This is a genomic window from Methylobacterium sp. 37f (genome assembly GCF_023093475.1).
In the GTDB taxonomy this organism is placed as follows: domain Bacteria; phylum Pseudomonadota; class Alphaproteobacteria; order Rhizobiales; family Beijerinckiaceae; genus Methylobacterium.
The window spans coordinates 114,684-172,209 of the sequence record NZ_JAGHKN010000007.1; the positions used below are offsets into that span (position 1 = coordinate 114,684).

Genomic DNA, 57,526 nt, shown 5'->3' on the forward strand with positions numbered 1-57,526 from the left:
TCCGGGGATCGCGAAACGTCTCGCGATAGTGGCCACCCTCCGGATGCGGAGCGAGCCCGAGGCGCGCGATCACTTCGGCGGCGGTCGGCCCCTGTCCGTTTCCGCCTTGTCCCCGTATCCCCGCACCCATCGGCATCGTCCTGAACATAGCCTCACTCGATGGCTCCCTGCGGCAGGCTGAGGCCGGGGGGCGCCTTGGCGCCGGCATTGCCGCCGGCATCCCTAGCCACCTTGGGCCGGGACTTCTTCGCGGGTTTGCCGGCCCCGTCCTTCGTCGCGACGGGTGGGCTTTTCACGGCGGGCGCCGTGCCGCATTCGCGGAAACCGAGTTGCGCCAGGCTCTGGCCGGCCTCGGAGACGATGTTCAGCGTATCCGGAAGCGGCACCGGCGTGGCGTCCCATTGGACCGGGGCACCCAGCAGCGCGCCCAGAGCCGCCGGGCTTCCGCCCCGCCGCAGGGCGAACAGGTCGGGGCCATAGGCCGTGGCGGCCTTGCCGGCGATGACCACCTCGAGCATCCGCGTCGACTCGGGCGTGAGCGGACGCAGCGGGTTCTCAACCACGACGGTCCCCGTCCGGGTGACCCAGACGGCGAAGTCCTTCGGCCCTTCGTAGAGGGCCGCCTTGGTTTCGCACAGCACGGTCAGGCCGGGAAGATTGGCCGCCGGCGTCGGCACAGCACTCGAAGCCGAAGCCGGTTCCCGAGTCGGCTCCTGAGCCGGCGGCGCGGCCGGAACGACTTCGGCTGCCGGTTTGGGCACCGGTTTCGCAGCCGGCTTGCGAGGCGGGGGCCGCTTCTTCGGCGCCGCCGCCGGCGGTGCCTCGGTTTCGGGCGCCCCGTTCGGTTCCTGTGCGCGCGTCGGTCCCGCCGTCAGCACGACGGCCACCGTCAGCAGGACGGTCGCCGGCGGAAGGACCGCCCACCGGCGCGTGCGGAAGCACACCATCAGCGAAGCTCTCGATCTCGAAGCGAAGTCTGGGGCGACGGCAATGGTCCTGGTGAATCGGGGGCCAGCGTCGGAGGGGAGGGCGTCTTCACGGCCTCGACCTCGAGGATGGTCGCGGTGCGATCGATGGGACTGGCGCGCGGCGGCTCCAGGCCGCGGATCAGCAGGTCCGCGCCATCCGCTTCGTCCAGCAGATCTTCCTCCCGCGCCATGCGCAGTTCGGGCCGGCGCGCGCGCGCCAGCTGCGCGGCCACGAGGCACCCGGAGAACAGCAGGGCGGCCAGGGCCCCCAGGATCAGGAGTGTTTCCATACCGGGTCCAGCGTTAGCCCAGGACGCGACGCGTTGCACCCTTCCGGAGCCCGTTCTTGTTCCGGAGACCCCGCGACAGCCAAGCTCGCACGCACGATCGGCTTGCCCCGGAACAGTCCTTGCGTCGCCCGCACTGATGTCAGAAAGCAGTGCCTCCCGTCCGGCCCCGCGCGCCCAGATCGGTGCCCGCAGGCACCCAGTGTTCGAGGGCGGCAACCGGGTTCGCGGCTTCCGTCGACCTGTCGACGTGGCCGTGGATCCCTCGACGTTCCGACGCCCGCGTTGTCCCAGTGCCGTATGACGCTCTCGCCCGCCCCCGAACCGCAAGGTCGATCGATGCGCCCGCATGACCTCCATCCGGCCGATGCCGCCACCGAATCCGGCCTCGCATCGCGGCGGGGCGAAGGCCTGGAACAGGATCTTCCTCTGGAGCAGGAGCTTTTGAGGCTGATCGAGGAATCGCGCGAGCAGGCGGCGGAGGATCCGTTCCGCAACCCCGTGCTCGCCGTGACGCTGGCGATCACCCGCCGCTTCGATCGGGGCGAGATCGGCGAGGACGATCTCGACGCGTTGTTCCCCCTGCTGCGGGCGCAATCCCTGGCGTCCCGGGCCGAGCGTCTGCGCGCCTATGTCGGCCTCGACCGGGATGCCGCCGCCGCATCCGACACTCGCATGGCCGCCCGTCTCGTGGCGGCGGTGCCGCATCGGCAGGGAGATTTCGAGAGCTTCCGGGATATCGTCGGACGCACCGGCTTCGCCGTGGTGTTCACCGCCCATCCGACCTTCGGCATGCCACGCGCCGTCGCGGCCCTGATCGCCCAGGCCGCCAGCGAGGTCGACAGACCGGCCCGCGCGGCGCTGGTGACGCGTGCGGCAGGCCACTCCACCCGGCCCGATCCCAAGATCAGCCTCGACGACGAGTTCGAGCAGGCCTGCGTCGCGGCCAACCACGGACGCACCGCCCTCGACGGCTTCAACGCTGCCCTGCTGGATGCGGCCCGCGCGCGCTGGCCCGACCGCTGGACCGAACTGGTCCCGAAACCCTTCGCCATCGCGAGCTGGGTCGGCTGCGACACGGACGGGCGCACCGATATCGGCTGGTGGGATACGGTGCGCTACCGCCTCGAATCGAAGCGGATGCAGCTCGACAGGGTGATGCGCGACCTGCCCCAGGTTCCCGCGACCCAGGTGGTGCGCGACCTGACGGGCGGCGCGCTCGCCGCCGTGAACCGCCAACTCGCGGTGGCGCCGCGCCTCGGCACGAAGCCGTCCCTCGAGGCGGTCCACCGCTTCGCCCTCGCGCTGATCATCGAGCGTGAGCGGGCACAGACCGATTCCGGCGCCATCCTGGCCGGACTGGCTGGAGCCATCGGCGGCCTCGACTCCGACGCCGACAAGCGCAGCGTCGCCCTCCTGCGCTCCGGCATCGCCACCCATGGGCTCTCGAACGCCCTGCCGCATTTCCGGCTCAACGCCAGCCAGATCCACAACGCGGTGCGCCGCGTGACCGACCTCGAGGGCGAGCCGACAGACGCGGCGCAGCGCCGTTCACATCTCGCCAGCATCCACGCGCTCCTCAACGACGTACAGGCGGTGGACGTGGATTTCGGGGCGCTGGCCGCCGAGCGCGCCTCGGCCGCCCGCCTGATGATGACGATCACCCAGATCCTCAAGCACGTGGACGGCTCGCATCCCGTGCGTTTCCTCATCGCCGAGACCGAGACGGGCTACACCCTCCTGGCCGCCCTCTGGCTCGCGCGGCACTACGGCATCGCCGACAAGGTCGAGATCACGCCGCTGTTCGAGACGGCCAGTGCCCTGGAACAGGGCGTCCGCGTTCTCGACGATGCCCTGCGCAACCCGCACTGGCGCCAGTACCTCAAGCGTATCGGGCGCCTTACCGTCCAGTTCGGCTACTCGGATTCCGGGCGCTATGTCGGCCAGCTCGCCGCCAGCTTCTGGATCGAGCGCCTGCGCCTGCGCATCACCGAATTGATGGTTCAGAACGACCTCACCGGGGTCGAACTCGCGATCTTCGACACCCATGGCGAATCGATCGGCCGAGGCGCTCACCCGACCTCCCTGCGCGATCGCCTCGCCTATCTGGCCCCCGAGGATGCGCGCCGGCGCAACCGGAACGCGAGCATCCGGGTGCGCCTCGAATCGAGCTTCCAGGGCTCGGATGGCTACCTGATGTTCGGCACCCTGCCGTTGGCCCAGGCGACGGTCGAGCGCATCGCCGAGCACGTCTTCGCCTTCGATGTCGCCGATGACGACAGCTTCGCCGACTACGTCCTGTCCGACCCGGCGAGCGGGGCGGACGAGACCGACGACCCGATCTACGCCGAGCCGGATTTCGCCGCCGAGTTCTTCACCGTGGTGCGCCAGGACATGGAGACGCTGGTGGACGATGCGGGCTACGCCGCCCTGCTCGGCACCTTCGGCCCGAGCCTCCTCGACCGCACCGGTTCGCGGCCCGTCGCCCGCCAGACCGATGGCGGCGGCCCGACCATGATCACCCACCCGCGTCAGATGCGGGCGATCCCCAACAACGCAATCCTGCAGCAGCTCGGCTTCCTGGCCAATTCGCTGCACGGGGTCGGCCGTGCCGCCGGTCGGACGCCGGACCTGTTCCGCGACATGCGGCGGGATTCCGTGCGCTTCTCCCGGGCCTTCCGCATGGTCCAGCACGCCGCCAGCGTTTCCGATCTCGATGTGCTGCGCGCCTATATCGACACCCTCGATCCGGCGGTGTGGCTGGAGCGTGCCCGGCGTACGCAGCGCGACGGACGGCGCGAGGAACTCGTCGTCATCGCCAACGCCCTCGACCGTCTGCGTCTGGCGCCCGACCTGCGCCACCTGTTCGGCCAACTCACCTGCGACTGGCTCAGCCTGCAGGTCGCGGCTCCCGACCTCGGGCGGATGTCGGCCCGCCTGACCCTGCTGCACGCGATCCGGCTCGCGCTGATCCACCGGATCTGGTTCCTGGCGGTGCACATCCCCGGCTTCCGCCCCCAATCGGGGATCAGCCGCGAGGCCCTGATCGAGCGCTTCCTGCGCCTTGATATCGATGGCTGCCTGACGCTGCTCGAGGACATCTTCCCGATCACACCGGACCCGACGCTGGGCCTCAATTTCGGCGAGCCTGCCGGCCCGCGCGACGTCGGAACCTACGAGACCGAGCACAGGACGCTGTTCGAGCCGATCCGGCGCAGCTTCCAGCGGGTGCGGGAGATCTCGGGCATGATCCAGCACGAGGTCGGGGCCTTCGGATAGGGCGCGGCCTCCGCAACCAGCCACGCCTGCACGCGGGGTGGGAGCCGACCCGGCTTGCTGCCCCGTTCCAACCGGTCTCCCGAGGACGCGCATCCCGAAGCCGAGGCGCCTCGATGACGGATCGACCGCCGACGATCGATCCGGGGCCGGCCCCGCGTTGACTTCTCCAGGCGAGGCTCCTTAACTCATGAGGCTCCTCAACCAGAGCGCGTCCACAACGAAAATCGGAGGGATCATGGGGGCATTGCGCGTGACGGGCCACGGCCTGGACCTTGGCGAAGCCCTGCGGGGGCGTGTCGAGGAGCGAATGGCTGCCACACTCGCGAAATACCTCGACAGCCATATGAGCGAGACCTGTTCGGGGCACGTCACCCTTCGGCGGGATGGGACCTCCTACCGCACCGACTGCGTGCTCCACCTCGTCTCGGGCCTGACCCTGGAAGCGTCCGGCGCGGCGCATGACGCCCATGCCAGCTTCGATCAGACGGCCGATCGGCTCGAGAAGCGTCTGCGTCGCTACAAGCACAAGCTCAAGGATCACGGCGCGGCCGCCCATGACGGTGCGACGGTGCAGGCGGCCTATGCGGTTTTCGCCGCACCCAGCGAGGCCGATGCGGTCGATCTCTACGAGGACGACCTGACGGATGGCGAGGCGGCACACCCGCCCGTGGTCGCCGAGAGCACCAAGACCCTGAAGCGCCACTCGGTAAGCGAGGCGGTCACTGCCCTCGACCTCACGGGCGCTCCGGTCATCGTGTTCGTTCACGCTGGCACCGGACGCATCAACGTCGTATACCGCCGCACTGACGGGGCTATCGGCTGGGTCGATCCGGCCGAGGCGGCGTCGTAGGCGCGGGGCGGGAACAGAGCCCGAACCCGCTCGATTGAGTCTCAGGGCCGCCCGGGCGGCCCGACCTTTCATGGAGTGGCGGCCGGGTCGGCTGCCGCCGACGGGGCGACGGTCCTTCATGCCAGTACTGGAATTCCTGTCTCCGGATTCCGTGGTGCCGTCCCTGCGTGTCCGCGCCAAGAAGTCGATGCTGCAGGAGCTGAGCGCCCATGCGGTGCGTCAGCTTCCGGCTTTGGACGAGCGGGAGGTGTTCGAGACCCTGCTGCAGCGTGAGCGCCTCGGCTCCACCGGTATCGGCGACGGCGTCGCCATCCCGCACGGCAAGCTTCCTGGCCTCGACCGCTTGTTCGGTCTCGTCGCCCGCCTCGAGAAGCCGGTGGATTTCGATGCTCTCGACGGTCAGCCCGTCGATATCGCCTTCCTGCTCCTGGCTCCCGAGGGGGCTGGCGCCGATCATCTCAAGGCTCTGGCGCAGGTCGCCCGGCTGCTGCGCGAACCCGGAATCCTGGAGCGCATCCGTGCCGCCCGGGATGCCAGCGCGCTCTACGCCCTCCTGACCCACACCTCGACCTCGCAGGCCGCATGAACATGCGCCTCGTACCGGGCTTCGTTTCCCTGGCCGTCGTTCTCGGACTCGCGGCCGGTCCCGTCGCCGCGGAGCCGCGCGGCGCGACCGACACCGCGTGTGCCCGTGACGTTCTCGTGGCGAGCTCGATGCAGCGCCAGGCGATCGACCAGCTCGAGCAGGCCGGCAGCGAGGCCGCCGACCAGTGTCGCGTCTGGCGCCGGCACGTGGAGACCATGCGCCGGGTGGCGAGCGTCTACGGCCGCTGTCTCTCGGGGGCCGAGCGTACGGAACGCCTCGCCCAGGTCCAGACCTCGGAGAAGGAGTTTTCGGGTCTGATCCGCAGCCAGTGCAAGGGACTGTGAAGGCCGGGACTGTAAAGGCTGAGACTGTGAAGGCTGGGACTGTGAAGGCCGGGACTGCCGCGTCCAGCCTCGCATTCGTCTTCCGACCGGGCTTCCGCCGGCCTATTGCTGCCCGCGCAGCAACAGGGGCTCCGCGACCATCTTGATCGGCTTGCCGCGCCCGATGAGGATGGCGGCCCGCGAGCGCTCAGGATCATGCTCGAAGCGGGTCCGAACCCAGGCCACGAGGAACTTCAGGTATTCCGAGGCCAGGAGCTTGGCCGAGGAGGGATGCGACCACCAGCGGTCGGGCTCAAAGCCTTCCGCGATCACCGGATAGGGTACGACGCGGTCGGCACCCATGAGCGCATGGTCGAGTTCCACCATGGTGCGGGGCATGTGGTAGTTCGAGGTCACCACCGTGACGGTGCTGAAGCGGTGCTGGCGCATCCAGCGCCGGGTCTCGATCGCGTTGCCGATGGTGTTGCGCGCCCGATAGTCGAGGTCGACGCAGCACTCGATCCAGTGGCGCTGGCTTGGGTTGAGCCGGGCGATCTCGTCGCGGCTCGTGCGCTCGTTGACGCCGGTGATGAGGAGGCGCCGCCCGTAGCCGTTGGCCAGAAGGTCGATGGCGTCACCGATGCGCTGAGCGCCGCCCGTCAGGGCCACGATGCCGTCGGCCCGTCCCTCCGGTACGCGCTCGTCGCGCTCCAGACAGGCCACGAAGGCCAGAAAGCCGCTGAACAGGGCCACTCCGCCCAGGCTGGCGGTGCCCAGGGCGGCCTTGGTGGTCCGGCTGAATCCAGCGTGCGCAGGCGGGCCGGCTTCCGGGAGCCGAGGCGGCGTCCGCCCCGGCGCGCGGGATGCGACGTCGGTCCAGGCCCATCCGAAAGCCTCGGGGGGCTTCATGGTGCCGCTGGCTGACATCCGCCTCGTCATGCCCCATAGGTAGCCCCGATTGGGGCGTTCACGAGGCAAGTATCTCCGCCTGGAAAGGTTCACGAAGGGTTAACGGGATCGGGCGGGCATGAGACAGCCAGGCGCCCGCTGTTTGCGAATTCGTGAATCGGGTCCGGCGCTTGCGGCCAAACTTCCTACGCCAGGAATCGCCGCACCGTGAGGCGCGAGACGATGCCGGTGACCACCGACGCGATCACGCCGATCAGGAGCACGCTGGCATAGCCGCGCCAGCCGATGTGGAAGGCTCCGAACAGGGCCTCGATCTCCTCGCCGGCAGGACCCGAGCGCCAGTTGCGTGACACCAGGCCAGCCAGTGCAAAGGCCGCGATGGCCGCCCCCGATCCGATGATGCCGCCGCGCAGCCCGAGTCCGAAGAACCGGCGCTGGAAGGCGCGGGCGATGAAGTCGTCGTTGGCGCCGACGAAGTGCAGCACCTCCACCACCTCCCGGTTGCCCGCCATCGCGCCGCGCGTCGCGAAGACCACGGCGAGGCCGGTCGCCACCAGCACCAGCACGACGATGCCGATGCCCACGCCCACGAACGTGTTGGCCGCCGTGGAGAGCCGGCGCAGCCACAGGGCATGATCGTCCAGGCTCGCGACGCCGGGCAGCGCCTCGGTGAGGGAACTCCGCAAGGGCTTCAGGTCCGGAGCCGTTTCGGCCAGCTTCAGCGTGACGAGGCGCGGGACCGGCAGATCCGAGAGGTCGAGGCCGCTGCCGAGCCAGGGCTCGAGCAGGCGCTCGGCCTCCCCCTTCGAGAAGACCCGCACGGCGGCGATGCCCGGGGTGGCCTTCGCCAGGGCCTCGGCGCGGGCGACGTCCGCGTCGATGTCGCGCCCGGGGCTCGGACGCACCTGGATCGTCACCTCCTGGGCGACCGTGCCCTGCCACTGGACAGCGCTCGACGCCACGATCTCGGCGGCACCCGCGCAGAGGGCTGCCAGGAAGGTCAGGATGGCGATCACGGCGGCCAAGGCCCGGCTCGCGGCTGAATCGGTCGGCACCAGGGGGGCGTTCCGGCGCAGGGTCGCGGGCAGGGGCGCGGCCCGCGAATCCGGAGGTGCCGGCGGTTTCACCGGCGGCCGGTCCCCGGTGCGGCCAGGAATCGTCGCCGCCTGGGGGGTGGAGGGTATGCCGGGATCACCCATCATGTTTCGCCCCGTCTCGCCCGATCCGCATCACCCGACCTCCTTGACCCGACGTCATGCCTCGACCGTCAGGCGCCCGTCCCCCAGGACGAAGCGCCGGGCATCGACGAGGTCCATCAGGGCGAAGTCGTGGGTGGCGATGAGCACGGAGGTGCCCAGCCGGTTCAGTTCAATGAACAGGCGCAGCAGGCGCCGGCCGAGGCCTGGGTCGACGTTGCCGGTGGGCTCGTCGGCCAGCAGCAGTTCGGGCCGGGCGATGAGCGCGCGGGCGATGGCGGCGCGCTGCTTCTCCCCGCCCGAGAGCAGGGGCGGCAGCACGTGCATGCGCTCGCCGAGGCCGACCCAGCGCAGCAGCTCGACGACCTCGGCCCGGTAGCTCGTCTCCGAGCGGCCCTGGACGCGCAGGGGCAGGGCCACGTTCTCGTAGGTGGTGAGGTGGTCGAGCAGGCGGAAATCCTGGAACACCACGCCCATGCGCCGGCGGAGACCGGTCAGCGCCTCGCTGGAGATGCCGCTGACCTCCTCGCCGAACACCGAGACGAGGCCGCGCGTGGGCCGCACCGACAGGAGGATCAGGCGCAGGAGCGTGGTTTTGCCCGCGCCCGACGGCCCTGTGAGGAACTGGAACGAGCGCGGCGCGATCTGGAAGCTGACATCGCTCAGCACCTCCGGTCCGAGGCCGTAGCGCATGCCGACGCTCTCGAACTGGACCACCGGCTCCTCGGCTCCCGAGAGAAGCGACTGCGTGTTCACCCGATCCGCCACGATCCCCCCATGATCGATCCCCGTGCGCTTCGGTTCAAAGGCCGCTCGCTTCACGGACGGTTAACCGTGTTGGCCGAGAACCGTTTGAGTCTTTTTGCCCCTGGCGGCAACTGCCATCGAGATGCGAGGCGCCGGGATACCATGCTGATCGTCTGCCCGTCCTGTTCCAGTGCGTATGAGATCGACGCGGATCGCGTCGGGCCGGACGGGCGTTCGGTGCGCTGTGCTGCCTGCCGCGAGACCTGGTTCATCTCTCCCGAGGACGTCTCCGCCGCTCTGGAAGCCGAGATGACGGCGGCCATGATGGCTGCGTCCGATCTCGGCCCCGACGCGGCGCAGAGCCGCGCCACGGCTCAGGCCGACCTTGATTCCTGGGAATCGGCTCTGGGAGCGGAGCCCGAGCCCGTCTCGGTTCCGCCGGAAGAGGCGCGCTCCCGCGGCAAGGTCAAAGCGGCTGCGCCGAAGCGGGCCGGCTCGATGCTGGCCTCGCCTGGTGCCGCCCTCGGCCTCGCGGTGGTGGTTGGGCTGGGGCTCGCCGTGGTGGGGCGCGCCACCGTCGTCCGGGCCATGCCGCAGAGTGCGGGTCTCTATGCCCGCGTCGGGCTTCCGGTCAATCTGCGCGGCATCGCGTTCCGCGACGTCGTCGCATTTCAGAACCCCGGCCAGAGCTCTGGCGACGGCGCCCAGGGCCAACTCGTGGTCGAGGGCGACCTCGTCGGCATCGCCGCCGAAGCCGAGGTCCCGTCGATCGAGGTCGAGGTCCGTGACGGACGCGACCAGCCGCTCTATCGCTGGCGCATCGCCCCGCCGCGCCCGGTCCTGGAGCGGAGCGAGACCGCCCGCTTTCGCGCGAGCCTCTCGGCACCCCCGGCCCAGGGCCGCTCGGTCCGCGTCCACTTCGCCGCCGCCGAGTCTGAGGGCGCCAAGTCCGGGGGCACCGAAACCGGGGGCACCGAAACCGGGGCTGTCGGGACCGGCGCTACTGTCCCCGGCGTCGCTGTTTCCACCGTGCCGATGGCGAAGACCGGTGCCGGCGCGCCGAGCCCGTGATAAGGAGCGCGCATGACCAGTCCTTCCCGACGCGTCCGCGTCCTCTTCGACGAAACCGCCATCGCCCGGCGCACCGAGGAACTCGCGGCCGCCATCGCCGCCGCCAACCCTGAGAATCTCCTCGTGGTGGCGGTGCTCAAGGGCAGCTTCATGTTCGCCGCCGATCTCCTGCGGGCCCTGCACCGGGTCGGGCTGGAGCCGCAGGCGGAGTTCGTGCACCTGTCGAGCTACCGCACCGCCACGGTCTCCTCGGGCCAAGTCGAGATCCTGCGCGACGTCGAGAGCGAGGTACGCGGGCGCGACGTGCTGCTCGTCGACGACATTCTCGAATCAGGGCGCACCATCGTGTTCGCCAAGGACCTGCTGATGGCGCGCGGCGCCAAGCGGGTGCTGACCGCCGTGCTGCTGGAGAAGCCGGGCAAGCGCGCCGTGACCATCGATGCCGATTTCGTCGGCTTCACCTGTCCGGACGTCTTCGTCGTCGGCTACGGCATGGACGTCGCCCACGCCTACCGCCAATTGCCCTTCGTCGGGCTCGTCGACTACGACAGTCGCGAGCCCGACCTGTTCGGCGGGACGTGAGGCGCCGCGCACGCGCTCACGGTGAAACTGAAACAATTTAGCTCTTAAAGCTTTCGCTGTGTCCACGCGTCCCTTGACAGGGCGCGTCGGCCCTTGCGTGACTGACGGCCCGGACCTGAGAGAGACATAGACGCGCGATGGCCCGCATCCTCCTGGTGGATGACGAAGAGACGGTACGGGGTTTCCTCAAGCGGGGCCTCGAGATCGACGGCCATGCCGTTGTCACGGCCTCCGACGGCAGCGACGGACTCGATCGGCTGACCGAGGCGGACGGCGCGTTCGACCTCATGCTCACTGACATCCGCATGCCGCTGATGGACGGCATCGCCCTGGCCCTGGCCGCCAAGCGCGACTTTCCCGACCTGACCATCCTGCTGATGACCGGCTTTGCCGACCAGCGCGAGCGCGCGCGGGGGCTCGACGCCATCGTGACCGACGTGCTCACGAAGCCGTTCTCCCTGGCCGACCTGCGCTCCACGGTGAACCGGGCGCTGGCCGCCTGAGACGCATCGGGTCCGCCTTCTTCCTCGGAGTCCCGTGCATGGCCCTGCAGTCCGACCGTTCCTCGCCCGACATCCTCTCGGCCATCGGCGCCACACCGCTGATTCGCCTCGCGCGCGCCTCCGACGAGACCGGATGCACCATCCTGGGCAAGGCCGAATTCCTCAATCCCGGCCTGTCGGTGAAGGATCGGGCAGCGCTCTCGATCGTGCGTGATGCCGAGGCACGAGGGCTCATCCGCCCGGGTGGAACCATCGTGGAGGGCACGGCCGGGAACACCGGCATCGGCCTGGCGCTGGTTGCCGCGGTGCGTGGCTACCGCACGGTCATCGTGATTCCCGAGACGCAATCGGCCGAGAAGAAGGAGACGCTGCGCCTCGCGGGTGCCCGTCTCGTCGAGGTGCCGGCGGTGCCGTTCGCGAACCCGAACAACTACGTCCATGCCGCACGCAGGCTGGCCGAGCGCTTGGCCGAGACCGAACCGGGCGGCGCTTTCTTCGCCGATCAGTTCGACAACCTCGCCAACCGGCAGGCCCACGTGGAGACGACGGGTCCGGAGATTCTCGCGGCGACCGGCGGCTCCGTTGACGGCTTCATCTGTGCGGCCGGCACCGGCGGTACCCTTGCGGGAACCGCGCAGGCCCTGCGCGCGGCCAAGGCCACGGGGAGCGGCATGCCGGGTGTGCGGATCGGTCTTGCCGATCCGGAGGGTTCTGCCCTCTACGCCCACTACACCACCGGCACCCTCAAGGCCGAGGGCTCCTCGATCACGGAGGGGATCGGCCAGGGCCGAATCACCCGCAATCTCGAAGGCTTCACGCCGGACCTGTGCTTCCGCATCCCCGACGGCGAGGCCCTCGACATCGTCTTCCGGCTGATGCGGGAGGAGGGCCTGAGTCTTGGCGGATCGTCGGGCATCAACGTCGCCGGGGCGATCCGGATGGCCCGGGCGCTCGGGCCGGGCCACACCATCGTGACGATCCTGTGCGACGGGGCCGCACGCTACGCCTCCAAGCTGTTCAATCCCGCTTTTCTGGCCGAGCGCGGTCTTCCGGTCCCGGATTGGCTGAGCGCTTCATCCGCTCCGCTCCCGGATTGGCGGGCCTGACTTCCACGCCGGCAAAAAACCTTGCGTTTCGAGGAATATGCCGCTGTGCGCGTTGAACGGAATCGCTACGGCGACGTTTGTACGGTCAAGCTCAAGCAATTCCGGTTGGGCGCGTGACGGAGTTCCCATCCATGACCCTGACCACCATTCTGCTTATCGTCCTGATCCTGATCGTTCTCGGCGGCGGCAACTTCCTCGGCGGCGGCGCTTACCGTGGACCGAGCTTCGGACTCGGCGGTCTGCTCATCATCATCTTGATCGTGCTGCTCGTGACCGGACGACTCTGAGAATCCCGCTCACGGCTGGCACGTGATGGCCACCATCGCGCCCGCCAGGGCCGCGACGGCTTCGCCAAGCGTGCCGGCCGCCTTCGGCGGCGGTTCGGTCCGCACCCCCGCGGCGCCGAGGAAGGTCGCGAGCGCGTCGTCCCGCACGAGCCCGTAGCTTGCAGGCGGCATGATTCCGGCGATGAGGCGCGGCTGTTTCGGAACCGTCGCGACGAGCCCCGTGAGCGTGCCCGCACGATCCAGGACCGGCGCGCCCCCGGCGCCGGGCTGCAACGGCGCGGAGATCCGGCCGCCGCCCGGCCCGGAGTGGCCCGGGGCCACCAGGACGCCCCCCTCGGCATCGACCACCAGCGCCACCAACCCTTCACCGTCGGCGATGGCACCCGTGTGCACGCTCGGAGCGAGCGCCGCCCGCCCGGGGAGCGGACCCGTTTCCAGAATCATGAGATCGGCCGTGCCGACGGGGCTCGGCCGCGTCGGCAGGCCCGCGATCATCGGCGCCCCGCAACCCTCCAGCGCCGCCGCGCTGGTGAGGACCCGTCCGGGCGCCACGACGAAGCCCGTCGCGGTCGGAACCCTTCGGCTGCCCAGCGCGGGGGGCGGGCTGGGTGACGCAACGACCGTCTCGGCCGGAGCGGGTGCCGAGGCGGGAGTCACATCCGGGAAGGGCACGAAGCTGTTGGCGATGGCGATGGAGAGGCGATCGACCTCCCCGGACAGGGCCTTGTCGTAGCCCAGAGTGAAGCCGCGCAGGCCCGCTTCGCCGGCGGCATAACGGATATAGGATCTGCCGGTCCCGGTCTCGGCGGTCACCACCAGGAAGTCGGGCCGCAGGAGCTTGTAGGTGATCCGCCGGTCCGCACTCGGCGCAGTGATGCGGGCGAAGACCGCTTCCAGCCCGGTCTCGCCGGCCGGATAGGACTTCGTCTCCAGCGTGATGCGCCCGTCGGCACTCTGCCAGCGGGTGCCCCCGGATTGCGGCGTCCGCTTCGGCAGGATGCGCTCGGGCACGCCGAGCACGACGCCGCTGACGGGATCCGACTTCACGACGAAGCGGACGGCCGCCCGCGCCGCAGCCCCCTCCTTGAGCAGGGCGGCGCGTCCGGTCGCATCCGGCAATCCGGTCCCGCCGCTCCGCTTCGCGTAGGCCAGGAACGCCTCGTAGCTGCGCCGCCCGAACGTGCCGTTGACCACGCTGTTGTAGTCGCCGGTCCAGACCAGCGCGTCCTGCAGACCCTTGCGCTCGGCCTCCGGCAGAGCCTCGAACGCGGTCCGCGCCGCCTCGAAGGCGGGATCGGGGGCGGGCGCGCTCGGCTTCACCCGGGCGAGCGCCGGGGCCGGCGGCGTCTGAGCCAGAGCCATCTGGACGGAGGCCAGGGCTGCCGTCAGGGTCATCACCCATCCGGTTCCGTCCCGGATGGTCCGATCGCGTCGCATCATGGCCGGGTCGCGTCTTCCCGATGAGAACCCATCCGGTGTGGCAGAGGCCGCGCTCGAATTCCAGGCCGTTGCGGCCGATGCGCGAAGTGCTACGGTTCCGCCCGGGACCGGTGCGACGTACCGGCCTCCGGCGAACGGGGTGGAAACATGGCGGGATCATCCGGATACGGGCGCTCGCCCCGATCTGTGGTCGGGATCTCGGGCCTCGTGCCGGTGCTTGCCCTTGCCGGGCTGCTGGCGCTGCCCGCCCAGGCGCAAGTCCAGTCTCAAGTCCCTGGTCAAGGGCAGGGATCGACGGCGCGCACCGCAGCCAAGGTCTTGCCCCGGGCTCCGCTGGCCAAGGGTTTTCAGCGCGACGACCTCGCCAGCGACGGCGTCCGCCTCGAATCGACCCTGACGAGCGAGGCAGGACATCCCCGGCCGGACACCAAGTCCGCGGTGATGGCACGCACTGAGGGCGAGACCCTGATCGAGGCCGAGAAGCCGGCGGAGGCCCTGAAGCCTCTCGCGCGCGCGGTGGCCCTCGAACCTGGTGGATCGGCAAATTGGCTCACCTATGCGCGCGCCGCGAGCGCGGTCGGCAACGACGAGCGGACCGGTGACTACGCGAGCCGCCTGCGCCTGCGCCGCAACGCGCGGGCCGCCGCCTACCAGGGCTACCTGCGGGCGAGCAGCGCGGCGGCCGAAGCCGAGGCGCTCGCGACCCTCGGCGAGGTTTACGCCGCCGAAACGGAGTGGCGCCCATCGCTCGAGGCCTACCGTGCCAGCCTGGCGCTCGCCGACGCCGCGGAGGTGCGCGAGACCTACGAGGGCCTTCGCGCCGAGCACGGCTTCCGCATCCTCAACTACACCGTCGATTCGGATGCGGCCGCGCCGCGGGTCTGCTTCCAGTTCTCGGAAGGCTTGGCGCCAAAGACCGACTTCACACCCTTCATCGCCGTCTCGGGCGCGGCCAACGCCGCCGTCACCGGCACCGGCCAGCAGGTCTGCGTCGATGGGCTCAAGCACGGCGAGCGCTACGCCTTCGTGGTGCGCTCCGGGCTCCCTTCCAGCGTTGGAGAGACCCTGCTCAAGGCCGCTGATTACGAGGTTTATGTCCGGGACCGCTCGCCTCAGGTCCGCTTCACCGGACGCAACTACGTCCTGCCCCGCACCGGTCAGGCCGGCGTGCCCCTGGTCTCGGTCAACGCGGCCAAGATCGACGTGGAGGTGCTGCGGGTCGGCGACCGGGGGCTGCTGCCGTCGTTGCGGGCCGAGGACTTCCTGTCGCAACTCAACGGGGCCACGGCGCGGACCATCGCCGACCAGAAGGGCCAGCGCGTCTGGAAAGGCGTCCTCGAGACGGCCAAGGCGGAGCTGAATCAGGAGGCCGTCACCGCTTTCCCGGTGCTGCAGGCGGTCGGCAAGCTGGAACCCGGCATCTACATCATGCTTGCCCAGCCCTCCGGCACCACGGCGTCCAACGACGAGGAGGGCGGCTACGACCAGCAGGCGACACAATGGTTCGTGGTCTCGGATCTCGGACTCACTGCCTTCAAGGGCCGCGACGGCGTCCACGTCTTCGCCCGCTCGCTGGCCTCGGCCGACGTGGTGGCCGGCGCCGAAATCCGGCTGGTGGCGCGCAACAACGAGGTCCTGGCGGTCGCCAAGACCGACCGCCAGGGGCACGTCGCCTTCGCGCCGGGCCTCGCGCGCGGGGAGGGCGGGATCAGCCCGGGCCTCGTGGTGGCGCAGATCGGCGACGATTACGGCTTCCTCGACCTCAACCAGTCGGCCTTCGACCTCACGGATCGCGGCGTGAAGGGACGCCCGCAGCCCGGCGCCGTCGAGGCCTATGTGTTCCCCGAGCGCGGGGTCTATCGCTCGGGCGAGACCGTGAACCTCACCGGTCTTCTGCGCGACGCGCAGGGCGCCGCCGTGCCGGAAATTCCGCTCACGCTGGTGGTCAGGCGTCCCGATGGCGTCGAGTACCGGCGCGCCCAGGTGGCGGATGCGGGTCTGGGCGGCCGCGCCCTGGCGCTGCCCCTCCTGGCCGGCGCGCAGCACGGCACCTGGCGGGTGGCGGCCTATACCGACCCCAAGGCGCCGGCCATCGGTGAGGCGAGCTTCCTGGTGGAGGATTATGTCCCCGAACGCCTCGACGTGACGCTGTCGAGTGCGACGCCCACCCTGACCAGGGGCGCCCCCGCCACCATCGACGTAGCGGCGCGCTACCTTTACGGCGCCCCGGGCGCCGGGCTGGAGGTCTCCGGCACCGTTCTGATCCAGCAGGCGGCGACCAGCGGGATCAAGGGCCTGGAGGGCTTCTCGGTCGGCCTCGACGACGAGCGCGTGGAGGCCTCCTCGGCCGAGATCGATGCCCGTGCCACCACCGATGCGGCCGGCAAGGCCCGGCTCGTGGTGCCGGTCCAGGCCCTGGCCGCCCCGCGCCCCGTGGAGGCGAGAATCACCTTGCAGGTCGGTGAGCCGGGCGGCCGGGCCCTCAGCCGCAGCCTGACCCTGCCGATCCTGCCTGACGCGCCGGTGCTCGCCATTCGGAAGGGCTTCTCCCGCGACCTGACCGAGGGTGGCGTCGCCGGGTTCGACGTGGTCATGGCCGCTCCCGACGGGCAGCGCCTGACGCAGAAAAACGTGGCCTGGACGCTCCAGCGCGTCGAGAAGAGTTATCAATGGTACCGCGAGGGCGGGCGCTGGTCCTTCGAGCCGGTGATTAGCACCCGCCGCGTCGCCGATGGCCGCCTCGACCTCATCCCCGACGCGCCGGGCCGCGTCAGCGCCACGGTGAGCTACGGCACCTACCGGCTGGAGGCGAGCGTCCCCGGCCGGCCCGCCGCCACCGCGAGCGTGACCTTCACGGTGGGCTGGAGCGGGGGCGAGACGACGGATGTGCCGGACCTCCTCGACCTGCGCCTCGACAAGGCGGCCTATGCCACCGGCGAGACGCTCCACGCCCGCCTGCAGCCGACGTTCAAGGGACAGGCGACTCTCGCCGTCGTCAGCGACAAGCTGCACGCGCTCCTCACCGTCGACGTGCCGGCTGCCGGCACCGCCGTGGACATTCCCGTCAAGGCGGAATGGGGCTCCGGCGCCTACCTCGTCGCCACCGCCTACCGGCCTCTCGACCAAGCGGCCAAACGCCTGCCGGGCCGGGCGCTCGGTGTCGCGTGGTTCGGGGTCGACCGGGACAGCCGCACCCTCGGCGTCACCCTCGAGGCGCCGGCGAAGGTGCGCCCGCGCGAGACCCTGACCCTGCCGATCCGGCTCGCAGGCCTGAACGCCGACGAGGAGGCCCGGGTCACCGTGGCCCTTGTCGATGTCGGCATCCTCAACCTCACCCGCTACGAGGCGCCCAACCCGTTCGGCTATTTCTTCGGCCAGAAGGCCCTCGGCCCCGAGATCCGCGACCTCTACGGATACCTGATCGACGGCATGCAGGGGACGCTCGGCGCCATCCGCTCCGGCGGCGACGGGGCTGCGGCCGAACTCGCCGATTCGCCTCCGACGCAGGCGCCGCTGGCGCTCTATTCCGGGCCCCTCACGGTCGGCCCCGACGGCCGCGCCAGCGTCAGCTTCCCCCTGCCGGCCTTCAACGGCACCGGCCGGGTGATGGTGACCGCCTGGAGCCGGACCAAGGTGGGCGCCGCCCAGGCCGACGTGATCATCCGCGACCCCGTGGTCGTCACCGGCACCCTGCCGCGCTTCCTCAATGTCGGAGACCGCTCGCGCTTCCACGTCGCCATCGACAACGTCGAAGGGCAGGCCGGCGACTACACCGTCGACCTCGACCTGACCGGCTCCGTGCTGGTCGGCGCCGAGGCCATGCACAAGACCCTGCGGCTGGAGGCGGGCGCCAAGGACTCCCTGGTGATCCCCATCACCGCCGCCGGACCGGGCCCGTCGCGGATCGACCTCACGCTCTCCGGTCCCGGCCTGCCCAAGGGCGTCGGCCAGAGCTTTGCCCTGACCATCGGTCCCGGCACGGGGGCGCTCGTCCGCCGCTCCGTGCAGAGTCTCGAACCCGGCGCGTCCCTGCGCGTCTCCGACGAACTCCTCGCCGACATCCTGCCCGGCACCGGGACGGTCTCGCTCTCCGCCTCGAACCTCGCCGGCATCGACGTGCCGGCCCTGCTCCAGGCGCTCGACCGCTATCCCTACGGCTGCTCCGAGCAGACCGTCAGCCGGGCGATGCCGCTCCTCTACGTCAACCGCCTCGCGGCTCAGGATCAGCTCGGTCAGGATCAGCTCGGCCTCGACAAGGCCGACGAGCGCGTGCGCCAGGCGATCGAGCGCGTGCTGTCCCGCCAGAACGCGGCCGGTGATTTCGGCCTGTGGTCCACGGACGGCGCCAGCGACACCTGGCTCAACGCCTACGTCACCGATTTCCTGACCCGGGCCCGCGAGCGCGGTTTCGCCGTGCCCCAGATCGCCTTCGCCAGCGCCCTCGACCGCCTGCGCAACGCGGTCGCCAACACCACCGAGGTCGGGGACGGCGGCATGGACATCGCCTATGCGGCCTACGTGCTGGCGCGCAACGGCCGCCCGGTGATGGGCGACCTGCGCTACCTCGCCGACACCAAGCTGGCCGCGTTCGCGACTCCCCTGGCGCGCGGACAGATCGCGGCGGCCCTGGCGTTGCTGGGCGATCGGGGCCGGGCCACCAAAGCCTTCGCTTCGGCGATGGCCGGCTTCCGGGAGACGGCGTCCACGATTTCGGCCTACCGGCCGGATTACGGCTCGCGCCTGCGCGACAGCGCCGGTCTGCTGGCGCTGGCCGCCGAGACGGGCTTCGCCCGCGACAGCGTCCAGCCGCTCGGTGCCATCATCTCGGCCGAGCGGGCGACCGGACGACCGACCAGCACGCAGGAGGATGCCTGGATGGTGCTGGCTGCCGAGGGCATGAGCGCGGACTCGGACAACCTCCGTTTCACCCTGGACGGCAAGCCGGAGAGCGGCGCCCTGGCGCGCAGCTACCGCGCCGCCGCCCTGGAGGGAAAGCCCGTCACCCTCGTCAATGCGGGCACCCAGGCGGTGCAGGCGGTGATCGGCGTCAGCGGCAACCCGATCGCACCGGAACCGGCCGAGGCGCGGGGCTACACCATCGAGCGGCGCTACCACCGCCTCGACGGTTCCCCGGTCGATCTCGCCCAAGGAATCCACCAGAACGACCGCCTCGTGGTGGTGCTCACCGTGACCGAGGCCAAAGCCAGCGCCGGGCGCCTCCTCCTGGTCGACCGGCTGCCCGCCGGCCTGGAGATCGACAACCCGAAGCTCCTCGATGCCGACGCGCTCACTGGTCTCGCCTTCGCCAAGTCGGATGTGGCTCCGGTCCACACCGAGTTCCGCGACGACCGCTTCGTGGCCGCCTACGAGCGGACCCCCGAGCAATCGGCCTTCTTCCGGGTCGCTTACACGGTGCGGGCTGTCTCGCCCGGCACCTACGTCCACCCGGCCGCCACCATCGAGGACATGTACCGGCCGGAGCGCTTCGGGCGCACCGGGTTCGGCGCGATGACGGTGAGCGCGAAGTAGGGCTGTGCGAAGTAGGGCCGTGCGAAGTCCGTCTGTCCCGGAGGCGCGCCTCAAACCTCCCCCGCAGAGGGGGAGGGGTTTTCTGCGCGCCGCGCTCGGAGCATTTGCGGTGATCGTCTTTGGTGCGATCTCCGTCTGGCGCTTCATCCAAACCCTCCCGCCCCTCGACCTGACGCAGGCCGAGCTCCGCTCCACGGTAGTGCTCGACCGGGAGGGACGCCTGCTGCGCCCCTTCGCCACCGCCGATGGGCGCTGGCGCCTGCCGGTCACGGCACCCCAGGTCGATCCGCGCTACCTTGCCATGCTCACCGCCTACGAGGACCGGCGCTTCGCCTCGCATCCCGGCATCGACCCGGCCGCGACGCTCCGGGCCGCGTGGCAGTGGCTGGCAGCGGGGCGCATCGTCTCAGGGGGCTCGACCCTGTCGATGCAGGTGGCCCGCCTCGTCGAGCCGCGTTCCGAGCGATCGCTTCGCGCCAAGCTGCGCCAGATGGTGCGGGCGGTTCAGCTGGAGCGGCGCTTCGGCAAGGACGGGGTGCTCGATCTCTACCTGGCGCTCGCCCCCTATGGCGGTCCGGTCGAGGGCCTGCGGGCGGCGAGCCTGGCGTATTTCGGGCGCGAGCCGGCGCGGCTGTCCTTCGCCGAAAGCGCGCTCCTCGTTGCCCTGCCGCAGGCGCCGGAGGCGCGACGGCCGGACCGCTTTCCCCAGGCGGCCCGACGGGCCCGCGACCGGGTCCTCGCCATCGCGGTGGCGCAGGGCGTGATCACGGCGGCGGAGGCGCAGGCCGCCCGCGCCGAGCCGGTGCCGGCCTCGCGAAAATCCTTTCCGATGCTGGCGGCCCACGCGGCCGAGGCGGCGCATGCCGTCGATCCGGCGGCGCGGGTCCTCCGCCTCACCCTGGACGGACGCCTTCAGGCCAGCCTGGAAACCCTGGCGACCGAGCGCGCCGCATCCGTCGGGCCGGGAATCTCGGCGGCGATCCTGGCCCTCGACAACCGCACCGGCGCGGTGCTGGCCCAGGTCGGCAGCCCCGGCTACCTCGACGCCAGCCGGTCCGGCGCCATCGACATGACCGGCGCGATCCGCTCGCCGGGGTCGGCTCTCAAGCCCTTCATCTACGCACTCGCCTTCGAGACGGGACTTGCTCACCCGGAAACTCAGCTGGACGACCGCCCGGTGCGCTTCACCGGCTACGCCCCCGAGAACTTCGATCTCGGCTACCAGGGCACCGTGACGGCGCGGCGCGCCCTCCAGCTCTCCCTGAACGTACCGGCGGTGGATCTGCTGGAGGTGGTCGGTCCGGCCCGCTTCATCGCGCGGCTGCGGGCGGCGGGCGCCCGCATCGAGCTGCCCCGCGACACCGCGCCGGGCCTGCCGGTGGCGCTCGGCGGCCTCGGCATCACGCTCACCGACCTTGCCCGCCTGTTCTCCGGCCTCGCCCGGCAGGGACTGGTGCCGAACCTGACCCGTCGCCTCGGCGAAGCGCCGGTCGAGGTGACGGCTGAAGCCCGCATCACGGAAGGCGTCGCCGCCTGGTACGTCGCCGACAGCCTGCGGGGGGCGCCGCCGCCCGAGAACGCTCTCCCGAACCGGATCGCCTACAAGACCGGCACCTCCTACGGCTACCGCGACGCCCTGGCGGTGGGCTTCGACCGGCGCGTGACCATCGCGGTCTGGGTTGGACGGCCCGACGGCAACGCCGTGCCGGGCCTCGTCGGCCGGGTGGCGGCGGCCCCCATCCTGTTCGACGCCTTCGCGCGCTTCGGCGGCGAACCCGACCCGGTGCCGATGCCGCGCGAGGCGCTGGTGACCACCACCGCCGGCCTGCCGCCGCCCCTGCGTCACATCCGGCGCGACATTCCCAAGACCCTGTCGGCCGCGTGGGGCGCCACCCTCAAGATCGCCTACCCGCCGGACGGCGCCCGCATCGGTCTCGGCCTGTCGGAGCCGGATCCCGTTCCGTTCGCGAGTCCCGACCAGAAAGCCAGCCTCGCCCTGAAGGCGCTCGGCGGCGTGCCGCCCCTGACCTGGATGGTCGACGGCCTGCCGGTGGCGGGCGGCCCCCGGCGCCAATCGGCTTGGGAGCCGGAGGGGGCGGGCTTCGCGCGGATCTCGGTGATGGATGCCACGGGTGCGAGCGACAGCGTGATGGTGCGGATCGAGTGACGCGCCCGTCCCCACTTCAAGCCGGAGACCGATCGGGCCCCTGGTCGGACGGAAACCCGCCCCTACCTGCGGGCGACGGCGCGAACCTTCGCCGTTGCCGGAGACCATGCCCGTGGCCCACGAGGAATCCCCGATGGGACGACCGGCCCTGCGCCCGGCGGTGATGCTGGGGGCGCTCGGCATCGTCTACGGGGATATCGGCACGTCTCCCCTCTACGCCTTCAAGGAGGCGGTCCGTGCCGCGAGTGCCGGGGCGCCCCCGACCCCGATCGCGGTGACGGGGGCCGTCTCGCTGATCCTGTGGTCGCTGATCCTCATCGTGTCGATCAAGTACGCGGTGCTGATCCTGCGCGCCGACAATCGCGGCGAGGGCGGCATCGTCGCCATGCTGGCGCTGCTCGGAGCCCGGAACGCCAAGCCCGGCTCCTGGGCCGGTGTGCTCCTGGTGGTCGGCCTCATCGGCGCGGCGCTGCTCTACGGCGACGGCGCGATCACGCCCGCGATCTCGGTGCTCAGCGCGGTGGAGGGCCTCAAGGTCGAGGCGCCGGCCCTGTCGCGCTTCGTCGTGCCGATCACGGTTCTGATCCTGGTCGGCCTGTTCCTGGTCCAGAGCCGGGGCGTGGCCTTCATCGGCCGCATCTTCGGGCCGGTGATGCTCGTGTGGTTTGTCGTGCTGGCGCTGCTGGGTCTGGGGGGCATCTGGCACGCGCCGCAGATTCTGGCCGCGCTCAACCCGTTGAAGGCCGTCGAGTTCCTGACGCATGCGGGCTGGCACGTCAGCTTCGCCATGCTGGGTGCCGCCTTCCTGGCCGTCACCGGCGGCGAGGCGATGTATGCCGATCTCGGGCATTTCGGAGCCGGCCCGATCCGCGCCTCCTGGTTCGGCCTCGTTCTGCCGGCCCTCGTGATCCATTATTTCGGGCAGGGTGCGCTCCTGCTCGTCGAGCCCGACGCCATCGAGAACCCGTTCTATCGTCTGAGCCCGGACTGGGCGCATTACCCGCTGATCGGCCTCGCGACCCTGGCGACCGTGATCGCCTCGCAATCGATCATCTCGGGGGCCTTCTCGCTGACCCAGCAATCGATCCAGCTCGGCTTCCTGCCGCCGATGCGGGTGGTCCACACCGCCCGGCTCGAGCGCGGGCAGATCTACGTACCGATGGTGAACTGGCTGCTGGCCGCCGCCACCCTGAGCGCTGTCCTGATCTTCGGCTCGTCGGATGCGCTCGCCGGGGCCTACGGCATCGCGGTGGCCTCCCTGATGGCGATCACCACGCTGCTGGCCGCTCTCGTCGCCCTGAAATGGGGCTACAACCCCGTGGCGGTCCTGGCGGTGAACGGGTTCTTCCTCGCCATCGACCTTGTGTTCCTCGGCGCCAACAGCGTGAAGCTGTTCGAGGGCGGCTGGTTTCCCCTCATGCTGGCCGGGCTCGTGGCGTTCCTGATGCTGACCTGGCGCAAGGGCAACCAGCTCGTCGAGGCCGCGCGGGTCGCGCTGCGCCAGCCCGAGGCCGAGTTCCTGGAACAGCTCCGGCGCGACCCGCCGATCGTGCTGCCGGGCAATGCCGCCTTCCTGTCCTCGGCCACAAGCGCCATCCCGCTGCATCTGTCCCGCTTCGTCGCCCGCAGTCACGCCCTGCACAAGCGCGTCCTCATCGTCACCGCCCGTTACGAGGAGGAGCCTACGGTGGCCCGCGACCGGCGCGCCGAGGTCATCGCGATCACGCCCGACATCACCCGGGTGATCCTGCGCTACGGCTTCATGGAGGACGCCTCGGTTCCCGACGGCCTGCGCTGCGCGGTCGAGTCGAAGCGCCTGCCGCCCGAGTGTCTCGACGACCTGACGATCTTCATCGGCCACGAGACCATCATCCCGAAGAGCGACCAGCGCGGCATGGCGACCTGGCGCGAGGAAATCTATGCCTTCCTGCTGCGCAACGCCGAGCGCACGGGGGCGCATTTCTGCGTGCCGACCCGCCAACTCGTGGAGGTCGGCACCGAGATCGAAATCTGAGTGGCGTTCGGCTGAGCCCAGCGGCGCGGGGTATCAACTCTGCGTCGGGACTTGCTGCATGCCCTTGCGGGCCTCAGGCGGTGTGTCGCACAAGGGGGCGACCAACCCGACCGTGCCGAACCCGAGAAGCGTATCGTTGCGATGACCGAGCCGGCGAAGACCGCCCTGGCGGAGACCGATCTGGCAAGTGCGGATTCAGCGGGTATGGATTCGGCAGGTGCGGATCTGGCGCCCAAGGCCCTGGCGTTCCGGCTGCGGCAGCAGGCGATTCTCTCCGATTTCGGCGTGGAAGCCCTGCGCGCCACGGAATTGCTGCCGCTGCTCCAGCGCGCCACCGAACTCTGCGCCGAGGGGATGGAGGCGCAGTTCTGCAAGGCCCTGGAATACAAGCCGCATCAGGATTGCCTCCTCGTCTGCGCCGGAATCGGCTGGGCGGCGGATGCGGTCGGCACCACCATCATCGGGGCGGATCTCGCCTCGCCCGCGGGCTACGCCCTCAAGACGGGCCGTCCCGTGATCTCGAACCACCTCGAGAACGAAACCCGCTTCCGCACTCCGAAGCTGATGGCCGACCACGGCATCCGCCGGGCCATCAACGTGCTGATCGCCAACCGCGACGGCAATTACGGTGTGCTGGAGGTGGACGACACCCGCGAGGGCCAGTTCGAGGAGGCGGACATCGCCTTCATGCAGGGCTTCGCCAACCTCGTCGGCGGTGCCATCGAGCGCCAGCGGGCCGAGGCGCGGCTGAAGGCGGCCCTGGAGCGGCAGGAGCTGCTGTCCCGCGAGATGAGCCACCGGGTCAAGAACAGCCTCGCGGTGGTGGCAGGTTTCCTCGGGCTCCAGGCCCGCGGCTCCGACAATGCCGACGTGAAGAACGCCCTGGCCGATGCCCGGACCCGTGTCGAGGCGGTAGCCCAGGTCCACGATCAGCTCTGGCGCCAGCCGAGCCTGGAGGCGATCGACGTCGCGGGCTTCCTCGAAGCGCTCTGCGCCAAACTGCAGGAGAGCGCTCCGCGCCATCGCCTGGTCTGTCGCGCCGCCCGGGTCAACATTCCCGCCGATCTCGCGATCCCGCTCGGGCTCTTCGTCAATGAGCTCGTCACCAACGCGATCAAGTATGCCTACCCGGATGGCGAGGGCGAGATTCGGGTAGAGGCCCGGCCCGACGCAGCAGGGACCCTGATCCTCGCCGTCGAGGACGACGGCGCCGGGCTGCCGGAGGGGTTCGATCCGGCGGCCGCGCGCAGCGCCAGCCTCGGCATGCGCATCGTCAACAGTCTGGCCCGCCAGCTGGGCGGCACCCTCGCGGTCGCCCCCGACGTGCAGGGCGCGCATTTCTCCCTCCGGATGGCGCCCCTGGCCTGAGCTTGCCGCGGGAAATCGGTCTCGGGTTTCAGGTCTCGGCCCTGGGCGTCGCGTTCAGCTCGGCCCAGTCGAACTCCTCCTCCAGCACATAATAGGCGTCGTCGCCGATCTCGCCGGTGCGGCGCAGGGCCAGAACCCGGTCGCGGGCGGCCTCGATGGCGCGGCGTCGGGCGGCATCGGCCGGCAGGGCTTCGGCGGCGAAGCCCGTATCGCGCGCCTCGGCCTGCTCCAGGGCGATGCGGAACTCCTCGCACAGAGCCCGCGAGGGCGCATCCTCCGCATCCTCCAGGGTCTTCAGGGCGGCCCGGAAAGCCTCCGTGCGGCCGTGCCCGACCTCGCGGCCGACGGGATCGTTGTCCTCGAGCCCGAGGCGGCTGAGCAGGAGCCGCAGGGTCAGGCCCTGGATCGTCAAGGTGCCGATGATCACGCAGAAGGCGGTCAGCACGATGAGGTCACGATAGGGGAAGGCCGGCGCGCCCTCGGGCAGGGCCAGCGCCGTCGCGATGGTGACGATGCCGCGCATGCCCGCCCAGGACACGGCGATTCCGGCCGAGAGGCCGCGGTCCCGGGTCTCGGCCTCATCGGCACCGAGACGGGCGAGATGGGCCGCTGGCAGGACCCAGGCCAGGCGGACAACCACAACCGTGAGGAACACCGCCGCACCGACCAGGGCATAGGAGATCTGCTGCGCCCGGGTCAGGCGTTCGAGGATCGGCCCGATCTGCAGTCCGATCAGCACGAAGGCGAGGACGTTGAGCACGAACACGGCCGTGTCCCAGACCGCGTACGAGACGATGCGGGTGCGCGGCGGGGTGCGGCCGGGCGCGATCCGGGCCGCCGTGATCGCGAAGGTGACCACCGTGAGCACGCCGGAGAGATGGAAGGCCTCCGCGCCCATCCAGATCGCGAAGGCGGCCACGAATTGCAGCACGATGATGCTCGGCGTGTCGGCAACCGGGCGCATGGCGGCACTGTAGATCAGCGCCAGCACCGGGCCGATGACGAGGCTGCCGAGGATCTCGCCGATGAGGATCGGCACCGTTTCCGTCAGCGAGAAGCTGCCGGTGACGGCCGCCATGACGCCGAGCCGGTAGATCAGCAGCGAGCCGGCGTCGTTGAGCAGGCTCTCGCCGCGCAGGATCGTGGTGAGGCGGTGCGGCAGGGAGACCTGGCGCAGCACCGAGAGAGCCGCCACCGCGTCCGGCGGCGCCACCACCGCGCCGAGCACGATGCAGGCGGCCCAGGGCATGTCGGGCACGAGCCACTTCACCACCACGGCCACGGCCGCCGTCGTCGCCACCACGGCTCCGAAGGCGAGGCCGGCGATCGGCCGCCAGTGGGTGCGCAGGTCCCGGACCGACGTGTCGTAGCCGGCATCCAGCAGGACCGGAGCGAGGAACAGGGCCAAAGCCAGTTCCGGATCGAGCACGAGGTTCGGCACCGCCGGAACGAAGGCGAGGCCAATTCCACCAAGTGCCAGGAACACCGGGTAGGGGGCACCCAGCCGGCGGGCGAGGCCCGCCAGGAGCACGGCGCCGAACAGGACGCCGACGATCCACTCGAAAATCATCATACTGTGGGGAACACATCATCACGGCGCCGGGATCACGCATCCGGGCGCGAAAACGTCACGCGCGGCTCAGCCCTGCGCGAGGGCCACCGCCAGATCCGGCTTGTGGTTCAGGGTCTGGAACACGACGCAGTAGCGCTCGGTCAGCTTGAGCAACTGGTCGAGTTTGTCCTGGGGGGCGTCGGTGTCGAGGGCGAAAGCGAGCCGGATCGCCCGGAAGCCCACGGGTGCCTCCCGATCGACCCCCAGGGTGCCGCGGAAGTCGAGGTCGCCCTCGGCGCTGACGGTGCCGGATCGAAGCTCCACGCCGATCGCGGTGGCCACCGCCTTCAGGGTGACGCCGGCGCAGGCCACCAGCGCCTCCAGCAGCATGTCCCCGGAGCAGAGTTCCGCGCCGGAACCGCCGGTGGCCGGGTGCAGGCCCGCCACCGCGAGGGCGCGTCCGGTCTCGACCTTGCAGGCGATCGACGTATCGTCGAGGCTGCCGCGGGCGCGCAGGGTGACGACGGCGGAATCGGGGGCGTTGCGGTAGCGGTCCTTGATCGGGGCCTGGAGCGAGCGCAGGGTATCGGCGTCCATGGGCGTATCCTCTCTCCCGTCCGGTGTTGGTTCCGTCCCGGATGCGCGTCGGGCTCCGGGGTTCTTCTTCTCCGGGGATAGGTAGGGCGCGCGTTGCGGCGCGGCGAATGCAGCGGTGCCCGAACGAACCTCGCTCGCGCGGGCGGGATGCCCTATCTCAGGGTCTCCGGCGGGTGTCCGCACCCCCGGCCCGACCCTGTCAGGAGAGTTCATGCGTCGTTCCAGCGTGAGTGCAGAAGCCGTGATGGCGCGCGTCGCGAGTCCCGGTCTCGCGGCCGGCCTTGTCCTGTTCGCCACTGCGGCGGGGGCCGCCTCGCCGATCACCCTCGCCAATCACCGCGCCGTCTACGATCTGTCGCTCGCCGAGAGCAGCGGCACCCGGGCGGTGGAGAGCGCGCGCGGGCGCATCGTCATCGATTTCACAGGCGACGCCTGCAAGGGCTACACGATGCAGACCCGGCAGGTGACGGTGCTGGACAGCGGCGAGACCGGCAGCCGGACCTCCGATCTGCGCAACACCACCTTCGAGAGCGGGGATGGCCACAGCTACCGCTTCAAGACCAGCACGGTGCTCGACGGGACGCCGGGCCAGACCGTGGATGGCACCGCTGAATCGACGCCTGACAGCCTGAAGGTGAAGCTGAAGGAACCCAAGCGCGACCAGTTCCAGGACTCCGGCGAGGTCCTGTTTCCCACGTTGCACATGCGCCGTCTGATCCAGGCCGGGCGCGACGGGCAGACCACCGTCTCGGTCAAGGTCTTCGACGGCTCCGATGACGGGCGCAAGGTCTACGACACCCTCGCGGTCATCGGCCGACCGGGTCCGGCCCCGGCGGCCACCGACAAGGCGGCGGAGCGCGACAAGCCGCTCAAGGACGGTCCCATGGCAGCCCTGCCCCACTGGCCCGTGACCCTGAGCTATTATGTTCCGGGCCAGGGCGAGCGCACGCCGATCTACGTCCTCAACTTCGATCTCTACGAGAACGGTGTCAGTGGCGCGCTGCGCCTCAACTATGGCGAGTTCGCCGTGGTCGGAGACCTGACGCGCCTCGACACCCTGCCGTCCAGCACCGATTGCCAGCGCTGAGGCGGGGCGGATCGTCCGGTAGAGCCCGTCTCCAGGGTGCGGGCGGGCCAACGCTTGCGGAGCAAGGCTCGTAGGCGAAGGCTCGTAGGCGAAGGGTCGCGGGTCGCCTGCTCTTGCACCAGTTCGCGCTTGGCCCGCGGGGCTGCCGCGACGGTCCTGATTTCCTCTGCAAGAAACCGTTATTCCGTCAAATTCTCAGCGTTGCCGTAAAGGTTTATCGGATGGCGGGTGCCTTAGTGATCCTGCAACCGCAGGACGGTCATGGGCGAAGCTATCACATCATCATCGACACGTCTGATCCTGCCCGCCCTCTGTTGGAACCGTCAGCGCTCGGATTTTTACGCGGTCACGGCCGACGTGTCGGTGCTCGGCCTGCGTTTTCGCTCCTCGGTCGTGCCGGATCCGGGTGAAACCCTGTCGTGCAGCATTCGCCACGCGGGCTCCCTCGAAGCCCAGGTCATCGAATGCGGCAAGGAGCACTTCGTGACCCGGGTGCTCCGGGCCGAGGCACCGCTTCCGGTCATCGTCCGACGGCTCCTCGAACTCGCCGCCGACCAGAACGGTGACGACGTGCCCCAGCGCGCGCATCCGCGCTTCGTGCCCGATCATCCAGACATCCTCGTGACCATGGCCTGCGGTACGCAGATCCCCGGTCGCCTGATCAACGTCTCCGCTTCGGGCGCTGCCGTGAGGATCGACGTTCCCTTGGAGCCGGGCACGCAGATCACGCTCGGCCGGACGCCTGCGACGGTCGCCCGCTGCTTCGGGGAGGGCATCGGTGCGGCGTTCCTGCAGCCGCTGCCGGCAGCGGAACTCGGCCCCCATATCCTGCTGTGAGCGAGGATGGTCCTGGCTGGGATTGTCGAAGGCCTCTGTGCTGAACCAAAACAGTTCTCATCTAAGACGGGCACCATTATGGACCAGAGAGGGTGGGTCCTGGTCTTTGTTGGTGCAATCTAGGCCTTGTCAAAGCCCGGACTGCAATTAAGCTTTTATCAAATGATGGGGAATAGCCTTCGGTCTCGCCTTCCAGTTGGAGGCCGGACGATGTGATGTGCGGACGAAGCACGCATCCGAAGGCCGCCGACCTCCGTTCGGACAGCCCGATCCGGTAAGCCTTCGCTGCCGGCGGATCGCCGAAGACCGTGAGTCTGATGCCACGCGCGCCTGACCCTTTTCGCGCCGGACCCGTCCTGTCCACCGCACCGCTTGCGGCCTCCGCCGGCGGTCCGCGTTTGCCGGATGTGGCCCGGGGACGCTCGGTGAGCGATCGTATCCGATCCCCGGCCCCTGCCGGCGCGGAGCCGGCAGTGAGGCCAGCCGTGTTCCGGCGGACGACCGGTCTGACGAATCGCTACGATCTGGAGGCGCGGGCCGGCCATCTCGACGAGGTGCTGCAATTCGCACCCTATCTCGCCCTGACCCATACGGTGATCGCCGGCGCGGTCCTGGTGCTCTTCTGGAGTGAGGCTCATCGGATCTACCTGACGACCCTGTTCTTCAGCGTCGTCCTCACCGTCACCCTCGCGACGATCGCAGCGTGGCGTTATCGCCCGCAGCGTCTCAAAGTGGCCGACATCGTCGCCGGACATCGGATCGCCGTCCTGTTCGCGCTGATTCTCGGGCTGTCCTGGGGCAGCATGCCGCTGGCCCTCTTCCCGGCTCCGGGCACCACCGACCGGGTCTTCATGGTGGCTCTCTGCGCCGGCCTGATGGCCACCACCTATACCTTCGGCTCGCTGCCCCACCTCGGCCTCGTCTATTGCGTGCCGCTCGCCTTGGGGAGTCTCGGAGCCCTGATCCTGGACGGAGCCGCGTCCAGCTGGTGGCTGGCAATGCTGATGGGGATCTATTCGGTCTTTGTCGCCTTCACCGCCGGGCGGATGGGCCGCCTCTCCGAACAGCGGATCATCGATCGCGTCCGGGTCAGCGAGCAGAACGAGACGATCAGTCTGTTGCTGCATGATTTCGAGGCGAACACCAGCGACTGGCTCTGGGAGACCGACGCCGAGGACCGGCTTCAGCACGTGTCCGACCGCATCGGCGAAGTGGCCGGGGAGCCGCCGCAACTCCTGCGGGAAACGCCGCTGGAGGCCCTGTTCCTCGGCGTGCGTGATCCACGCCCGATGACTCAGGAGATCGCCGATGTTCTCACCCTCGTGGCCGAGCGCAAAGCGTTCCGCGAGCGCGTGGTCGAGGTCACGATCGGGGGCCTGACGCGCTGGTGGCGCATCAGCGGCCGTCCCATCCTCGACGACGGCGACACCTTCCTGGGATTTCGGGGCGTCGGCTCGGACGTTACGGATACGCATCAGTCGGAAGCACGCATCGCCTACCTGGCGAGCTATGATCCACTCACGGGCCTTGCCAACCGGACCCTGTTCCAGGACATGGCGGCGCAACTTTGTGCCCGCGCGCGCACCACAGGCGAAGCCTGTGCGCTGCTCTATGTTGATCTCGACGGCTTCAAGTTCGTCAACGACACCTTCGGCCATGTCCTCGGCGATACCCTGCTCGCCCAGGTGGCGCAGCGCCTGATCGGGACGGTCCCGCCCGGAGCGCAGGTCTCACGGCTCGGGGGCGACGAGTTCGCTATCCTCCTCGCCGGCGTGGACGAGGATGCCCTGATTACCCTGGCGAAGCGAATCATCGGGGCGCTGAGCATGCCCTATACCCTCAATGGCGTTCAGGTGGAGATCGGTGCCAGCATCGGCCTCGCCCAGGCGCCGCGCGATGCGCACAATCCGGAGGGACTGCTCAGCAAGGCCGATCTCGCGCTCTACCGCGCCAAGGCCACGGGGTGGGGCAATGTCTGCGTGTTCTCGACCGACCTGGAAGCCTCGATGCGCCGGCGGCACGAGATCGAGGTGGATCTCAAGCGCGCGGTGGCGCAAGGCGAGTTCACCCTGCACTACCAGCCGCTCGTCAGCCTCGATGACGGCCGGATTCACACCTTCGAGGCCCTGCTGCGCTGGACGCGCAGCTCCGGCGAGTCGGTATCGCCGGCCGATTTTCTTCCCGTCGCCGAAGCCTCGGGCCTGATCAGCCAGATCGGCCGCTGGGTTCTGATGCAGGCCTGCCGGGAGGCTGCTCACTGGCCGGAGGACATCCGGCTCGCGGTCAACCTCTCGCCGATCTAGTTCCGGAACGGCGACCTCATCGCGGAGGTGAGACAGGCGCTTGAGGCGAGCGGGTTGCCGCCGAAGCGCCTGGAGATCGAGGTTACCGAGTCCGTGTTCTTCGAGATGAACGCAACCACCATCGCCAATCTGAACGCCCTGCGCGCCCTCGATATCCGCGTGGCGCTCGACGATTTCGGCACCGGCTACTCGTCGTTGAGCTATCTGATCCGGTTCCCCGTCGACAAGATCAAGATCGATCGCTCCTTCATCAAGGACATGGACAGCCGGCCCGAATGTCTGGCGATCATCGAAGCGATCCTCGCGCTTGCGCGCAAGCTCTCGATCACCGTCACCGCCGAGGGGGTCGAGACGGCGGAGCAGGCGCAGATGCTGAAGGCGAGCGGCTGCGACGACATCCAGGGCTTCCTCTTCAGTCCCGCCCGGCCGGCGGCCGAAATCCCGCACCTCATCACCGCCCTGCCGATGCGGTTCTGCGAGGTCTTCCCGCGCCTTCCGGTGCCGTTCCAGCGTGCCGTCGCGTGACGGGCACTCGCTTGAGCCGCGCCTATCTCCGCACGGCGTCGGCGACGGCCTCGGCCGTCCGCATGCCCTCGGCATAGGCGCCTCCCGCCGTGCCCCATTGCAGGCGCGACAGAGCCTCGCCGGCGAACCACACCCGGTCGGCCACGGGCGCCTGCAGCAGCGCCCGTGCGCCGGCATGGCCCGGCGGCACCACCGCCCAGGAGCCGCGCGCCCAGGGATCGTGACGCCACTCGCTCACGGCCGGGATGGTCAGGTCGTGCAGGGCGCGAGCGCCGAAATGCGCCATCAAGGTCGCGCGCACCAGCCTGCGGACGCCATCCGGCCCGGCCCGGCGCGCGTCGAGGGCGGCGGCCATGGGCGCGTCGAGTTCGAAGAAGTGGAACGGCGTGCCGTCGATGCGGGTGAGAAGGCCTGGACTGGCCTCGCGTCCGCCGACAAGGGATGCGAGCCGGTCCGCCCCACGGAACGGACAGGACGGCCAGTGCAGCACCGCGTGCTCGTAGATGCCGGTGGTGAAGCCCGCGATCGCGTTCGCGACCTCCGGAGGGAGTGCCGGGGTGAAGAGCGGGGCCGCCCGCAGCACCATGGTGGGAATCGTGACGATGACGGCCTTCGCCGTGACGGGCCCGGACCCCGTCTCCACCCGCACGCCCGGGCCGGACCAGTCGATGCCAGTCACCGGTGTCTCCAGGGCGACCGGCAGCCCGTTCGCAAGGCGGGCGAGATAGCCGCCGTAGCCGCCGGCGATGAAGTGGTTGTCGCCGTACTCCATGCTGGGGAAGTCCTGGAGCGAGACGCGGCTCAGCGCTTGTCCGGAGACGAGGCCGTGGACCCGCTCCACCCGCCGGCCCCAGGGCCCGAGCCCGGGCGGCAGGGCGGTGGCGGCCGGCCGGTCCGGCTCCTGCCAGGCGGCCTGGGTGCTCATGGCCCGGTCGGCCACCGCGAAGGCCCGGCCGAGCGCCGCTGCCTCGGCCGGGCGCCCGCGTCGGCGCCCGACCCAGAGATGGCTCGCCTGCGCGGCCACCCGCAGGGGCTCGCCCCGTGCGGTCCCGAGCTGCACCAGCGGGTTGATCGGTCCCGCATGCAGCCAGTGCCCTCCGAGATCGACCGCGTGCCCCCGCAGCGGCACGGTGAGCAGCCGGCCGCCGACCCGGTCTCGCGCCTCCAGCACCGCCACCGAAACCCCGCGCGCCAGCAGGCTCCGGGCCGCCGCGACGCCGGCGGCTCCCGCGCCGATGACGATCACCTCCGGGTCCTGTGGCAGGGGCGCCAGGCGCGGGGCGAGGCTCGGGCGGCGACCTTCATGCGCGGGGCGTGACGTCCTCATGGATGACGGTCTCGTTCCTGTCTCGGCGATGCGCGAGGGCCTACCAGAGGACGCGGCGGCGGGACACTGCGCGGTTCGCTCCTGCGTGGCGCGCCCTTGCGTCGAGGGGCGTCGATCGCCAGAACCGGGCGGAGACGGCGCGCGCGGGGGCGACGCAGCCCGGACCAGACCAACCTGACGGACACGAGACCACAGGATATCCCGGCATGCTCTTCCGCGCCGCCCTCGCCGCCATCCGGCAGGTGTTCTCACCCCCCTTACGCGCGATCCTGTGGAAGTCTCTCGGGCTCACCCTGGGCATCCTCGTCCTGGTCTGGTTCGGGCTGACGCGGGCGATCAACTGGTTCCTGTCGCAGCACCACCTCTCGGTGGATTATCCCTTCCTCGACACCCTGGCGGTGTTCTTTGCCGGGGCGGGGCTGTTCGTGGGCCTCGCCTACATCATGCCGGCGGTCTCGATCCTGGTGGCGGGCTACTTCCTCGACGACGCGGCCGAGATCGTCGAGCGCACGGACTTCCCCGCCGACCCGCCCGGGATCGCCCTGCCGCTCGGGACCGCGATGCTCTACGCCCTGCGCTTCGCCGGTCTCGCCCTGTTGGTGAACCTCGTGGCGCTGATCCTGTTCTTCGTGCCCGGCGTCAATCTCGTGGCGTTCTTCGGCGCCAACGCCTACCTGCTATCGCGCGAGTATTTCGAGCTGGCCGCCGGGCGCTTCCGGCCCATGACGGAGGCCGGAGCCATGCGCCGGCACTACGGCGGCACCACGCTCCTGGCCGGCGCGCTGCTCGCCGGCCTCATGGTGGTGCCGGTGCTCAACCTGCTCACGCCGCTCTTCGGCATCGCCCTGATGGTGCATGTTCACAAGGGTTTGAGCCGGCGCATGCCGCTGGCCGGTCCGCAGGTCCAGCCTCGCCTGCGCTGAGGTTTCACGGCCGGACAGTTTTGGTTTTTCCAGGCAAACCCCGCAGGACAAGCCTCCCAGGAACAGTCGCGTAGGGCCAGCCCTGCGAAAACACCCCGAGGCGAAATTCACCGGGCGATCTCCCGTCCGCGATGGAAGTGTTCTAGATACGCTGCAACAGGCTAAGGACCGGCGCCGGTCCGTTGCCCCGTTTACGGGTGCGGCACGGCGCGCAGGGGCCGCTTTTCGAGACCTAGAGAGCGATGACCGGCTTCGAGACCCTTCCCCTGACCCGCCCCGCCTCGCAGCTCGTCACCGTGTTCGGCGGATCGGGCTTCCTCGGGCGCCACGTGGTGCGGGCGCTCGCCAAGCGCGGCTACCGTATCCGGGTGGCCGTGCGCCGGCCCGATCTCGCCCTGTTCCTGCAGCCGCTCGGCAAGGTCGGCCAGATCGTCGCCGTCCAGGCCAATCTGCGTTACCCCGAGTCGATCGCCCGGGCGGTCCAAGGTGCCGATATCGTCGTCAACCTCGTGGGTATCCTGCAGGAGACCGGCAAGCAGAGCTTTTCGCAGTTGCAGGCGGAAGGAGCGGGCGAGATCGCCCGGGCGGCCGCGGCCGTCGGTGCGCCCCTGGTCCACGTCTCGGCCATCGGCGCCGACGCGCATTCGTCCTCGCACTATGCCCGCACCAAGGCTCTCGGCGAGGCCAAGGTGGCCGAGGCCGGTGGTCCCTTCGTGATCCTGCGGCCCTCCCTGGTGTTCGGGCCCGGCGACAGCTTCTTCAACCGCTTCGCCTCGCTGGCCCGGGCGCTGCCGGTGCTGCCCCTGGCCGGGGCCGAGTCCTGCTTCCAGCCCGTCTACGTGGCCGACGTCGCGGAAGCCGTAACCCGGGCCGTCGAGGGCCACGTGCCCGCCGGCAAGGTCTACGAACTCGGCGGCCCCGAGGTCGAGACCCTGGAATCGCTGGTGCGCTACATGCTCAAGGTCACGCTGCGCAAGCGGGTGGTTCTCGGCCTGCCGCAGCCGGCCGCGATGCTCCAGGCCCGCGCTCTCGAGGTGGTCGACACCCTGACCCTCGGCCTCTTGCCGGACAGTCTCAAGCTCACCCGCGATCAGGTCATTCTGCTCCAGAACGACAACGTCGTCTCGGACGCCGCCAAGGCCGAGGGCCGCACCCTGGAGGGCATCGGCCTCCAGCCTACCGCCATGGAGGCGGTGGTGCCGGGCTACCTCTGGCGCTTCCGCAAGGCCGGCCAGTTCGCCAAGGTGCAGGAGTTCGAGAGCGCCATCCCCGAGACCCTGACGCCGAAGCCCTTCGTGCCGCGCAGCGGCAGCGGCCCGGCTCTGGGACCGGATTCGAACGCGCCGAGCCGAATGGGCGTGAGATGGGGCACCCGGGGCTGAGGCTTTCGCCCGCAGCCGGAGTCCTCAGGGCCGGCGAAATGGTCTAGAGGGCGCCTCATGACTCATGCCACCTCGCCCCAGGCCGACACGCTCCCAGCCGGCGCACCCCTCGTGCGCTTCGCGCCATCCCCCACCGGCTACCTGCATATCGGCAACGCCCGGCCGGCCCTGCTCAACGCCCTGTTCGCGCGGGCGCGGCACGGCCGCTTCCTGCTGCGGCTCGACGACACCGACCGGGAGCGCTCGACGCAAGACTTCGCCGACGCCGTGGCCGAGGATCTCGCCTGGCTCGGGATCGTGCCCGACCTGTTCGCGAGGCAATCCGACCGGGTGGCGATCCACGACGCGGCCGCCGAACGCCTGAAGGCGTTGGGCCGGCTCTATCCCTGCTACGAGACGCAGGAAGAGCTGGAACGCCGGCGCCGGCGCCAGCTCGGGCGTGGCCAGCCGCCGATCTACGACCGGGCCGCCCTCTCTCTCTCGGAGGCCGAGCGCGCCGCCCTGGAGGCAGAGGGGCGCACGCCGCACTGGCGCTTCAAACTCGATGCCCGCACCGTGGCCTGGGACGATCTCGTGCGCGGCCCCGCCCATGTCGATTGCGCCTCGCTCTCCGATCCGGTGCTGATCCGCGCCGACGGCAGCTACCTCTACACCCTGCCCTCCGTGGTCGACGATGCCGAGATGGGCGTCACCCACGTGATCCGGGGTGAGGACCACGTCACCAACACGGGCGTGCAGGTGCAGATCTTCGAGGCTTTGGGCAGCGCGATCCCGATTTTCGGGCACCACAACCTGCTGACCACGGCGGACGGGGAGGGGCTCTCCAAGCGCCTCGGCCATCTCTCGCTGCGCGGCCTGCGCGCGGCCGGCTACGAGCCCGGCGCCGTGCGCTCGCTGGCAGTGCTCACCGGATCGGCCGAATCGGTCCGTGCCGTGGCGAGCCTCGACGAGCTTGCCGGGTTGGTGGACCTCGCCCAGATCTCGCGGGCGCCGGCGAAGTTCGATCCGCATGAACTCGACGGGCTCAACGCCCGCCTCGTCCATGCCATGCCCTACACGGAGGTGGCCGACCGGCTCGCGGATCTCGGTATCCCGGCGGAGCGCGCCGAAGCATTCTGGGAGGCGGTGCAGCCGAACCTGGCCAAGGTCTCGGAGGCGGGCGACTGGTGGCGCGTGGTCGCCGGCCCGGTCGCTCCCGTCATCGCCGACCCGGCCTTCATCGGGGCCGCCGCTGCGCTGCTGCCGGACGAGCCCTGGAACGGGGAGACCTGGAAGGCCTGGACGGGGGCGGTGAAGGCAACCACGGGGGCCAAGGGCAAGGCGCTGTTCATGCCGCTGCGCCTCGCGATCACCGGGCTGGAGCACGGGCCGGATCTCGCCGGCCTGTTGCCGCTGATCGGACGGGACGCGGTGGCACGGCGCCTCTCGGGCGAGGAGTGATCGGGCGCGCCTCTGCGGCGCACGCACACCCGCTCCGCTCGGCCAGCTGCCCGCTCCGCTCGACCGGGTGCATGCTCCCGCTCGACCAGGTGACTGTCACCGGCGGCCCGGGGCGCCTATATGCGGGCTCGACGCCATCTTCATCCCGAGCCCCTGATCCGTATGAGCACCGACCCCGCCCCGGCGGCCCCGGTTCGGCCTGAGCCGTCCGCGCGGCCCGGCCTCGTGGCCACCTATCGTCGCCTTTGGCCCTATCTGTGGCCCTATGGTCGGCCCGATCTGCAGCGGCGCGTCTTCCTCGCCTTCGGCCTGCTGATCGTCGCCAAGTTCGTCACCATGGTGACGCCCTTCACCTTCAAATGGGCCACCGACGCCCTGGTGGCGCTGACCGACCCCAAGCCGGGTGCGGCCATCCCCACCGGGCTGTTCGCCGCGCCGATGCTGCTGATCGGCCTCTACGGCCTGTCCCGCATCCTCATGGCCGGGCTGACGCAGGTGCGCGACGGGCTCTTCGCCAAGGTGGCGATGCACGCCGTGCGCCGCCTCGCCCTGCAGACCTTCGAGCACATGCACCGGCTCTCCCTGCGCTTTCACCTGGAGCGCAAGACCGGCGGCCTCACCCGCGTGCTGGAGCGTGGGCGCGGCGGCATCGAGGAGCTGTCGCGCCTGATGGTGCTGACGCTGGTGCCCACCATCGTCGAGTTCCTGCTGGTCATCGGCGTGCTCGCCTACGAGTTCGACTGGATCTACTCGGTGGTGGTGTTCGTGATGGTGGCGGCCTACCTCGCCTTCACCTGGAAGGCGACGCAGTGGCGCATCGAGATCCGGCGCCGGATGAACAATTCCGACACCGACGCCAACACCAAGGCCGTCGATTCGCTGCTGAACTTCGAAACTGTGAAGTATTTCGGGGCCGAGCAGCGCGAGGCGGAGCGCTACGACGCCTCAATGGCGAAGTACGAAAAGGCCTCGACGCAGACCTACGTCTCGCTGGCGGTGCTCAACGCCGGACAGGCGGTGATTTTCACCATCGGCATGACCATCGTGATGTGGCTGGCCGCGCGCGACATCATGGCCGGGCGCACCACGCTCGGCGGCTTCGTGCTCGTCAACACCATGCTGGTGCAGCTCTCGATGCCGCTCAATTTCATGGGCATGATCTACCGCGAGATCAAACAGGCCCTGATCGACATCGACGACATGTTCCAGATCCTGCACCGCAACCCGGAGATCGCCGATCGGGCGGGCGCGTTGCCGCTCGCGATCTCGGACGGCGTGGTGCGGTTCGAGGACGTGCGCTTCGCCTACGATCCCGCCCGGCCGATCCTCAAGGGCGTCAGCTTCGAGGTGCCCGCCGGCCGTACGGTGGCGATCGTCGGCCCCTCCGGTGCGGGCAAGTCGACCCTGTCGCGCCTCCTGTTCCGGTTCTACGAGCCGCAGATGGGCCGCATCCTCGTCGACGGTCAGGACATCGCCCAGGTGCGCCAGGCGAGCCTGCGGGCGGCGATCGGCATGGTCCCGCAGGACACGGTGCTGTTCAACGACACCATCGGCTACAACATCCGCTACGGCCGGTGGGACGCCACCGACGCGGAGGTCCGGGCCGCCGCCTCGCTGGCGCAGATCGACCGCTTCATCTCCGCCCTGCCGGAGGGCTACGACACGCCCGTGGGCGAGCGCGGGCTCAAGCTCTCGGGCGGCGAGAAGCAGCGCGTCGCCATCGCGCGCACCATCCTCAAAGGGCCGCCGATCCTCGTCCTCGACGAGGCGACCTCGGCCCTCGACTCCTTCACCGAGCGGGAGATCCAGGATGCGCTGGACACCGTGAGCCAGGGCCGCACCACCCTGGTCATCGCCCACCGTCTCTCCACCGTGGTCAATGCCGACGAGATCATCGTCCTCGACAAGGGCGTCATCGTCGAGCGCGGCGACCACGGCACGCTTCTGGAGCGGGACGGCGTCTACGCCTCGATGTGGAGCCGTCAGCGCGAAGCGGACGCCGCCCTGGAGGTGCTCCAGCGCAGCGAGGACGTGCTGCCGGTCCCGAAGGCCCGCCCGGTGCTGGCGTCGGAACCGGCGGAATAGGGGCTCGAACCGGGGCTTGGCGCCTCAGCCCCGCGGGTCGGTCTGCGGCACCGCCGCGGTCCCGTCGCCGGGCAGGACGAAGATCTGCCCGGGATAGATCAGGTCCGGGTTGCGGATCTGCGGCTGGTTGGCGTCGTAGATCACCGTGTAGCGGGTGCCCGTGCCGTAGATGCGCCGGCTGATCTGCCACAGGCTGTCGCCCCGGATGATCCGTGCCGTCCCGACCTCCGGCACGAAGACCGAGGGGCTTCGTTCCGTGGCGGCCCGGGCCGGCGTATCCGGCGCCTCCGCACGGCCGGCAGGGGCCTGCGAGGCGGGCGTTGCCGATTCGGGAGGAGCGGGCGGTTTGGCCACGGCCATTCGGGGCATCGCTGCCGGAAGGGCTGCTGGCGTCCCCGGCGTTCCCGGGGCCGGAACCGCCGGCCCCTGCGCCAGCTTCGCACCGGGGGACCGTGCGGGCGAGGCCGAAGCGGTCGGTGTTCCGGGCTTCGCGGCGACCGGGACGGTGAAGGGCACCTCGGAACGGGTCTTCACCTTGCCGGAGACAGGGTCGACCTGATCCACCCGGATCGTGTACGCGCCGGGCTGGACGCCGCGCCCGATCGTGAACGCTACGCGACCGTCGGCGCCGACGCTGCCCGGCGCCACCAGGGCGTCGTTCAGGTAGAGCCGCACGGTCGCGCCCGGCGGGGCCTGACTGGTCACGTAGAGGCGGCCGCCATCCTCCGCCTCGACGCTGACGATCTTGAGCGGCGCCGTGGGGTCCGGCGCGCCCGCGCCCGGCTGGCCCGACCTGGCTTCGGTGCCCGTGTCCGCCCTTTGCTGCAGGCCCGGGACATTCTGGCCCCCGGGGCCGGGCATGGTCGTTGCGAGCCGGTTGTCCGCAGCGGCGCTTCGGGCTTCGGCCTGGCGGGACTCCGCCGCGCCGGAGCCTGGCGCTGCGGCCGTCGCGACCGGATCCGGCTGGGAGAGCACGATGGTGGGTTTATCGGGGGAGGTGAGGGCAATGAGGGGCTTGGTCCGACGATCGGGGGCCACCACCACTGCCACGCTGTCCCGCGAGACGCGCTCCTGCCCATCGGCGCTGGAGGCCCGCAGGGTGATCTCACTGTTGCCCACGGGGAGCGCCGGGGGAACGATGGCGAACTGGCCGGAGGGATCGACGAGCGCACGGGCAATCGGCGCGTTGTCGCGCAGCAACTCCACGGTGGTGTTGGGCGCGGCGCGCCCCGCGATCACTGTCTCGCCGTTGGGCTCGACCCGGATGATGTCGAAGGTCGGCGCCTCTGTCCCGGCGGACGCGCCCAGTCCCGGCGCCGGGGGCTGCCGGACCGCCCGCGCCGCCGGGGGCTTTCCCGCCGGCGACGCCCCCTCCCCGGGGCGCGGGTCCGGCTCGGCCTGGGCGCTCGAGCCGGCGACCGCTCCCGGCCGGGCTTCCCCCGTCGCGCCGGTGGGCGCCGTCGCCAGGGCTGCACGGTCCCGGTCGGTGCCCTCGACACTGCGCTTGAACAAGGTGCTCGCGCCATAGAGGGTGACCACGAGGGCGAAGCCCGCCAGAAGCCCCACGCAGGCCAGGAAGATGCTCCGTCGCAACTCCGCCCTCATGACACCCCACTCCCTCGTCGACCGGCGCGGCGGCCGAAACACCGTCGTCGCCGGATCGAGCCCGTCGACAAACCGGCGATTGATGGCGACATATTAGCGAACATGATCGGAACACCAAATCACATCCGCCGTCGCATGGCCGGATCTTCCGTAAAATCAGCAGTTTGGCTCGTGGACAGGGACGGGTCCGTCCGGGTTGCGACGCATCAGAGAGGCCCGGCATGGCTCGGTTGAGGACGGTCTGCGTCTATTGCGGCTCGGGGTTCGGGGGCGATCCGGCCTTCACCACGGCGGCCGTGACCCTGGGCAAGGCCTTGGCGGAGGCGGGGATCGGCCTCGTCTATGGCGGGGGCAATGTCGGCCTGATGGGCACCGTCGCCCGCGCGGTCCTCGACCATGGCGGCCACGTCACCGGCATCATTCCGGATTTCCTGAAATCGCGCGAGCGCATGCTCGAAGAGATTCAGGAGACCATCGTGGTGGAGGACATGCACACCCGCAAGCGGCTGATGTTCGAGCGTTCCGACGCCTTCGTGGCCCTGCCGGGCGGCATCGGCACCCTGGAGGAGCTGGTGGAGCAGCTCACCTGGGCCCAGCTCGGCCAGCACAACAAGCCGATCCTGCTGCTCTCGGTGGCGGATTTCTGGACCCCGTTGCTGACCCTCCTCGATCACATGCGAACGCAGGGCTTCATCCGGGAAGGGCTCGACCTGAGCTACCTCGTGGCGACCGAGGCGGCCGACGTGGTCGGCCTCCTGCGCGACGCGGCCGGGTCCGTCGAACCCGCCCCGGCCGCCGAGGCCTTGGTGGCCGAGCGGTTCTGACCGAGGGGCGTCGCGGCGACCGATCAGGTCGCGGTGACCTGATCAGGTCACGACGCTCCAGGTCGTGCCGTCCTTGCCGTCCTTGACGGCGATGCCCAGCGCGAGGAGTTCGTCGCGGACACGATCCGAGGCAGCCCAGTCCTTGGCAGCCCGGGCCGCGCGTCGGGCCTCGATCAGGGCCTCGACGCGGGCGACGTCGATCCCAGCCGCCTGGATCGTTCCCTGGTCGCGGGCGGATTTGGTCTGGATGAGCAGTCCGAGAAGGTTCGCACCGGCCTTGAGTGCCGCCGGATCGTCGAGGCGGTGCAACTCGGCGAGCGCTGCTGCCGTGTTGAGGTCGTCGAGTAGCGGCTCCAGCACCGTCTCGGGGAGCGCCGGCGCCGGCGCGCCATCGCCCACGAGTCCGTACCAGCGCTCAAGCATCCGCGCGGCCTCTTCGAGGCCACGCAGGGTCCAGTCGATCGGCTGTCGGTAATGGGTCTTCAGCATGGCGAGCCGGGCGACCTCGCCAGGCCAGTCCTTCAACACGTCGCGGATGGTGATGAAGTTGCCGAGCGACTTCGACATCTTCTCCCCCTCGACCTGGAGGAAGCCGTTGTGAAGCCAGACATGGGCCATCACGTCGGTTCCGAAGCAGCAGCGGGACTGTGCCACCTCGTTCTCGTGGTGGGGAAAGATCAGGTCGATGCCGCCCGCATGGATGTCGAAGCGCTCGCCGAGGTGCCGCCATGACATCGCCGAGCACTCGATGTGCCAGCCCGGCCGGCCCGGCGCCGCGATCCCGCATGGTGAGGGCCAGGACGGCTCGCCGGGCTTCGAGGGTTTCCACAGCACGAAGTCGAGGGGGGAGCGCTTGTAGGGCGCGACCTCGACGCGGGCGCCGGCTTCCATCTCGTCCAGCGGGCGCTTCGAGAGCGCGCCGTAATCCGGCATCGAGGGCACGTCGAACAGCACGTGCTCCGCCGCCACATAGGCATGTCCGGCCTGCACCAGCCCGGTGATGATGGTGTGCATCTCGGCGATGTGGTCGGTGGCGCGCGGCTCGATGAAGCGCGGGCGCTGACCCGCCACGTTCACATCCTCCGACATCAGCACGCCGAGTTCGCGGATGTCGGCGTGGAAGGTCTTCAGCGTCCCGTCGGTGAGTTCGCGGATGGTGATGCCGCGCTCGGCCGCCCGCGCGTTGATCTTGTCGTCCACATCCGTGACGTTGCGCGCGTAGGTGACGTGCGCCTCACCGTAGAGGTGGCGCAGCAGGCGGAACAGCAGGTCGAAGACGATGATCGGCCGGGCATTGCCGATATGAGCGGCATCGTAGACCGTCGGGCCGCAGGCATACATCCGCACGTTCGTCGGATCGATCGGCGTGAAGACGGCCTTCTCGCGGGTCAGCGTGTTGTAGAGCCGCAACATCGAGGCCATGAATCTTCCCTTGAATCGTCCCTTGCGTCCCGGACCCCCACCCGGCCCGTCCGAGCGTGAGACCCGCACCGCGTTGGTATCTCGCAGCTTTTGCCGCGACAGGCCAAGCCGGCGCCACATCGTCGCCGCCTTCCGCCCGGCGACCTGTTGCGCTGAGGCGACGGCCTGACGGCACGTCCTGCGCTACCTCAAATCCATGAGCAATTCGAGAACGACGCCGAACCGGCATTCGTCGAAAACCCTGTCGCGGAGAAAGGGTTTGTTAACCCCGTGCCGTGAAGTTTTCGCCTCAGACGCTTCCGACATCAGCAAGGTTCTGCCCATGCGCCGCGTGACCGCCCATCTCGGCGCTCTCCTCGCCTTCGCCCTGACCGCACACGTCGCCCTGGCTGCCGGCGACGGCGAGAGCCCCGCCAAGGTGCCGGCCACCGTCGAGAAGACGTTCCTGATCCCGTCGAGCGAGGGATACGGTGTCGGCGACTGCCTCACCAACGGCGACAGCGCCTGCGGGCAGGTGGTGGCCAATGCCTGGTGCGAGGCCCAGGGCTTCGCTTCGGCCGGTTCCTTCGGCGTCGCTGCCCAGGACGAGTATACCGGCGCGATCCCGGCCGCCCCGGTGGTGAAGCCCGCCGAGCGCCCGATCCGGATCACGTGCCAGGATTGATCGCCTCCACCGACGCTCTTGCGCCTGGTCGCCGACCCCGCCACGGGGCCGGCCTCCACAGGCGGTCTACTTCTCCATGAAGGCGTCGCAGCGCGGCGGCGGTTCGGTGCCCCAGGGCATCAGCGGCACGGCCGAGGTCGAGTTCTTGGGTGACCCCTGGATGACCTTGTCCGAATAGACCATGTAGATCAGCGTATTGCGCTTGACATCGCAGCCACGCACGATCTGCATCGACTTGAAGATCAGCGAGCGCCGCTCGCTGAACACCACCGCGCCCTGCTTGAACTTCTCCTTGAACTGCACCGGGCCGACCTGTCGACAGGCCAGCGAAATGTCGGAGACATCCTCGGCGAGGCCGAGCGTGCCCTTGATGCCGCCCTTCTCCGGCTGCGTATACCAGCAGGCGACGCCGGCTACGGACGGATCGTCGATCCCGTAGACCACCAGCTTGTCGTTGGGCGTGAGCGGGCGCCACACGGTCGACTTGTCGAAGATGCGATCCGCATCGTCCGCCCGCACCGGATGTGCGACGAGGCCGAGCCCCAACGCCAGCGCGCAGCCTGTGAGACCCCGAAGCCACATCATCGTATCATTCCCCTCGGTTTGTTCGGGGCGCATGTGGGAAGGGTGTCGCCGCCGTGCGAGGGTCGCTAAGTAACTTGTGTTGTCCTCGTTCGCCATCGCTTCGCCGAGATCCGCCGTCGGATTCCGTGCGGCGGCGTCCCGCCATCCTTCGCAATCAGGCCATGCCGCTGATCCCTCTCCAGATCCGCACGCTCGTCCGGGTGCTCGCCGGCGTCCTTGCCGCCCTTCCTGTCGCCCTGGCGATGACGGGGGCCGCCGAGGCGCAGAATGCGGCCTGCCTGCGCTACCGCTCCGAACTCGCGAGCCTCAGCGACGGAGCCAGCACCGCGCGGGCGCTGCAGAATGAGATCGGGCGACTGAACGCCTATTACCGCACGCTCAGCTGCGAGGGTGGCAAGTTCCTGTTCTTCGATTCCCGCCCCCCGCAATGCGGCGCGGTCGAGCAGCGCATCCGCGCCCTCAATGCCGGTTACGGCGCCGAGAACGGCGAGGTCACGGCCGCCCGCCGCCGGCAGCTGACCGAGGCCATCGCCGCCACCTGCACCGATGCGGCGAGCCGCACCCTCCTCAAGGCCGACGGGCCGGCCGGGGAGGCGCGTGCGCGGGGTGGCTCGCAGGTGGTCTGCGTCCGCACCTGCGACGGCGCCTACTTTCCGATGAACAATCTTCCGGACGGGCGCGAGGGCGCGGACGAGTTGTGCCAGGCGCTCTGCCCCGGGGCCGAGGCCGCCGCCTACTCGATGCCCCACGGGGACGAGGCCCTCAAGCAGGCCGCAACCCTGAAGGGCAGCCGTGCCTACACGGCCCTGCCGAACGCCTTCAAGTTCCGCACGTCCTTCACGCCGAACTGCTCGTGCAAGCGCGAGGGACAGACCTGGGCGCAGTCGCTGGTCAAGGCCGAGAGCATGCTGGTGCGGCACAAGGGCGACATCTTCGTCACGCCGATGCAGGCCGAGGCCCTGTCGCGTCCGCCCAAGGTGCGCCTCACCCTGGTGGGCCGGGCCGACAAGACCGCCGCGGAACTCGCGGCCGACGTCGCCAGCCGCCGTGCCGCCGGGGCGACGGACAGTGCGGCTGCGCCGGTACCCGCCGCCACGAGCCCGGCCGCCGGCGAGGAGCGCCAGCCGGTGCGGATCATCGCCCCGAACCTGTTCTCGACGGCGACGCGCCAGGGCGTGCAATAACGCCAGGATATCGGAGGTCAGAAGATCCGGTTCGAGGAGTTCCGGTTCCAAGAGTTCCGGTTCCAAGAGCTCCGGGGCTGGGAGATCCGGGGCCGAGTGCCCTGACGCCAAGCCGTCCGGGGAGGCGGACGGCCATGCTCGGTATCGGGAACCATCCGGCTCGCATTCTGTTCCGAAGGCCACATCAACGACGTGAGTGACCTTCGATGCGGCGCATCCGCCACCTCCTGCTGACCGGCACGGTTCTCCCTGCGCTCCTGCTGTCCGGACCCAGCTCTGCTCGGCCGGATACCGTCCCGGGCGGGGCGATCCTGCTGGCCCAAGGCGGGCCGGGCGAAGGACCTCGGGGTGGTGAAGGACCTCGCGGGGGTGAAGGACCTCGGGGTGGTGAAGGGCCTCGGGGTGGTGAAGGACCTCGCGGGGGTGAAGGACCTCGCGGGGGTGAAGGGCTGCGCGGAGGCCAACCGCAGGGCGGTCGAGAACGGCCCGAGCCTCGCCAGGAGCGTCCCGAACCCCGCCCCGAGCGTTCGGCACCCCGTCCCGAGCCGCGCCAGGAACGCCCTGAACCGCGCCAGGAACGCCCGGAGCCGCGCCAAGAGCGTCCCGAACCCCGCCCCGAGCGTTCGGCACCCCGTCCCGAGCCTCGCCAGGAACGCCCGGAGCCGCGCCAGGAGCGCCCGGAGCCGCGCCAGGAGCGCCAGGAGCGTCCGCAGCCGCGCCAGGAGCGCCCGACGCGTGAAGAACGCCCGGCGCGGGAGGAGCGCGGCGGGGCACCCGATCGCGATCCGACGCAGAATCGTCGCGCGCCCGGTTCCGAAGCGCCGGGCGAGCGCTCCGGTGCGCCGCCGGCCGCACGCGAGCGGTCTCCCGAGCGGCCGAATGCACCCGAGCGTCCCACCGCATCCGAACCCGCCCGCCCCGCGCAACCCCAGCTTCGCCAAGCCCCGGCTCCGACACCGACCGCGCCCGAGATCCGCAATCCGGCGAACCCCGCCAGCCCGACCGTCCCGGGAGCCACGCAGCCCGCGCGCCCGAACCCGCCCGCAGAGCCGCGTGCACCCGCCCCGGACGCCAATCCGCCGGCACCGGTCGCCCCGAATGCCCGGCCGGGCGTACCCGGCCGTCCGTTCACGCCGCCGGGTGCTCCGAACCCGGACCCGCAGCGTCCGGACGGGCGTCCCGGTGCGGGTGCGAATCCCGTCGAATCCCGCCCTAACCGGGACGGTCCCGCCCAGGGATCCCGCGAGCTGAATCGCGACGATGCGGTTCGGTCCGATTCCCGGCCGGCCGAGACCCGGCGCGACGGTGTCGATCGCCGTGATTCCGGTGATCCACGCGCCGGAGGCATCGACGATCGTCGAGAGGACCGCGAGCGGCGGGACGCCTTCGAACGGCGCGAGCCTCGCAGCGGCTTCAACGCGCCGGGGCGCCCAGGCTACGTGCCGGGCGGGTTCCGGGATGACGACGATGTCCGCGACTATGATCAGGTCCGCCGCGACCGGCGCGAGTTCTCGGAAGGCGGGCGGACCTACATCCGCGAGCCCGGCCGCATCATCGTGCGTGATCGCGACACCTACTTCATCCGTCACGACGAGAACGAGCGTTTCCGCGATCTGGACCGGCGGGCCTATCGCAGCGAACGGCGCGGCGGCGACACCATCACGTATCTCGACCGGCCCGGCGGCGAGCAGATCGTCACCATCGTGGATGATGACGGCCGTCTCGTACGCCGCTCCCGCCGCTTCCGGGACGGGCGCGAGGTCGTGATCATCGACAACAGCTTCGGCGGGGGCGTGCGCCGGCCGATCTACGACGACGTGGTCGAACTGCCGCCGCCGGACATCCGCATCCCCCGCAATCGCTACGTTGTCGATTACGACGGAGCGGATGAGGGTGCCGTCTACGAGGCCTTGTCGGCTCCGCCGGTGGTGGCGGTCGACCGGCGCTACACCCTCGATCAGGTGCGCTACAGCCCGCAGCTGCGCGCCCGTATGCGCAGCGTGGACATCGATACCATCAACTTCGACACCGGCTCGTTCACGGTGACGCCGGATCAGGCCGCGCGCCTCGCCACCATCGCGGCGGCGATGAACCGGGCGATCAAGGCCAATCCGCAGGAGGTGTTCCTCATCGAGGGATACACCGACGCGGTGGGGGCCGACGTCGACAACCTCTCGCTCTCCGACCGCCGCGCGCAGTCGGTGGCCACCGTGCTGACGCAGACCTTCCAGGTGCCGCCCGAGAACCTGACCACGCAGGGTTATGGCGAGCAGAACCTGAAGGTGAACACGCAGAACGCCGCGCGCGAGAACCGGCGGGTGACCGTCCGCCGTATCACGCCGCTGATCCAGCAGCAGGGCGAGGCGGCGCCTCCACGCTGAAACCAGGATGCGGCGACCGGGGTCCGAAAGCCTCCGGTCGCCCACTCCGCGCCCGCATCGGCCAGTCTTCGATGGATTGGAGAAAGGGGAGGGCTATCGGCACGACCCGGCGGGAGGAACTGGAAAAGCCGGCTCTATTCATCAAATGTTTAGTTCGGCGCCATAGGGAATAGTGGTCTTCGCCGACCTGTCCCTCCTGTGCGCCGCAGGCCGGATAGCATTTCCAATGCGCCCCTCCGTCGATGCGACTGTCTCTCAAGTCAACACTGATCGCGATCCTGTCAGTCATGATGCTGGGTCTTGGTGCGCAGGGGTGGTTTGCTGTTGCAAACATTCGTACTGTTAATTCTGGAGTAGTGGATATTGCGGCTAACTGGCTTCCGAGCGTGCGCGCCTTAGGTGAATTCAAGTACAGTTTGACGCGGCTGCGCCTGCTCGACGCCCGGTATATGCACGGGAAGGAAACGCCGGCCGAGCTGCTGCAGGTCGAGGCCACGCGCAGGCAGGCCGTCGCCACCGCGATGCGCACCTACGAGACTCTCATCAGCAGCCCCGAGGAAAAGGCGCTGTGGACCGACATCGTCGGCACCTTCGCACGGTATGAGGACCTTCGTCGCGGCTTTCCCGCTCTCCTGCGGAGCGGTGACATCCCGAGTGCCGAGAGCCTGTTCGCGCGCTCGCGGACCGTCTTCGACCAACTCATCACGACGGTCGATCGCGATGCGGATTTGAACAATCAGGGCGCCCTGGCTGCGCAGGCAACCGCAGAGCGGACCTATGCGACCGCGATCTGGATGACGCTGGTGGTCTGCGGCGGCTCCGTCCTGCTCGGCCTCGGCGGCATCCTCTTCGTACTCCTGGGCGTCACCCGTCCGATCACCCGCATCACCGGCGCCATGCGGACCATCGCCGAGGGCCGGCTGACCATCGAAATCCCCCATGCGACGAACCGCAACGAGATCGGTGAGATGGCGGCGTGTCTCGCGATCTTCCGCGACGGTCTCGTCGAGGCGGAGCACATGCGGGGTGAGCAGGCGAACCTCGAGGCCGCCAACGCGGCACGACGCAAGGCGACGATGCACGAGCTGGCGGACGGTTTCGAGCAGGCGGTCAGCGGCATCGTCGGCATGGTGACGTCGGCGGCCACCGAGCTGCAGGCGACGGCGGGCATGATGTCGGGGACCGCCGGTGAGACCGCGCAGCAATCGGGCGGCGTCGCGGCGGCGGCGGAAGCGGCGGCCTCGAACGTCAACACCGTAGCGGCGGCGGCCGAGCAACTCGGCTCCTCCGTGCAGGAGATCGGACGCCAGGTCGACGGTTCCGCCACCTTGGCGCAGGTCGCGGTCGGCGAGGCGGACCAGACGGCTGCGCTGATCGGCGATCTCAGCATGGCCGCGACCAAGATCGGCGACGTGGTGGCGATGATCTCGACCATTGCCGGGCAGACCAACCTGCTGGCGCTCAACGCCACGATCGAGGCGGCCCGGGCCGGCGAGGCGGGCCGCGGTTTCGCCGTGGTGGCGGCCGAGGTGAAGGAACTCGCCAACCAGACCGCCCGGGCCACCGAAGAGATCGGCGATCAGATCACGCGCATCCAGGCCTCGACCGGCCAAGCCGTATCGGCCATCGGCGACATCCGGACCCGGATTCAGGAGATCAGCGGCGTGGCTAATTCCATCGCGGCGGCCGTCGAGGAGCAGGGGGCGGCCACCCAGGAGATCGTCCGCAACGTGGCCCAGGCAGCCGTGGGCACCGGTCAGGTGACGGACAAGATCTCGACCGTGGCCCGCGCCGCGGAGGAGACCGGCGCTGCCTCGTCCCAGGTCCTGGCCTCGGCTTCGGAGCTGTCGCGACAGTCCGAGCGGCTCAGCGGTGAGGTCGCTCGCTTCCTCGCCACCACCCGGGCGGCCTGAGCGCTGCTCGCCGGCTCGTCTCTCCGACCCCGTTTCGCCGGTTGATCGGCCGGACGCGACGAATCCGAACGATCCTGTGAAGGCGTGTCTCGGACGGGGCACGCAGGCGATCTCGACGGAACTTCCAGGCCGGCTCCCTTCGCGAGCCGGCCTGTTCCGTTCTGGGGCCTGCCCGCGAGAAGTCCATTGCGCCTGTGTTGATCCGTTCGAATCGCTCCCGCGCTGCCCTCATCCTCTCGACCGTCCCGCAGGATCGCTCCCCCCGGAAACCGCAGGCCGCGAACCGACGGACTGGGGACGCGGATCACCACGACCCAGGGGGCGTAATAAAACCGCGATCTTTGTCGTGGCTCTCGTCCGGATTATCAATTTTTTAATTGATAAAGTTTCACTTTAGATGGTCTTTAAGGACCTGCTATGTTCTGAAAAATGCAGACATGACAGAATATTAGAAGGTGATAAAAGATCATGGCTATCAAGCTGAAGTGGATGTTGATCTCGATCATCGGTTCCGTCATCGCCGCCTTGGTCATTCAGGGAGGGATAGCCATCACAAGCCTGGAGAGAATCCGGGCAAGTTCGATGAAACTTTCTGGGGAATTGATGCCGAGCGTTCGAAGCTTGGGCGAAATCAAATTCGCCGTCACGAATCTACGGATTGTCGATGCTCGGTATGTCATGGGGCGCGAATCGGCGCCGTCGCTCGAAAAGCTCAATGCGGAACGCGAGAAGGCCGTCGAAACGGCTCTGAAGACGTATCAGCCCTTCATCGCCAGCCCTGAGGAGCGGGCGATCGCCGACGACATCGCCAAGCGCTACGCCGAGTATGACGAGCGGCGCGCCGCGTTTCTCGCCTCGTTCCGGGCCGGTGACCAGAACGCCATGGTCGACGCGTTCGAGATGACGCGGCCGGCTTACCAGGAACTGATGAAGGTCATCGACGACGATGTCACCCACAACGACCGCGGAGCCGTCGAGGCGGACGCCGCCTCGAAGATCAACTATCACAACGCCTATTGGCTCACGGTCGCGGTGGGCAGCATCTCGCTCCTGATCGGCGTCTGCGGTGCGGTGTTCGTCCTTTACGGCGTGACACGTCCGATCGCCCGGATCACCGGCGCGATGGCGGCGGTCGCGGGCGGCGATCTGGCGAGGGAGATACCCTACTCGTCCAGCCGCAACGAGATCGGCGCGATGGCCGCGGCCCTGGCGGTCTTCCGCGACAACCTGCTGGAGACGGACACCCTGCGGCAGCAACAGGAGGCGCGCGAGTTGGCCGTGAAGGAGGAGCGCCGGCTCGGGATGCAGCGGATGGCCGATCATTTCGAGAGCGCCGTGAGCGGCATCATCACCCAGGTGACGTCGGCGGCGACCGAGCTGGAGGCAACGGCCCAGAGCATGTCCGGCACCGCGACCGAGACCGCCAGCCAATCCACCACGGTGGCCGCCGCCGCCGAGGAGGCTGCCTCGAACGTCAGCACCGTGGCGGCGGCGGCCGAGGAACTCGGTTCGTCCGTGCAGGAGATCGGGCGTCAGGTCGTCGGCTCCGCCAACCTCGCGCAGGCGGCGGTCGGCGAGGCGGAGCGGACGGCCACCTTGGTGCAGGATCTCAGCACGGCCGCAACCAGGATCGGCGACGTGGTGGCGATGATTTCGACGATCGCCGGCCAGACCAACCTGCTGGCGCTCAACGCCACCATCGAGGCAGCCCGCGCCGGCGAGGCGGGCCGGGGCTTTGCCGTGGTGGCGGCGGAGGTGAAGGAACTCGCCAACCAGACCGCCCGGGCCACCGAGGAAATCGGAACCCAGATCGGGCAGATCCAGGACTCGACCGGACAGGCGGTCACGGCCATCGGTGGCATCACCGACCGGATCCGCGAGATCAGCGGAGTGTCGACCACCATCGCGGCGGCGGTGGAGGAGCAGGGGGCGGCCACCCAGGAGATCGTCCGCAACGTCTCGCAGGCGGCGGTCGGCACCGAACTGGTGACGTCCAATATCGCGAGCGTGGCGGGGGCCGCCGAGGAGACCGGCGCCGCGGCCGCCCAGGTGCTGTCCTCCGCCAGCGAACTCTCGCGCCAGTCCGAGCATCTCGGCGCCGAGGTCGCCCGCTTCCTCGCCACGGTCCGGGCGGCCTAGGACGCCGCATCCGGGCGGCGGTTTCCCGATCGCCGCACCGGCCTATATAGCCGGGGCGGCTGCGGAGGATTGAGGAGCCTGCCTTCTGCCGGCGGGACCCTCTGCGCCGAGAACGTGGTGTCCGGGTCTCCGGGCCGACCCCGCAGGAGCGTGCATGGACGAGGCGAGCGAGCGGTTGATCGAGGCAGGAACGCCCGCCTTCCGTCGCACCGCCGTCGCCCTGGGCGCCGCCGGGTTTTCCACCTTCGCAGTGCTCTACGGGGTGCAGCCGCTGCTCCCGGTCTTCGCCGATGATTTTTCCGTCTCGCCGGCCGAGAGCAGCCTCGCCCTGTCGCTGCCCTGCGCCATGCTGGCGATCGCGCTCCTGGTGGTCAGTCCGCTCTCGGAGGTGTGGGGGCGCAAGCCCATCATGGTGGCGTCGCTGTTCGCCTCGGCCCTTCTCACGATCGTGGCCGTCCTGGTGCCGAGCTGGCACGGCTTCCTGGCTCTGCGCGCCCTTACGGGGCTCGCGGCGTCCGGCCTGCCCGCGGTGGCGATGGCCTATCTCGGCGAGGAAATGCACGGGCGCGCCATCGGCCTGTCGATGGGCCTGCTCATCGGCGGCAATGCGGCGGGCGGCATGGTCGGGCGGTTGCTGGCCGGCATCATCGCCGACCATGCCTCCTGGCGCTGGGGCCTTGGCACCATCGGGCTGCTGGCGCTCCTGGCCGCCATCGCCTTCGTCTACCTGCTGCCGGATTCGCGCCGCTTCCGGGCCAACCGGATGCGCTGGCGCGACGTGCCCGGCACCTTCACCCACCACTTCCGCGATCCCGGCCTGCCCTGGCTCTTCGCCGAAGCCTTCCTGCTGATGGGCGGCTTCGTGTGCATCTACAACTACATCGGCTTCCGGCTGCTGGAGCCGCCGTTCTCCCTGAGCCAGAGCGCCATCGGGGCGATCTTCGTGGTCTACCTGTTCGGAACCGTCTCCTCGGCCCTCACCGGCGAAATCGCCAGCCGGCTCGGGCGGCGCAAGGTGCTGTGGCTCGCCATCCTGCTCGGGCTCGTCGGCGTCGGGCTGACCCTGTCGAGCCATCTCGCCCTGATCATCGTCGGCATCGTCCTGGTCACGGTGGCGTTCTTCGGGGCGCATTCGGTGGCGAGCAGTTGGGTCGGCCGGCGAGCCCTGCGCGACCGGGCTCAGGCCTCGTCGATCTATCTGTGCCTGTACTATCTCGGCTCCTCGGTGCTCGGCACGGCCGGCGGCTGGTTCTTCGACCATTCCGGCTGGGTCGGCGTGGTGGCGTTCTTCGCGACCCTCTACGGGCTCGCCCTCGTCATCGCCCTGCGGCTGACGCGCCTGGCGCCCCTGGTGCAGGCCGAGGGCTGACGGGTTCGCCATTTCGGTCCGCAGGCGCCTCGCGCGTCCCGGATCGGAGACCGCGTCGGGACGCCTCGTGCGTCCCTGATCGGAAACCGCGTCGGGACGCCTCGTGCGTCCCTGATCGGAAACCGTATGACGGATCGGCCCGCGTGCCTTATGAGAAGGCCCCGGCCGGGGCGGCTTCGGCCCGCCCATCAGACGAGAGCGCTCCGAAAACACCCATGACCGACCTCCTCGAGACGATTCGCCGGACGCTCGTGCCGATTCACAAGGAGGGCTATCCCTTCATCGTCATCGGCATCGTGCTGACGGTGATCGGAGCCTACTTCGCGCAGTTCCTCGGCTGGATCTTCCTGATCCTGACCCTGTGGGTATGCTACTTCTTCCGCGATCCCGAGCGGATCACCCCGGTGGGGGACGGCCTCGTGGTCTCCCCCGCCGACGGCCGGGTGAATCTGATCTCGACGGTGCTGCCTCCGCCGGAACTCGACCTGCCGCAGGAGCCGATGCTGCGCATCTCGGTGTTCATGAACGTGTTCGACTGTCACGTGAACCGGGTGCCGGTCACCGGCCGCATCGGCCAGATCCACTACACCCCGGGCCTGTTTCTCAACGCCGAGCTCGACAAGGCCAGCGATGACAACGAGCGCAACGGCCTCGTGATGGAAACGACGCACAAGGGCGAGCCGCTCCGCATCGGCGTGGTCCAGATCGCCGGTCTGGTTGCCCGCCGCATCGTCGGCTGGGTCCACGCCAATGACAGCCTGAACGTCGGCGAGCGCTTCGGCCTCATCCGCTTCGGCTCGCGCGTCGACGTCTATCTGCCGGTCGGCACCCGCGTGCTCGTCGGGCTCGGCCAGAAGGCGGTGGCCGGCGAGACCGTGCTGGCCGATCTCGCCGGCGGCCCCGAGCGCGTCTTCCGCCGCATCTGAGGCATCCCATGGACGATCTGTTTCCGCCCTTCGCGCCCGACGCCAACGAGCCCCGCCCGCGCCGCTTCAAGCCGGTGCCGTTCCGGATGATCGCGCCCAACATGATCACCCTGATGGCGCTCTGCCTCGGGTTGACCGCGATCCGGCTCGCCTTCGAGGGCAAGTTCGAGCCGGCCGTGATCTCGATCGTGGCCGCCGCTTTCCTGGACGGCATCGACGGGCGCGTGGCGCGGATGCTGAAGGGCACCTCGCGCTTCGGGGCGGAACTCGATTCCCTGGCGGACTTCGTCAATTTCGGCTGTGCACCGGCGCTGATCCTCTACGGCTTCGCTCTCAAGGACCTGCGTTCGGTCGGCTGGATCGTGGCCCTGATCTTCGCCATCGCGATGGCGCTGCGGCTGGCCCGCTTCAACGCGATGCTGGACGATCCGAACCGCCCGGCTTGGAAGAAGGACTTTTTCGTCGGCATGCCGGCGCCCGCCGGGGCGCTCACCGCGATGCTGCCGCTCTACCTGAACTTCCTGGGGCTGCCGATGGAGCATTGGGCGGCGCCCGTGGTGCTCGGCTACATGCTGTGCATCGCCCTGCTGGTGGTCTCCACCGTGCCGACCTTCTCGGGCAAGACCATGGGCAAGCGCGTCCCCCGCGACTGGGTGCTGCCGATCTTCCTCGTGGTGGTGGCCGGGTTCGGCCTGTTCATCAGCTTCCCGTTCGAGGCGATGGTGGCGCTGGCGCTGGGCTACCTCGTCACCCTGCCGATCGGCGCGGCGCAGTATCGCCGCCGGGCCAGGGCGGAAGCACACGGTTCAGCCTCAGCAGAGACTGCCGACGATGCCGTCGAAATGCTGAAACCCGCGCGCGACCCGGCCGTGGACATCTGACCGGCGGCGCTGTCGCGCAGCGGTTGTCTTCGACTAAGCTGCACGCGGCCTGACGTCGTCCTGCAGGCCAAATCCAGCGGAGACCGGTTGATGCTCGAGGAATTCAAGAAGTTCGCACTGCGCGGCAACGTCGTCGACCTCGCTGTCGGCGTCATCATCGGCGCTGCCTTCGGGGCGATCGTCACGTCGGCGGTGCAGGACGTGTTCATGCCGATGATCGGCGCGATCACCGGCGGTCTCGACTTCTCGAACTACTACCTCTCGCTGTCGTCGAGCGTGCAGAAAGGCGCGGCCTATGCCGATGCCAAGAAGCAGGGCGCGGTGATCGGCTATGGGCAGTTCATCACCGTGGCGCTCAATTTCATGATCGTGGCCTTCGTGCTGTTCCTGGTCATCCGGGCGATGAACCGCCTGGTCAGCAAGGAAGAGGCCAAGCCCGAGACGGTGGCCGAAGTGCCGGCGGACGTGAAGCTGCTCGCCGAAATTCGCGATATCCTGGCGACGAAACCCGCAGTCTGAACCGCGTCGGCTTCTACCGGGCCTCGCCGAAGCCGGGCTTGCGACCGGAGCGATCCTGTCCCGGAAGGGAATCTTCGCCGGCCACGAGGTCGTCTCCTGGCAAGAGGTCGCCTCCTGGTAAGAGGTTTCCTGCTGGCAAAACGTCTCCTGCCGGCAAGAGGTCTGCCCCAAGGAGATCTTCGAGGGCCTGCTCGACGGCACCCGTACCCTCCTCATGAGTCTTCAGGCGGACCTCAAGGCGTTTGATCTGCGGCTCGAAGGCTTCGGGAACCATTGGATCGCCGAGATACTGGGGAACGACCTCGTCGGTGGTGAAGACTGACCGCAGCTGCTGGCCGAGATGATCCCGCACCGGCTCCGGCAGGGCGGGATCAGGGGGGAGGTCACCGGCCATGGGAAAACTCCTTCGCATCGATCGGGAATCGGACGGCCGCACACGGGTACGTGAAGGTCGGACTGTCCAAGCAACGGCTGAAGCGCGCGGGCGTTGCATCGCTGCACCCGTTCCCGTTGCTTTATGTTAGGTTCGGCGCGGGGAGATTCCGGAATGCGGCGTACCTCGCGGCATCGCCCGGTCACGAATTGCGATGCGACGACGAACCACGACGCGACCATGAAAAAAGGCTCCCGGCGAAGTTTTCGCCGAAAGCCTTCTGACTTAGGCCACCGTGACGGTCGTCGCGGGGCCGAGCGTGTCCTGGTCGGCGAGGATTAGTCGATGACCTCGACGATGCGGTGGCTGCGATCCACCAGCACCGGACGCTCGTTGACGATGGTGTAGCGGGCGCCGCGGGCGTTGTACTCGGCGGGCACGTCGTAATAGCTCACGCCGGAGCTCGGCAGCACGGCGCCGACGCGGACATCGCCATTGTAGTCATAGGACGAGCGACGCTCGCGGGTGACGTACTGGCGGAAGCGGGGGCGATCATCGACGCCGAGGATGCCGCCGACCGTGCCGGTCGCCGCGCCGACAGCGCCACCCACGATGGCACCGATCGGACCGGCCGCATCGGCGCCGTCCTGTGCGCCGCGCTCGGCGCCGCGGACGAGGCCCTGAGCCTGGGCGGCCATCGGCAGGGTGAGTGCGATGGCGGAGGCGGCGAGAAGGGTCTTGAAGTTCATGATGGCGCTCCTGAACGAGTGTCCCGCGACGCTGTGAAGCGCTGCCGGGTTCAGGGCAGTAACGTCCAACTCCCGGAAGGGATGCGTCAAAAGTTGCACCGGGTCCGTCGATCCTTAAGGCCGGGTTTCGTCTTCAGGACCGCCTCGGGCCGACCTTACGCATCCTTCGGCATCGCCGACTGGATCAGCCGGTCGGAGCTGAGGTCTTCCTCGTCATAGCCGAGAAGTTCGGCCAGCCGCCCGCGGGCACGGCTGACCCGGCTCTTCACGGTGCCGACCTTACAACCCATGATCGCGGCCGCCTCCTCGTAGGAGACGCCTTCGGCGCCGACGAGAACCAGAGCTTCGCGCTGGTCCGGCGGCAGCTTGCCGAGGGCGGTCTGGAGATCCTCGACGTCAAGACGATCGCCCTGGTGCGGGGCGGTGGCGAGGCGGGCGGCGTAGGAGCCGTCCTGGTCCTCGACCTCGCGCACGCGCTTGCGGTGGTCCGAATAGAAGATGTTGCGCAGGATCGTGAACAGCCAGGCGTTCAGGTTGGTGCCCGGCTGGAACCGGGCCCGGTGTTGCCAGCCCTTCAGCAGGGTGTCCTGCACGAGGTCGTCGGAGCGGGCCGGGTTGCTGGTCAGCGACAGGGCGAAGGCACGCAGGGACGGCACGGCCGCCAGCAGGCCGTTGCGAAACTCGGGTTCGATCGCCTCGCCGCGCGCCTTGAGGGCAGCTTC

Annotated in this window: 44 protein-coding genes and 2 pseudogenes (2 of these 46 only partly in view); 30 read left to right on the plus strand and 16 right to left on the minus strand. The window is 69.6% G+C overall.

Going from position 1 to position 57,526, the window contains the following annotated elements:
* The 3 genes in view from J7U37_RS07075 to J7U37_RS07085 are tightly spaced (at most 22 nt apart) and all read right to left on the minus strand, a layout consistent with a single transcriptional unit that may run on beyond the window.
* Positions 1–130, minus strand: partial view of a cupin domain-containing protein gene (locus J7U37_RS07075; protein ID WP_247635263.1) — the start only. Its footprint begins 371 nt before the window's first position; only the first 130 of its 501 coding nucleotides appear in the window; it begins with the start codon at positions 128–130; the stop codon falls past the left edge of the window.
* Positions 131–152: 22 nt separating this feature from the next.
* The gene (locus J7U37_RS07080) at positions 153–947 is read right to left on the minus strand and encodes a hypothetical protein (protein WP_247635264.1); all 795 of its coding nucleotides are present in this window, start codon (positions 945–947) and stop codon (positions 153–155) included.
* The gene (locus J7U37_RS07085) at positions 947–1,258 is read right to left on the minus strand and encodes a hypothetical protein (protein WP_247635265.1); all 312 of its coding nucleotides are present in this window, start codon (positions 1,256–1,258) and stop codon (positions 947–949) included. The genes J7U37_RS07080 and J7U37_RS07085 overlap by 1 nt, the downstream gene beginning before the upstream one ends.
* Positions 1,259–1,594: 336 nt before the next feature.
* Here J7U37_RS07085 and J7U37_RS07090 point away from each other — a divergent pair, with 336 nt between their 5' ends.
* The 4 genes from J7U37_RS07090 to J7U37_RS07105 all read left to right on the plus strand — a co-directional run bounded on the left by J7U37_RS07090 (position 1,595) and on the right by J7U37_RS07105 (position 6,314).
* Positions 1,595–4,534 (plus strand): phosphoenolpyruvate carboxylase, encoded by a 2,940-nt coding sequence (locus J7U37_RS07090; RefSeq protein WP_247635266.1) that lies wholly within the window; start codon positions 1,595–1,597, stop codon positions 4,532–4,534.
* Positions 4,535–4,769: 235 nt separating this feature from the next.
* A complete protein-coding gene (raiA, locus tag J7U37_RS07095) occupies positions 4,770–5,384 on the plus strand; it encodes a ribosome-associated translation inhibitor RaiA (protein WP_247635267.1) in 615 nt (204 codons plus the stop codon).
* A gap of 118 nt (positions 5,385–5,502) precedes the next feature.
* Positions 5,503–5,970 carry a PTS IIA-like nitrogen regulatory protein PtsN gene (gene ptsN, locus J7U37_RS07100; RefSeq protein ID WP_056187880.1) on the plus strand — a complete coding sequence of 156 codons (468 nt, stop codon included), beginning with the start codon at positions 5,503–5,505 and terminating at the stop codon, positions 5,968–5,970.
* Positions 5,967–6,314, plus strand: coding sequence for a hypothetical protein (locus tag J7U37_RS07105; RefSeq protein ID WP_244477004.1), 348 nt, complete (start codon positions 5,967–5,969; stop codon positions 6,312–6,314). The genes ptsN and J7U37_RS07105 overlap by 4 nt, the downstream gene beginning before the upstream one ends.
* Positions 6,315–6,416: 102 nt before the next feature.
* Here the strand turns inward: J7U37_RS07105 and J7U37_RS07110 are convergent, their stop codons facing one another.
* From J7U37_RS07110 to ftsE, 3 genes are all read right to left on the minus strand, one after another.
* Complete coding sequence (locus J7U37_RS07110) at positions 6,417–7,220, minus strand: YdcF family protein (protein WP_247635268.1); 804 nt, start codon at positions 7,218–7,220, stop codon at positions 6,417–6,419.
* Positions 7,221–7,387: 167 nt separating this feature from the next.
* Entirely contained in the window at positions 7,388–8,404 is a 1,017-nt protein-coding gene (locus J7U37_RS07115) for an ABC transporter permease (RefSeq protein ID WP_247635269.1), read from the minus strand.
* A 51-nt stretch (positions 8,405–8,455) separates the two neighbouring features.
* On the minus strand, positions 8,456–9,154 hold the full coding sequence (gene ftsE, locus J7U37_RS07120) for a cell division ATP-binding protein FtsE (protein ID WP_200935890.1): 699 nt from the start codon (positions 9,152–9,154) through the stop codon (positions 8,456–8,458).
* Between the two features lie 153 nt (positions 9,155–9,307).
* On the opposite strand from ftsE, the gene J7U37_RS07125 reads away from it, so the two are divergent.
* The 5 genes from J7U37_RS07125 to J7U37_RS07145 all read left to right on the plus strand — a co-directional run bounded on the left by J7U37_RS07125 (position 9,308) and on the right by J7U37_RS07145 (position 12,694).
* Positions 9,308–10,216 carry a zinc-ribbon domain-containing protein gene (locus J7U37_RS07125; RefSeq protein ID WP_247635270.1) on the plus strand — a complete coding sequence of 303 codons (909 nt, stop codon included), beginning with the start codon at positions 9,308–9,310 and terminating at the stop codon, positions 10,214–10,216.
* A gap of 12 nt (positions 10,217–10,228) precedes the next feature.
* A complete protein-coding gene (gene hpt, locus J7U37_RS07130; protein ID WP_056187887.1) occupies positions 10,229–10,798 on the plus strand; it encodes a hypoxanthine phosphoribosyltransferase in 570 nt (189 codons plus the stop codon).
* A gap of 137 nt (positions 10,799–10,935) precedes the next feature.
* Entirely contained in the window at positions 10,936–11,301 is a 366-nt protein-coding gene (locus tag J7U37_RS07135) for a response regulator (RefSeq protein WP_056187890.1), read from the plus strand.
* A gap of 38 nt (positions 11,302–11,339) precedes the next feature.
* Positions 11,340–12,407, plus strand: coding sequence for a cysteine synthase A (locus tag J7U37_RS07140; protein WP_247635271.1), 1,068 nt, complete (start codon positions 11,340–11,342; stop codon positions 12,405–12,407).
* Between the two features lie 131 nt (positions 12,408–12,538).
* Positions 12,539–12,694, plus strand: a complete 156-nt coding sequence (locus J7U37_RS07145; protein ID WP_156376221.1) for a DUF3309 domain-containing protein — start codon at positions 12,539–12,541, stop codon at positions 12,692–12,694.
* Positions 12,695–12,703: 9 nt separating this feature from the next.
* On the opposite strand, the gene J7U37_RS07150 is transcribed toward J7U37_RS07145, so the two are convergent.
* The gene (locus J7U37_RS07150; RefSeq protein WP_247635272.1) at positions 12,704–14,134 is read right to left on the minus strand and encodes a serine protease; all 1,431 of its coding nucleotides are present in this window, start codon (positions 14,132–14,134) and stop codon (positions 12,704–12,706) included.
* Positions 14,135–14,281: 147 nt separating this feature from the next.
* Here J7U37_RS07150 and J7U37_RS07155 point away from each other — a divergent pair, with 147 nt between their 5' ends.
* From J7U37_RS07155 to J7U37_RS07170, 4 genes are all read left to right on the plus strand, one after another.
* Positions 14,282–19,663, plus strand: coding sequence for an alpha-2-macroglobulin (locus tag J7U37_RS07155; RefSeq protein ID WP_247635273.1), 5,382 nt, complete (start codon positions 14,282–14,284; stop codon positions 19,661–19,663).
* 109 nt (positions 19,664–19,772) lie between these two features.
* Positions 19,773–21,830 carry a penicillin-binding protein 1C gene (gene pbpC, locus J7U37_RS07160; protein WP_247635274.1) on the plus strand — a complete coding sequence of 686 codons (2,058 nt, stop codon included), beginning with the start codon at positions 19,773–19,775 and terminating at the stop codon, positions 21,828–21,830.
* A 106-nt stretch (positions 21,831–21,936) separates the two neighbouring features.
* Complete coding sequence (locus J7U37_RS07165) at positions 21,937–23,844, plus strand: KUP/HAK/KT family potassium transporter (protein ID WP_056188140.1); 1,908 nt, start codon at positions 21,937–21,939, stop codon at positions 23,842–23,844.
* Positions 23,845–24,048: 204 nt separating this feature from the next.
* Positions 24,049–25,212 carry a histidine kinase dimerization/phosphoacceptor domain -containing protein gene (locus J7U37_RS07170; protein ID WP_056188143.1) on the plus strand — a complete coding sequence of 388 codons (1,164 nt, stop codon included), beginning with the start codon at positions 24,049–24,051 and terminating at the stop codon, positions 25,210–25,212.
* A 28-nt stretch (positions 25,213–25,240) separates the two neighbouring features.
* On the opposite strand, the gene J7U37_RS07175 is transcribed toward J7U37_RS07170, so the two are convergent.
* Both J7U37_RS07175 and J7U37_RS07180 read right to left on the minus strand, forming a co-directional pair.
* Positions 25,241–26,785 carry a sodium:proton antiporter gene (locus tag J7U37_RS07175; RefSeq protein ID WP_247635275.1) on the minus strand — a complete coding sequence of 515 codons (1,545 nt, stop codon included), beginning with the start codon at positions 26,783–26,785 and terminating at the stop codon, positions 25,241–25,243.
* Positions 26,786–26,851: 66 nt separating this feature from the next.
* On the minus strand, positions 26,852–27,361 hold the full coding sequence (locus J7U37_RS07180; RefSeq protein ID WP_247635276.1) for an OsmC family protein: 510 nt from the start codon (positions 27,359–27,361) through the stop codon (positions 26,852–26,854).
* A 211-nt stretch (positions 27,362–27,572) separates the two neighbouring features.
* Between J7U37_RS07180 and J7U37_RS07185 the strand changes: the two genes are divergently transcribed.
* The 3 genes and pseudogenes from J7U37_RS07185 (at position 27,573) to J7U37_RS07195 (ending at position 32,113) form a co-directional block, all read left to right on the plus strand.
* Positions 27,573–28,448, plus strand: a complete 876-nt coding sequence (locus tag J7U37_RS07185) for a cell envelope integrity EipB family protein (RefSeq protein WP_247635277.1) — start codon at positions 27,573–27,575, stop codon at positions 28,446–28,448.
* Between the two features lie 261 nt (positions 28,449–28,709).
* Positions 28,710–29,285, plus strand: a complete 576-nt coding sequence (locus J7U37_RS07190; RefSeq protein ID WP_056187908.1) for a PilZ domain-containing protein — start codon at positions 28,710–28,712, stop codon at positions 29,283–29,285.
* 1,046 nt (positions 29,286–30,331) lie between these two features.
* A pseudogene (locus J7U37_RS07195) lies at positions 30,332–32,113 on the plus strand (EAL domain-containing protein).
* A 22-nt stretch (positions 32,114–32,135) separates the two neighbouring features.
* On the opposite strand, the gene J7U37_RS07200 reads toward J7U37_RS07195, so the two are convergent.
* Complete coding sequence (locus J7U37_RS07200) at positions 32,136–33,440, minus strand: NAD(P)/FAD-dependent oxidoreductase (protein WP_056187915.1); 1,305 nt, start codon at positions 33,438–33,440, stop codon at positions 32,136–32,138.
* A gap of 206 nt (positions 33,441–33,646) precedes the next feature.
* On the opposite strand from J7U37_RS07200, the gene J7U37_RS07205 reads away from it, so the two are divergent.
* The 4 genes from J7U37_RS07205 (at position 33,647) to J7U37_RS07220 (ending at position 39,270) form a co-directional block, all read left to right on the plus strand.
* Positions 33,647–34,363, plus strand: coding sequence for a sulfate transporter family protein (locus J7U37_RS07205; RefSeq protein ID WP_056187918.1), 717 nt, complete (start codon positions 33,647–33,649; stop codon positions 34,361–34,363).
* A gap of 242 nt (positions 34,364–34,605) precedes the next feature.
* Positions 34,606–35,745, plus strand: coding sequence for a complex I NDUFA9 subunit family protein (locus J7U37_RS07210; protein ID WP_247635278.1), 1,140 nt, complete (start codon positions 34,606–34,608; stop codon positions 35,743–35,745).
* A gap of 57 nt (positions 35,746–35,802) precedes the next feature.
* Positions 35,803–37,185, plus strand: coding sequence for a glutamate--tRNA ligase (gltX, locus tag J7U37_RS07215; protein ID WP_247635279.1), 1,383 nt, complete (start codon positions 35,803–35,805; stop codon positions 37,183–37,185).
* A gap of 162 nt (positions 37,186–37,347) precedes the next feature.
* Positions 37,348–39,270 (plus strand): ABC transporter ATP-binding protein/permease, encoded by a 1,923-nt coding sequence (locus tag J7U37_RS07220; RefSeq protein WP_247635280.1) that lies wholly within the window; start codon positions 37,348–37,350, stop codon positions 39,268–39,270.
* Positions 39,271–39,294: 24 nt separating this feature from the next.
* Here J7U37_RS07220 and J7U37_RS07225 read toward each other — a convergent pair whose 3' ends face one another.
* Complete coding sequence (locus J7U37_RS07225; RefSeq protein ID WP_247635281.1) at positions 39,295–40,875, minus strand: LysM peptidoglycan-binding domain-containing protein; 1,581 nt, start codon at positions 40,873–40,875, stop codon at positions 39,295–39,297.
* 221 nt (positions 40,876–41,096) lie between these two features.
* Here J7U37_RS07225 and J7U37_RS07230 point away from each other — a divergent pair, with 221 nt between their 5' ends.
* Entirely contained in the window at positions 41,097–41,699 is a 603-nt protein-coding gene (locus J7U37_RS07230; RefSeq protein WP_056187932.1) for a TIGR00730 family Rossman fold protein, read from the plus strand.
* A gap of 42 nt (positions 41,700–41,741) precedes the next feature.
* On the opposite strand, the gene cysS is transcribed toward J7U37_RS07230, so the two are convergent.
* Positions 41,742–43,121, minus strand: coding sequence for a cysteine--tRNA ligase (cysS, locus tag J7U37_RS07235; protein ID WP_247635282.1), 1,380 nt, complete (start codon positions 43,119–43,121; stop codon positions 41,742–41,744).
* A 322-nt stretch (positions 43,122–43,443) separates the two neighbouring features.
* Between cysS and J7U37_RS07240 the strand changes: the two genes are divergently transcribed.
* Positions 43,444–43,785, plus strand: a complete 342-nt coding sequence (locus J7U37_RS07240; protein WP_056187938.1) for a hypothetical protein — start codon at positions 43,444–43,446, stop codon at positions 43,783–43,785.
* A 66-nt stretch (positions 43,786–43,851) separates the two neighbouring features.
* On the opposite strand, the gene J7U37_RS07245 is transcribed toward J7U37_RS07240, so the two are convergent.
* Positions 43,852–44,370 carry a CreA family protein gene (locus J7U37_RS07245; RefSeq protein ID WP_056187942.1) on the minus strand — a complete coding sequence of 173 codons (519 nt, stop codon included), beginning with the start codon at positions 44,368–44,370 and terminating at the stop codon, positions 43,852–43,854.
* A gap of 161 nt (positions 44,371–44,531) precedes the next feature.
* Between J7U37_RS07245 and J7U37_RS07250 the strand changes: the two genes are divergently transcribed.
* From J7U37_RS07250 to mscL, 8 genes are all read left to right on the plus strand, one after another.
* Entirely contained in the window at positions 44,532–45,554 is a 1,023-nt protein-coding gene (locus J7U37_RS07250) for a DUF2865 domain-containing protein (protein WP_082504170.1), read from the plus strand.
* 1,439 nt (positions 45,555–46,993) lie between these two features.
* Complete coding sequence (locus J7U37_RS25285; protein ID WP_348772980.1) at positions 46,994–47,935, plus strand: OmpA family protein; 942 nt, start codon at positions 46,994–46,996, stop codon at positions 47,933–47,935.
* Positions 47,936–48,177: 242 nt separating this feature from the next.
* Positions 48,178–49,848, plus strand: coding sequence for a methyl-accepting chemotaxis protein (locus J7U37_RS07260; protein ID WP_247635284.1), 1,671 nt, complete (start codon positions 48,178–48,180; stop codon positions 49,846–49,848).
* 489 nt (positions 49,849–50,337) lie between these two features.
* Positions 50,338–51,987, plus strand: a complete 1,650-nt coding sequence (locus J7U37_RS07265) for a methyl-accepting chemotaxis protein (protein WP_247635291.1) — start codon at positions 50,338–50,340, stop codon at positions 51,985–51,987.
* A 154-nt stretch (positions 51,988–52,141) separates the two neighbouring features.
* Complete coding sequence (locus J7U37_RS07270) at positions 52,142–53,356, plus strand: MFS transporter (RefSeq protein WP_056485903.1); 1,215 nt, start codon at positions 52,142–52,144, stop codon at positions 53,354–53,356.
* 215 nt (positions 53,357–53,571) lie between these two features.
* Complete coding sequence (locus J7U37_RS07275) at positions 53,572–54,282, plus strand: phosphatidylserine decarboxylase (RefSeq protein WP_056187959.1); 711 nt, start codon at positions 53,572–53,574, stop codon at positions 54,280–54,282.
* Between the two features lie 8 nt (positions 54,283–54,290).
* The gene (locus J7U37_RS07280) at positions 54,291–55,163 is read left to right on the plus strand and encodes a phosphatidylcholine/phosphatidylserine synthase (protein WP_056187962.1); all 873 of its coding nucleotides are present in this window, start codon (positions 54,291–54,293) and stop codon (positions 55,161–55,163) included.
* A 90-nt stretch (positions 55,164–55,253) separates the two neighbouring features.
* Positions 55,254–55,682, plus strand: a complete 429-nt coding sequence (mscL, locus tag J7U37_RS07285; RefSeq protein ID WP_247635285.1) for a large conductance mechanosensitive channel protein MscL — start codon at positions 55,254–55,256, stop codon at positions 55,680–55,682.
* A gap of 163 nt (positions 55,683–55,845) precedes the next feature.
* Here the strand turns inward: mscL and J7U37_RS07290 are convergent.
* From J7U37_RS07290 to J7U37_RS07300, 3 genes and pseudogenes are all read right to left on the minus strand, one after another.
* Positions 55,846–56,076, minus strand: a pseudogene (locus J7U37_RS07290) (hypothetical protein); the annotation flags it as partial.
* A 317-nt stretch (positions 56,077–56,393) separates the two neighbouring features.
* Complete coding sequence (locus tag J7U37_RS07295; RefSeq protein WP_056187970.1) at positions 56,394–56,804, minus strand: DUF1236 domain-containing protein; 411 nt, start codon at positions 56,802–56,804, stop codon at positions 56,394–56,396.
* A 155-nt stretch (positions 56,805–56,959) separates the two neighbouring features.
* Positions 56,960–57,526: the 3' portion of a NepR family anti-sigma factor gene (locus tag J7U37_RS07300; protein WP_056187973.1), read on the minus strand. The gene runs 174 nt beyond the window's last position; only the last 567 of its 741 coding nucleotides appear in the window; its start codon lies beyond the right edge, outside the window — the gene reads right to left on this strand; the stop codon is at positions 56,960–56,962.

Excerpts from the sequence above, each read along its gene's own strand:
- J7U37_RS07080 (WP_247635264.1), bottom strand. The coding sequence starts at position 947 with ATGGTGTGCTTCCGCACGCGCCGGTGGGCGGTCCTTCCGCCGGCGACC.
- J7U37_RS07085 (WP_247635265.1), bottom strand. The coding sequence starts at position 1,258 with ATGGAAACACTCCTGATCCTGGGGGCCCTGGCCGCCCTGCTGTTCTCC.
- J7U37_RS07090 (WP_247635266.1), top strand. The coding sequence starts at position 1,595 with ATGCGCCCGCATGACCTCCATCCGGCCGATGCCGCCACCGAATCCGGC.
- raiA (WP_247635267.1), top strand. The coding sequence starts at position 4,770 with ATGGGGGCATTGCGCGTGACGGGCCACGGCCTGGACCTTGGCGAAGCC.
- ptsN (WP_056187880.1), top strand. The coding sequence starts at position 5,503 with ATGCCAGTACTGGAATTCCTGTCTCCGGATTCCGTGGTGCCGTCCCTG.
- J7U37_RS07105 (WP_244477004.1), top strand. The coding sequence starts at position 5,967 with ATGAACATGCGCCTCGTACCGGGCTTCGTTTCCCTGGCCGTCGTTCTC.
- J7U37_RS07110 (WP_247635268.1), bottom strand. The coding sequence starts at position 7,220 with ATGTCAGCCAGCGGCACCATGAAGCCCCCCGAGGCTTTCGGATGGGCC.
- J7U37_RS07115 (WP_247635269.1), bottom strand. The coding sequence starts at position 8,404 with ATGATGGGTGATCCCGGCATACCCTCCACCCCCCAGGCGGCGACGATT.
- J7U37_RS07125 (WP_247635270.1), top strand. The coding sequence starts at position 9,308 with ATGCTGATCGTCTGCCCGTCCTGTTCCAGTGCGTATGAGATCGACGCG.
- hpt (WP_056187887.1), top strand. The coding sequence starts at position 10,229 with ATGACCAGTCCTTCCCGACGCGTCCGCGTCCTCTTCGACGAAACCGCC.
- J7U37_RS07135 (WP_056187890.1), top strand. The coding sequence starts at position 10,936 with ATGGCCCGCATCCTCCTGGTGGATGACGAAGAGACGGTACGGGGTTTC.
- J7U37_RS07140 (WP_247635271.1), top strand. The coding sequence starts at position 11,340 with ATGGCCCTGCAGTCCGACCGTTCCTCGCCCGACATCCTCTCGGCCATC.
- J7U37_RS07145 (WP_156376221.1), top strand. The coding sequence starts at position 12,539 with ATGACCCTGACCACCATTCTGCTTATCGTCCTGATCCTGATCGTTCTC.
- J7U37_RS07150 (WP_247635272.1), bottom strand. The coding sequence starts at position 14,134 with ATGATGCGACGCGATCGGACCATCCGGGACGGAACCGGATGGGTGATG.
- J7U37_RS07155 (WP_247635273.1), top strand. The coding sequence starts at position 14,282 with ATGGCGGGATCATCCGGATACGGGCGCTCGCCCCGATCTGTGGTCGGG.
- J7U37_RS07165 (WP_056188140.1), top strand. The coding sequence starts at position 21,937 with ATGCCCGTGGCCCACGAGGAATCCCCGATGGGACGACCGGCCCTGCGC.
- J7U37_RS07170 (WP_056188143.1), top strand. The coding sequence starts at position 24,049 with ATGGATTCGGCAGGTGCGGATCTGGCGCCCAAGGCCCTGGCGTTCCGG.
- J7U37_RS07175 (WP_247635275.1), bottom strand. The coding sequence starts at position 26,785 with ATGATGATTTTCGAGTGGATCGTCGGCGTCCTGTTCGGCGCCGTGCTC.
- J7U37_RS07180 (WP_247635276.1), bottom strand. The coding sequence starts at position 27,361 with ATGGACGCCGATACCCTGCGCTCGCTCCAGGCCCCGATCAAGGACCGC.
- J7U37_RS07185 (WP_247635277.1), top strand. The coding sequence starts at position 27,573 with ATGCGTCGTTCCAGCGTGAGTGCAGAAGCCGTGATGGCGCGCGTCGCG.
- J7U37_RS07190 (WP_056187908.1), top strand. The coding sequence starts at position 28,710 with ATGGGCGAAGCTATCACATCATCATCGACACGTCTGATCCTGCCCGCC.
- J7U37_RS07200 (WP_056187915.1), bottom strand. The coding sequence starts at position 33,440 with ATGAGGACGTCACGCCCCGCGCATGAAGGTCGCCGCCCGAGCCTCGCC.
- J7U37_RS07205 (WP_056187918.1), top strand. The coding sequence starts at position 33,647 with ATGCTCTTCCGCGCCGCCCTCGCCGCCATCCGGCAGGTGTTCTCACCC.
- J7U37_RS07210 (WP_247635278.1), top strand. The coding sequence starts at position 34,606 with ATGACCGGCTTCGAGACCCTTCCCCTGACCCGCCCCGCCTCGCAGCTC.
- gltX (WP_247635279.1), top strand. The coding sequence starts at position 35,803 with ATGACTCATGCCACCTCGCCCCAGGCCGACACGCTCCCAGCCGGCGCA.
- J7U37_RS07220 (WP_247635280.1), top strand. The coding sequence starts at position 37,348 with ATGAGCACCGACCCCGCCCCGGCGGCCCCGGTTCGGCCTGAGCCGTCC.
- J7U37_RS07225 (WP_247635281.1), bottom strand. The coding sequence starts at position 40,875 with ATGAGGGCGGAGTTGCGACGGAGCATCTTCCTGGCCTGCGTGGGGCTT.
- J7U37_RS07230 (WP_056187932.1), top strand. The coding sequence starts at position 41,097 with ATGGCTCGGTTGAGGACGGTCTGCGTCTATTGCGGCTCGGGGTTCGGG.
- cysS (WP_247635282.1), bottom strand. The coding sequence starts at position 43,121 with ATGGCCTCGATGTTGCGGCTCTACAACACGCTGACCCGCGAGAAGGCC.
- J7U37_RS07240 (WP_056187938.1), top strand. The coding sequence starts at position 43,444 with ATGCGCCGCGTGACCGCCCATCTCGGCGCTCTCCTCGCCTTCGCCCTG.
- J7U37_RS07245 (WP_056187942.1), bottom strand. The coding sequence starts at position 44,370 with ATGATGTGGCTTCGGGGTCTCACAGGCTGCGCGCTGGCGTTGGGGCTC.
- J7U37_RS07250 (WP_082504170.1), top strand. The coding sequence starts at position 44,532 with ATGCCGCTGATCCCTCTCCAGATCCGCACGCTCGTCCGGGTGCTCGCC.
- J7U37_RS07260 (WP_247635284.1), top strand. The coding sequence starts at position 48,178 with ATGCGACTGTCTCTCAAGTCAACACTGATCGCGATCCTGTCAGTCATG.
- J7U37_RS07265 (WP_247635291.1), top strand. The coding sequence starts at position 50,338 with ATGTTGATCTCGATCATCGGTTCCGTCATCGCCGCCTTGGTCATTCAG.
- J7U37_RS07270 (WP_056485903.1), top strand. The coding sequence starts at position 52,142 with ATGGACGAGGCGAGCGAGCGGTTGATCGAGGCAGGAACGCCCGCCTTC.
- J7U37_RS07275 (WP_056187959.1), top strand. The coding sequence starts at position 53,572 with ATGACCGACCTCCTCGAGACGATTCGCCGGACGCTCGTGCCGATTCAC.
- J7U37_RS07280 (WP_056187962.1), top strand. The coding sequence starts at position 54,291 with ATGGACGATCTGTTTCCGCCCTTCGCGCCCGACGCCAACGAGCCCCGC.
- mscL (WP_247635285.1), top strand. The coding sequence starts at position 55,254 with ATGCTCGAGGAATTCAAGAAGTTCGCACTGCGCGGCAACGTCGTCGAC.
- J7U37_RS07295 (WP_056187970.1), bottom strand. The coding sequence starts at position 56,804 with ATGAACTTCAAGACCCTTCTCGCCGCCTCCGCCATCGCACTCACCCTG.